This window comes from Achromobacter animicus (assembly GCF_902859585.1).
GTDB classification, from domain to species: domain Bacteria; phylum Pseudomonadota; class Gammaproteobacteria; order Burkholderiales; family Burkholderiaceae_B; genus Achromobacter; species Achromobacter animicus.
Genome location: NZ_CADIJM010000026.1, coordinates 1 through 43,853, shown reverse-complemented (window position 1 = coordinate 43,853; position 43,853 = coordinate 1). Strand labels below are relative to the sequence as shown.

Annotated in this window: 36 protein-coding genes; 22 read left to right on the top strand and 14 right to left on the bottom strand. The window is 66.0% G+C overall.

Annotation, left to right across the window (positions count from 1 at the left end):
* From HV681_RS27190 to HV681_RS27175, 4 genes are all read right to left on the bottom strand, one after another.
* Nucleotides 1–1,161, bottom strand: a 1,161-nt coding sequence (locus HV681_RS27190) for a toxin VasX (RefSeq protein WP_175126204.1), incomplete at its 3' end; no start/stop codon positions are given.
* 527 nt (nt 1,162–1,688) lie between these two features.
* Nucleotides 1,689–2,354, bottom strand: coding sequence for a response regulator transcription factor (locus HV681_RS27185; RefSeq protein ID WP_175126203.1), 666 nt, complete (start codon nt 2,352–2,354; stop codon nt 1,689–1,691).
* A 355-nt stretch (nt 2,355–2,709) separates the two neighbouring features.
* Nucleotides 2,710–3,459: a response regulator transcription factor gene (locus HV681_RS27180; protein WP_175126202.1), complete on the bottom strand. Its 750-nt coding sequence runs from the start codon at nt 3,457–3,459 to the stop codon at nt 2,710–2,712.
* A 577-nt stretch (nt 3,460–4,036) separates the two neighbouring features.
* A complete protein-coding gene (locus tag HV681_RS27175) occupies nt 4,037–5,641 on the bottom strand; it encodes a glucosamine inositolphosphorylceramide transferase family protein (protein ID WP_175126201.1) in 1,605 nt (534 codons plus the stop codon).
* 377 nt (nt 5,642–6,018) lie between these two features.
* Between HV681_RS27175 and HV681_RS27995 the strand changes: the two genes are divergently transcribed.
* The 15 genes from HV681_RS27995 to HV681_RS27105 all read left to right on the top strand — a co-directional run bounded on the left by HV681_RS27995 (nt 6,019) and on the right by HV681_RS27105 (nt 27,164).
* Nucleotides 6,019–6,702 (top strand): TetR/AcrR family transcriptional regulator, encoded by a 684-nt coding sequence (locus tag HV681_RS27995; RefSeq protein WP_175184002.1) that lies wholly within the window; start codon nt 6,019–6,021, stop codon nt 6,700–6,702.
* 78 nt (nt 6,703–6,780) lie between these two features.
* On the top strand, nt 6,781–9,129 hold the full coding sequence (locus HV681_RS27170) for an acyl-CoA dehydrogenase (RefSeq protein WP_254595077.1): 2,349 nt from the start codon (nt 6,781–6,783) through the stop codon (nt 9,127–9,129).
* Between the two features lie 12 nt (nt 9,130–9,141).
* Entirely contained in the window at nt 9,142–10,434 is a 1,293-nt protein-coding gene (locus tag HV681_RS27165) for an acetyl-CoA C-acetyltransferase (RefSeq protein WP_175126200.1), read from the top strand.
* Nucleotides 10,431–12,392: a 3-hydroxyacyl-CoA dehydrogenase NAD-binding domain-containing protein gene (locus tag HV681_RS27160; RefSeq protein ID WP_175126199.1), complete on the top strand. Its 1,962-nt coding sequence runs from the start codon at nt 10,431–10,433 to the stop codon at nt 12,390–12,392. Before HV681_RS27165 ends, HV681_RS27160 begins: the two co-directional genes overlap by 4 nt.
* Before the next feature lie 63 nt (nt 12,393–12,455).
* Nucleotides 12,456–13,778 carry an OmpP1/FadL family transporter gene (locus HV681_RS27155; RefSeq protein WP_175126198.1) on the top strand — a complete coding sequence of 441 codons (1,323 nt, stop codon included), beginning with the start codon at nt 12,456–12,458 and terminating at the stop codon, nt 13,776–13,778.
* Between the two features lie 54 nt (nt 13,779–13,832).
* Complete coding sequence (locus tag HV681_RS27150) at nt 13,833–16,223, top strand: 3-hydroxyacyl-CoA dehydrogenase/enoyl-CoA hydratase family protein (protein ID WP_175126197.1); 2,391 nt, start codon at nt 13,833–13,835, stop codon at nt 16,221–16,223.
* A 149-nt stretch (nt 16,224–16,372) separates the two neighbouring features.
* Nucleotides 16,373–17,572 carry an acetyl-CoA C-acyltransferase gene (locus HV681_RS27145; RefSeq protein ID WP_175126196.1) on the top strand — a complete coding sequence of 400 codons (1,200 nt, stop codon included), beginning with the start codon at nt 16,373–16,375 and terminating at the stop codon, nt 17,570–17,572.
* Nucleotides 17,573–17,588: 16 nt separating this feature from the next.
* Nucleotides 17,589–18,134: a DUF4442 domain-containing protein gene (locus HV681_RS27140; RefSeq protein WP_175126195.1), complete on the top strand. Its 546-nt coding sequence runs from the start codon at nt 17,589–17,591 to the stop codon at nt 18,132–18,134.
* Complete coding sequence (locus HV681_RS27135; protein WP_175126194.1) at nt 18,098–18,685, top strand: chalcone isomerase family protein; 588 nt, start codon at nt 18,098–18,100, stop codon at nt 18,683–18,685. Before HV681_RS27140 ends, HV681_RS27135 begins: the two co-directional genes overlap by 37 nt.
* A gap of 29 nt (nt 18,686–18,714) precedes the next feature.
* On the top strand, nt 18,715–20,430 hold the full coding sequence (locus HV681_RS27130) for an AMP-binding protein (protein ID WP_175126193.1): 1,716 nt from the start codon (nt 18,715–18,717) through the stop codon (nt 20,428–20,430).
* Nucleotides 20,431–20,750: 320 nt separating this feature from the next.
* Nucleotides 20,751–22,826 (top strand): TonB-dependent siderophore receptor, encoded by a 2,076-nt coding sequence (locus tag HV681_RS27125; protein WP_175126206.1) that lies wholly within the window; start codon nt 20,751–20,753, stop codon nt 22,824–22,826.
* Between the two features lie 192 nt (nt 22,827–23,018).
* Nucleotides 23,019–24,005, top strand: a complete 987-nt coding sequence (locus tag HV681_RS27120) for a 2-keto-3-deoxygluconate permease (protein WP_255809193.1) — start codon at nt 23,019–23,021, stop codon at nt 24,003–24,005.
* Nucleotides 24,002–25,219 (top strand): D-threonate kinase, encoded by a 1,218-nt coding sequence (dtnK, locus tag HV681_RS27115; protein ID WP_175126191.1) that lies wholly within the window; start codon nt 24,002–24,004, stop codon nt 25,217–25,219. The genes HV681_RS27120 and dtnK overlap by 4 nt, the downstream gene beginning before the upstream one ends.
* Entirely contained in the window at nt 25,216–26,268 is a 1,053-nt protein-coding gene (gene pdxA, locus HV681_RS27110; RefSeq protein WP_105239726.1) for a 4-hydroxythreonine-4-phosphate dehydrogenase PdxA, read from the top strand. The genes dtnK and pdxA overlap by 4 nt, the downstream gene beginning before the upstream one ends.
* A gap of 5 nt (nt 26,269–26,273) precedes the next feature.
* Nucleotides 26,274–27,164, top strand: coding sequence for a GntR family transcriptional regulator (locus HV681_RS27105; protein ID WP_175126190.1), 891 nt, complete (start codon nt 26,274–26,276; stop codon nt 27,162–27,164).
* A gap of 102 nt (nt 27,165–27,266) precedes the next feature.
* Here the strand turns inward: HV681_RS27105 and HV681_RS27100 are convergent, their stop codons facing one another.
* The 7 genes from HV681_RS27100 to HV681_RS27070 all read right to left on the bottom strand — a co-directional run bounded on the left by HV681_RS27100 (nt 27,267) and on the right by HV681_RS27070 (nt 33,396).
* On the bottom strand, nt 27,267–28,664 hold the full coding sequence (locus HV681_RS27100) for a 3-carboxy-cis,cis-muconate cycloisomerase (protein ID WP_175126189.1): 1,398 nt from the start codon (nt 28,662–28,664) through the stop codon (nt 27,267–27,269).
* A 25-nt stretch (nt 28,665–28,689) separates the two neighbouring features.
* Nucleotides 28,690–29,259 carry a protocatechuate 3,4-dioxygenase subunit alpha gene (gene pcaG / locus HV681_RS27095; protein WP_175126188.1) on the bottom strand — a complete coding sequence of 190 codons (570 nt, stop codon included), beginning with the start codon at nt 29,257–29,259 and terminating at the stop codon, nt 28,690–28,692.
* Nucleotides 29,260–29,262: 3 nt separating this feature from the next.
* A complete protein-coding gene (gene pcaH / locus HV681_RS27090; protein ID WP_175126187.1) occupies nt 29,263–29,964 on the bottom strand; it encodes a protocatechuate 3,4-dioxygenase subunit beta in 702 nt (233 codons plus the stop codon).
* Between the two features lie 68 nt (nt 29,965–30,032).
* Nucleotides 30,033–31,313, bottom strand: coding sequence for a TRAP transporter large permease subunit (locus HV681_RS27085; protein ID WP_056563400.1), 1,281 nt, complete (start codon nt 31,311–31,313; stop codon nt 30,033–30,035).
* Nucleotides 31,310–31,876, bottom strand: coding sequence for a TRAP transporter small permease (locus HV681_RS27080; RefSeq protein ID WP_370633061.1), 567 nt, complete (start codon nt 31,874–31,876; stop codon nt 31,310–31,312). Before HV681_RS27080 ends, HV681_RS27085 begins: the two co-directional genes overlap by 4 nt.
* Before the next feature lie 49 nt (nt 31,877–31,925).
* Complete coding sequence (locus HV681_RS27075; protein WP_175126185.1) at nt 31,926–32,369, bottom strand: type II 3-dehydroquinate dehydratase; 444 nt, start codon at nt 32,367–32,369, stop codon at nt 31,926–31,928.
* A 19-nt stretch (nt 32,370–32,388) separates the two neighbouring features.
* A complete protein-coding gene (locus HV681_RS27070; RefSeq protein WP_175126184.1) occupies nt 32,389–33,396 on the bottom strand; it encodes a TRAP transporter substrate-binding protein in 1,008 nt (335 codons plus the stop codon).
* 127 nt (nt 33,397–33,523) lie between these two features.
* Between HV681_RS27070 and HV681_RS27065 the strand changes: the two genes are divergently transcribed.
* Nucleotides 33,524–34,351: an IclR family transcriptional regulator gene (locus tag HV681_RS27065; protein ID WP_175126183.1), complete on the top strand. Its 828-nt coding sequence runs from the start codon at nt 33,524–33,526 to the stop codon at nt 34,349–34,351.
* Here HV681_RS27065 and HV681_RS27060 read toward each other — a convergent pair.
* Complete coding sequence (locus HV681_RS27060; RefSeq protein ID WP_175126182.1) at nt 34,348–35,181, bottom strand: IclR family transcriptional regulator; 834 nt, start codon at nt 35,179–35,181, stop codon at nt 34,348–34,350. The genes HV681_RS27065 and HV681_RS27060 overlap by 4 nt on opposite strands.
* A gap of 172 nt (nt 35,182–35,353) precedes the next feature.
* Between HV681_RS27060 and HV681_RS27055 the strand changes: the two genes are divergently transcribed.
* Together HV681_RS27055 and HV681_RS27050 are read left to right on the top strand one after the other, a co-directional pair.
* A complete protein-coding gene (locus HV681_RS27055) occupies nt 35,354–36,385 on the top strand; it encodes a TRAP transporter substrate-binding protein (RefSeq protein ID WP_175126181.1) in 1,032 nt (343 codons plus the stop codon).
* A gap of 2 nt (nt 36,386–36,387) precedes the next feature.
* Nucleotides 36,388–37,071 (top strand): hypothetical protein, encoded by a 684-nt coding sequence (locus HV681_RS27050; RefSeq protein WP_175126180.1) that lies wholly within the window; start codon nt 36,388–36,390, stop codon nt 37,069–37,071.
* 46 nt (nt 37,072–37,117) lie between these two features.
* Here HV681_RS27050 and gudD read toward each other — a convergent pair whose 3' ends face one another.
* On the bottom strand, nt 37,118–38,464 hold the full coding sequence (gene gudD, locus HV681_RS27045) for a glucarate dehydratase (protein WP_175126179.1): 1,347 nt from the start codon (nt 38,462–38,464) through the stop codon (nt 37,118–37,120).
* A 46-nt stretch (nt 38,465–38,510) separates the two neighbouring features.
* Nucleotides 38,511–39,482, bottom strand: a complete 972-nt coding sequence (locus HV681_RS27040) for a Bug family tripartite tricarboxylate transporter substrate binding protein (RefSeq protein ID WP_175126178.1) — start codon at nt 39,480–39,482, stop codon at nt 38,511–38,513.
* 212 nt (nt 39,483–39,694) lie between these two features.
* On the opposite strand from HV681_RS27040, the gene HV681_RS27035 reads away from it, so the two are divergent.
* The 4 genes from HV681_RS27035 to HV681_RS27020 all read left to right on the top strand — a co-directional run bounded on the left by HV681_RS27035 (nt 39,695) and on the right by HV681_RS27020 (nt 43,595).
* A complete protein-coding gene (locus HV681_RS27035; protein ID WP_246282914.1) occupies nt 39,695–40,720 on the top strand; it encodes a LacI family DNA-binding transcriptional regulator in 1,026 nt (341 codons plus the stop codon).
* A 198-nt stretch (nt 40,721–40,918) separates the two neighbouring features.
* Entirely contained in the window at nt 40,919–41,566 is a 648-nt protein-coding gene (locus HV681_RS27030; protein ID WP_175126177.1) for a DedA family protein, read from the top strand.
* Nucleotides 41,567–41,599: 33 nt separating this feature from the next.
* A complete protein-coding gene (locus HV681_RS27025) occupies nt 41,600–42,601 on the top strand; it encodes a bestrophin family protein (protein ID WP_175126176.1) in 1,002 nt (333 codons plus the stop codon).
* A gap of 115 nt (nt 42,602–42,716) precedes the next feature.
* On the top strand, nt 42,717–43,595 hold the full coding sequence (locus HV681_RS27020; protein WP_175126175.1) for an RNA polymerase sigma-70 factor: 879 nt from the start codon (nt 42,717–42,719) through the stop codon (nt 43,593–43,595).
* Nucleotides 43,596–43,853: the final 258 nt, after the last annotated feature.

Here is a 43,853-nt window from a genome sequence, read left to right as displayed (position 1 = left end):
GTAGTCTTGCGCGTTCTCTTTTGCGCCCAGGTCGAAACAGGACAGCACCTTGCTGAACCACCCATCCTGCCAATCGTCGGCGATGGCGCTGCCGCCAGTCTTGATCCAACTTTCCAGGTCGTTCACTAGCGTGTCGATGGCGGACTGTTTCCGCTTGACGGCTTCTTCGTACGCCAGCATGTATGGAACCGCATTGCCGAACAAGACATCCGCATTGCTGTTTTGATCGAAGCGAACCAGGTCTCGCCTTTTGGCGTAGGCTTGCGGGGTCGCCCGCTCCTGAACGCTCTGCAAGTACTGCTTGATGACGGTGGCGCTCGTGTACGCGTGATTGTTATCGATTTCATAAACTTGCCGATCTGCCGCGGCAACCGCGACGAGATGCGCCAACTCACTCACGACGCCGATCGGGTCGTGCAGTACGACCGCCAGCGGAACGATATCCTTTATCGGTACAAGCTCGACGTGAGCGCCTGAAATGACGGTGTCGTAGGTCGTGAACGACTCGGGGAGAGATATCTCGCTCCATGTGTGGCCCGGCTTTTCGTTCGAGCCGGGTCGTCGCAGTTCCGGTGTTGCGTGAGCAAGCAACGCAATGTTGAACGCGTGGGGCTGTTCAACGCCACCGGACGGCCTGATCGTTGTCGCCAACCTGGTACGGATGCCATCGACATCATTCTCAATGTTCCATAGCCGAGCATGGGTGAGCATCGTCTCACTGGTCAGCAGGTAGACAACGTCCGCTGTCTTGCTCTCTGGGGCAGATAGATAGGGTCTGGCGCTGGCGATCTCGGGGCGAGCGAGCCGCCCAGGGGTGTCATCCTGATCGTCTTCGCGAGTCCACCAAATGCGTGCAAAGCGCAGGTCATCGGTGACTTGATAGTGCTGCGTCCACATACGGCCGTGCTGGAAATAGCACAGGTAGACGTAGGCGGCGGGACGCAGCACGCGCAGGCCGTATGCCTTGCCAGCGGCCAGCTCGGGATAGCCATCGGTGCTAAGCGTCGGAAACACGCCTTCTTCCCAGGAGCGCTCTGCAACGCCATAGCGCAAAGGATAGATGGGCACGCATCGCTGACACGCTGGCGGTGAGATGGCCTTGCCCAGTTGTTTTTCATTGGGACGGTCGGGACCCAGTGCTTTCTTGTAGGGCTGCGTCATGTCGGCTTCCTCAAGATGGTGTGACACCGGATCGTGAGCGCCGCTGCGTGATCAAGAACATTGCGGAGGTCGGCGGCCGCATTGGCGATAGCCAGGGCCACATGCATCACGAAGTTCCTGGACGGACCTCTCTGCAACGTGAAATCGACGACGAAGGACTTGTCGTATACGGCAAATGTGAACCGCAAATCGGATTGGATAGGAATGGCGTGCTCCCGGGAACGACAGGCCTTTTCCCATCCCCGGTGAGAGCTCAGCCCGCGCCCGGCCATTACGGCATGCCAACACAGGCTTGGATATCAGACACGTATGATTTTGAAGTGCACCAGCTGAGAACTTGATCGGGTTCGCAACCTTGGGCGTGGCCCGGACGCGCCACGCGCCGCTGCAATGCTCAGTGGCACAGCATCCGATGACGCAACGCTCAACAAACCACTTTTATTGCGACAACTTTCACGCGCCCAAAAAAATCAGAGCCCGTGCAGGCAGCATCGCCACCCGCACAGGCCCTGAGTCGCGTCATCGCATCAATCCGCTTCGCCCTTCCCGGGCGCGGGCTGCCCATTCGAGCCTCGCACCAACCCCATCTGCACCGCGATGTACGCGGCCTCGGCCTGGTTGCGCGCGTTGAGCTTCCAGTACAGCGTGCGCGCGTGGCTCTTGACGGTGGCGACCGAGATGCCGACCTGCTGGCCGATCTCGCGCATCGTCTTACCCTGCACAAGGAGCTGCAGGATTTCCTCCTGCCGCTGCGTAAGTTCGCGCAGCTCCTGCACGGACGCGTGTGTCGTGCTGGGCGGCCTGCCTGCGGGTTGGGGATAGCATTCGCCGCCTGCGATCACCAGGCTGACGGCCGCGGCCAGCGCGTCGGGGCTGGACGCCTTCGGCAGATAGCCCGCGACGCCGGCGCGCGCACACGCGGCCATGACGCTCTGGTCCATCGACGAATACAGCACCAGCACCAGCCGGGGCATGAAGAACGCCATCGCCTGGGAAAGAAGCCCGATGTCCTGCTCCGCAGTGCCGCTGCAACCGACCACCAGCAACTCCACTGGCTTGTTGATCGAGCTGGACATATTGAGAAGGTGAGCTGGCGAGATGGCCAGGATATCGTCGGCGTTGCGCACACGTTCCAGCACATGCTGAATTGCGACACGAAGCAGAGCGTAGTCTTCGATCAGTACGGTTGTCATCCCGGGAAGAACCTTGTGACGCATGGCCCATTACGGCTCCCATGACGCTGGCGCGACGCCGCGCAAGGCGCGGGTTCACGCGCGTCGCCAGGTTCAAGGGAATCCTGTCCGCAGCCTTGGGATTGCAGTGGCGAGACTAAGTGATTCGCCCTATCAATCCATGCTTGCGGACACAACTCATGCTATCAGCGGCTACGTTCGCTGAATCTCGTTCAGGAGGATGATTGGTGGCGGAAAGCGAGGTGACAGCAACCCGAACACCTGCTTTCTATGCCTTAGCCGTATTGGCTATGCGCAACCCCGGCAGCGTTGGAACTGGGCGTTCCTGCTGCCGGGCAGGCAGCGCAAACCTGACTCAACCGAGCTTGCGCCCATAGATCTGCCCGGCATCCACTTCGCGCCCGTTCGGTTCATGCCATTCCAAGGTCGCACCGCGTTGCAGCGCCGCGTAAACGGCTTCGCCCTTGTTCTTGACATGCAGGCGTTGATACAGCGTGCACGCGTGCGTCTTGGCCGTCGCCACCGAGATGTTCAACATCCGGCTGACGGTCTTGATGGGATAACCCCGTGCAAGCAGCACCAGCACTTCGTACTGGCGCGGCGTGATCTGCAGGAGCTGTGCCCCCGCGCTCACGGGCATGGTGCCCTTCGAGCCGGCTTCTTCCGCGTCCCGCGACGGCAAGGCGCATACAGTGGAGGCCGGAGCCTGCAGCGCCTGTTCGCTGGGGAAGCATTGCCCGCCCGCCATGACCAGGCGAATGGCGGCCTCGAGGATCTCGACCGAGGCCGTTTTCATCAGGCAACCGTACACGCTGGCGCCAGGCAGGCCTCGCACCGGCATGGGCAAGGGCATGACGTCCGTCAAAAGCAGAATCCGCTTGGGCGTCAGAACGCGCTGAATCTCGTGCAACGCGCTCCATGCTTCATCGGTATCCACTGGCAAACCATAGATCAGAAGATCGGCGCCCGCGTGCACGCCGTCGGCCTTGGACACGTCCGCAAGGCCCATCCCCTCGATCTCCCACACATCATCCAACTTGCTAAGAATCTGCCACAAACCCAACCGCAGTAGCGGATGAGCTTCAATCAGGACCATCTTGGCCATGGTGTCCTCCCGGTTTTTCGACGGGCCTAGAAGGGATCTTCGCTGTGCTGAAGACTATTTTTTATCCAGCCCTGCGGGGGTGGTCCGCATATCCCGGAATATCTAATGAAGCTGAACCGGGACGTTTGGGCTGGGCGACTTTGGTAGCCAACATAACGGATGGCATGGAACCCATCTTATGGTTCGGATTTGTCAAAATCAAGACGTTTCAGGGCGATATAATCCGACAAAATCAGAAATCAATCGTTAGCCTTAATCACGTTCCTAAATATGGATGAGAAGTTCATCTCGTCCTTTTCGCCGCTAGGGTTTTCACCAGCGGCGTCGGGGTTCGGGGACGTGCCTTCCCCTATGAAACGGCCCGTCAGGGCGGCCCGTCAGGGCGGCCCGCGCAGGCGCTCCGGCCCTTGTTACAGACGAAAAAAAGCCGCGTCGGGACATCAGCCGGACGCGGCGTCGAATAGCCGGAGGAAGAGGGAAACCTGTCAACTTGTATCCGCAGACACATCAAGCCCGTGAACAGTCCCTGTATTCGAAATAACGGTAACATTTTTTATTTACACGCCCGCGGGCGGATTTACTCCATATAGGCGAAGTCAAATACCGTGTGCCCCCCCTGATGATGCCAATGGTGCATTGAAGCATGGCGTTTTCTCAGGAAGTTTGCGTAGTGGATTTCGCCGTCGGTTTCGACGTAGGTGGAAGGCGTCAATTCCTCGATCTGGTTGAGCGAGACGCCCTTGCCGTAGTGACAGAAGCCCTGGTACTGCGCGCACCGGATCACGTCTCCCCCAGGAGAGACAACGATTCCGGCGTTGCGGGCGCGCATCGGGTTGCGCACGATCGGGTTGCAGGCGTGCGGCGTCCAGGTCGTGGAACGTGGCGAATCGGAGAAGAACGCGAACAGCTCGTCGCAATGGCTTTGCCCGTCCGTCCGATCGATATTTGTTAATAGCCACCAGTATTCGCCGTGTTTAAAAATAATGGTGTCCACGGCCGAAATATTGGTCATCAGATTAACGTCAAGCTCCCATTTCAGCGGAAATTCAGTGCATTTCCACAGTTCAATACTGCGATTTCCGCACGTTTCCGGAACCATGTACGTCACGCCTTCGTGTTCAAAAATATACGGAAACGAAAGGTGATAGGGCAGGTTGAGCGCGGTGCCCAGCAGCCGGAAAGCCCCGTCGGAGTAGGTCGCGACCGAGATCGTGCCCTTGCGGGACGTAAAATCGTAATCCTCGAAAAATATATATGGCTTTTTATCGTGCGTATAAACGAAAGGGTCGGCAAAAAACCGGCCCTTTGGCGGCTGCAATACCATGGCTTCGGATACCACGGCCTGCTGGCGTGCAGACGGAAACATACCGATCCGCCAGCGGACATTGCGTTTCATGATGCGGCGCACAACGAGATCGGACATTAACCAAGCCTGGCGCGCAATATATGCAGCGCTATCCCACTCCGCCGGATCGGCCCGGCGCGGGCCGCTCATGATCTGCATGGCGGGCGGGGCGACGCCCGGGCGGTCATGGGCCAGCGCCTGCAAGGCGTCGTAGACCATGAAGTTTCCCAAACTGAATGCGCGCGCCTGATTCTTCAGCCAGAACACTTCCGTATTGAAGCTGCGCTGGTCCAGAAGCTCGTCGTCTTCCTGCCTGGCGCCCACGCGCCAGAGTTTCACGGTGGTGTGGTCCTCGCGCTGAAAGACCTCCCAGAAACCCGCATACCGGCTTGTCGCCACCGCAATATCGGAATAGCTCAACTGCCAGACGCCCAGCCGCGACCAACTGGCGAGCTGCGCCCGTGTAGCCGGCGACGCACCCAGCGTGATGACCAGGTCCAGCCCCAGCGCCTGGACCTCGGCGCGCGCGTGCGGATCTTCGTCCCCCGGCGCCAGCGGGATCACCGACGCGCCCGCCTCCTGCAGGCCATCGCGCATGTCGCGGCAGGCCAGCATGTCCCGCTGCTTCTGCGGCAGCAGCTTGCCTTCCAGACGCGACAGCGAGCCAAACAGTGCCTTCACGCTCAGCCTGGGCGCGGTATCGGCGGCTTCGCCGTTCATCACCAGCAGTGCCGTCAGGTCGAAATCCTGGCTATGGAGTAACCACTCAACCATCTCGTGCATCCAGCCGGGTTGCTCATACCCGTCAACCAGCAGTCCCACCTTGTACGTCTTCATTTCTCGTGCTCCTGTATCAGGGCGATTGGCCTGCCGCGCCGTGACTGCGCGGGTGCCTCGCCCGGCACACACCCGGGGCAATGCGTTCATGTTCTCGCGCTGATACTGCGGGGTTTTGGGCGTGCGTTCCAGAGCACATTCATCCTAGGGCCGGTGTCCGAGGCCGATCGGCCAAAACTCAACCTGGCAGACATGTCGCGCCTCATTCTTCTTTCCGGCGGGTCTCGTCCTTACGCCCGATGCGAAGCGAACGTGCCGCAAAACCGACATATCACGCGCGCATGGTTAGGGGTAAACCCTATTGGGGATAGCAGAGGCTCGCCTCTCATCCCTGCCTCCCGCATAATGCTTTGAAACAAACGTTTGAATTCAACCTTATGCAAGAAATCCGCGCCACGTCCACCAGAGAAACCATCCTCGACACCGCCGAGTCCCTGTTCGCGCAACAGGGACACGAAGCAACGTCGATGCGCCAGATCACGGGCGCGGCCGGTGTGAATCTCGCTTCAGTGAACTATCACTTCGGCTCGAAAGAGTCACTCGTGCAGGCGGTGCTCAAACGCCGCCTGGAAGTGCTGAATCGCGAGCGCATGCGCCTTCTGGACGAACTCGAGGCGCAATCCGGCGGCAAGCCCCTGAAGCCCTCCCAGATCGTGGACGCGTTCTTCGGCACCCTCCTGCGCCTGGCCGCCGATCCGGCGCAGGCCGGCAGCACCTTCCTGCCGCTGCTGGAGCGCACGATGACCGACCCCACGGATTTCATCCGCGCGCTGTTTGCCGAGGAATATGCCGACGTGCTGGCGCGCTACCGCAACGCGCTGTTCGCCGCCCTGCCCGACGTGCCGCGCGCCGAGATCATCTGGCGCTTCCAGTTCATGCTGGGCGCGACGTCGTACGCCATCATGGGCACCGACCTGCTGCGCTCGGTCACCGGTCTGGCCGCCGACGAGGCGGAACAGCCCAACGACCGCGAGCTGCTCTTGCCGCGCCTGATGAGTTTCCTGCTGGGCGGGCTGCGCTCGCCCCTGCCGCACTTGAACGCAAGCCCCGGAGGCGCCTGACCGCCTTCCACCGCAACAGGCCGGCGAGCCGCCTTCGGTCACCGCCAGGCAACTGAAGAACAACGAGGAGACAAGAAAATGTACGCAGTCATCGTCGCGCTGGTTGTCATTGCGCTCCTGGCCGCCGTGTTGCTGGGCGTGCGCCCCATCCGGCGGGCGCTGCTGTCCGCGCCGATCTTCAACCTGTACCGCAAGGTGCTGCCGCAGATGTCCGACACCGAGCGCGATGCGCTCGAGGCCGGCACGGTCTGGTGGGAAGGCGAACTCTTTCGCGGCCGTCCCGACTGGAGCCGCCTGCTGGCATATCCGCGCCCCCGCCTGACCGACGAAGAGCAGCGCTTCCTGGACAACCAGGCCGAAGCCGCCTGCCGCATGGTCAATGACTGGAACGTCACGCAAGAGCGCTTCGACCTGCCCGCCGACGTCTGGAACTACCTGAAGTCCGAGGGTTTCCTCGGCATGATCATTCCCAAGCAATACGGCGGCCTCGCGTTTTCCGCGTACGCCCACTCCGAAATCGTGACCAAGCTGTCCACGCGGTCCTCCGCGCTGGCCGTGTCGGTCATGGTGCCGAATTCGCTCGGTCCCGCGGAATTGCTGCTGCATTACGGCACCGAGGAGCAAAAGAACCATTACCTGCCGCGTCTTGCGCGCGGCGAAGAGGTGCCGGCCTTCGCGCTGACCAGCCCGTGGGCAGGTTCGGACGCCGCAGCCATCCCCGACAGCGGCATCGTCTGCAAGGGCGAATGGCAGGGCCGCGAAGTCATCGGCATGCGCGTCACCTGGGACAAGCGCTACATCACGCTGGCGCCGGTCTGCACGCTGCTGGGCCTGGCGTTCCGCCTGTACGACCCGGACGGGCTGCTGGGCGGCAAGAAGGACCTGGGTATCACCTGCGCGCTCGTGCCGCACGACCACCCCGGCGTGGACACCGGCCGCCGCCACTTCCCGCTGAACGCCATGTTCATGAACGGCCCGACGCGCGGCAACGACGTCTTCATGCCGCTTGACTTCATCATCGGCGGTCCCGCCATGGCCGGCCAGGGCTGGCGCATGCTGATGGAATGCCTGGCCGCAGGGCGCTCGATCTCGCTGCCCTCTTCCAACACCGGCATGTCCAAGCTGACGGCGCGCGCAGTGGGCGGCTATGCCCGCGTACGCAGCCAGTTCCGCATGCCGGTCGGCAAGTTCGAAGGCGTCGAAGAGGCGCTGGCCCGCATCGGCGGCAACACCTACATGATGGACGCCGCGCGCACCATGACGGCGGGCGCGGTGGACTTGGGCGAGAAGCCCTCGGTCGTGTCGGCCATCGTGAAGTACCACGTCACCGAACGCGCGCGCCAGGTCGTCAACGACGGCATGGACGTGATCGGCGGCAAGGGCATCTGCCTGGGACCGTCCAATTTCCTGGGCCGCGCCTACCAGCAGATCCCCATCGGGATCACCGTGGAAGGCGCCAACATCCTGACGCGCAGCCTGATCATCTTCGGCCAGGGCGCAATCCGCTGCCATCCTTATGTGCTGGCGGAAATGCAGGCCGCGCAATCGCCGGACCGCAAGCAGGGCCTGGATGATTTCGATGCCGCGTTCTGGGGCCATGCGGGCTTCGTGGTGCGCAACACGCTGCGGGCGCTGGGCACCTCGCTCACCGGCGCGCGCTTCGTGGCCGTCAACGCCGACGTCGCACCGGACATGAAGCGCTACTACCAGCTCCTGGGCCGCTACTCGGCCGCCTTTGCACTGCTGGCCGACACGTCGATGCTGGTGCTGGGCGGCAGCCTGAAGCGCCGCGAGCGTCTGTCGGCGCGCCTGGGTGATGTGCTGTCGCAGATGTACCTGATCAGCGCGACGCTCAAGCGCTTCGAGGACGAAGGCCGCCAGAAGGCCGACGCGCCGCTGGCGCACTGGTCGATCCAGGACGCGCTGTGCAAGTTGCAGGAGGCCTTTGACGGCGTGCTGGATAACTTCCCGAATCGCGCTGTCGCGTGGATCATCCGCCGCATCGTGTTCCCGTGGGGCCACAGCCAGATCCCGCCGTCCGACCAGCTTGGCCAGGACGTGGCCCGGCTGCTGATCAGCCCCAGCGCAACGCGCGACCGCCTGACGGCAGGCTGCCACCTGCCCGATACCGCGGACGAACCCGTGGGCGCGATCGAGCAGGCGCTGGCCGCCACGCTGGAAGCCGAGCCCATCGAGGCGAAGATACGCGAGATCGAAAAGCGCGGCGTGCTGGACGGCAATCCGCAAGCCAACGTACGCGACATCGCCGACGCGGCGGTCACCATCGGCGCGATCACCGCCGAAGAATATGCGGTCGTCAAACGCCGCAACCGCTTGCGCGACACCGTGGTCAAAGTGGATGATTTCCCCTTTGACCTCGGCGCCGCCGACGCAGACCGGCCCACGGCCGAACGCAAGGTCGCCTGAGGGAGGAAGTGGATGGCATTCAAACCGGTTTACGTCGTCGATGGTTCACGCACGCCTTTCCTGAAGGCCCGCACGGGCCCGGGACCCTTCTCAGCCGGGGATCTGGCAGTACAGGCCGGCCGCGCCTTGCTGCTGCGCCAACCCTACGCGCCCACGGATCTGGACGAAGTCATCGTCGGCTGCGCCGCGCCCTCGCCCGAGGAAGTCAACATCGGCCGCGTGATCTCGCTGCGGCTAGGCTGCGGCGACCGGGTGCCGGGGTGGACCGTCATGCGCAACTGCGCATCGGGCATGCAGGCGCTGGACTCCGCCATCGCCAATATCCAGAACGGCCGTTCGCACCTGGTGCTGGCCGGCGGCACCGATGCGCTGTCGCGCGCGCCGGTGCTGTTTTCGGACGGCATGGTGCGTTGGCTGTCGCGCTGGTATGCCGCGCGCGGCCTGGGCGCCAAGCTCAAGGCGCTGGGCGGCTTCAGACCGAAACACCTGGCGCCCGTCATCGGATTGCTCAAGGGGCTGACGGACCCGGTGGTGGGACTGTCGATGGGACAGACTGCCGAAAACGTCGCCACCCTCTTTCACATCGACCGCGCCGCGATGGACGCCTATGCGGCGCGCAGCCACCAGCGCGCGCTTGCGGCGCGCGCGGCCGGCATGCCCGAGATCACGCCGCTCATCGACACGCAGGGCAAGCTGCATCCCCACGATGACGGCGTGCGCGACGACTCCACGCCGGACAAGCTGGCCAAGCTCAAGCCCGTATTCGACAAGCCCTGGGGCAACATCACCGCAGGCAACAGCTCGCAGGTCACCGACGGCGCCGCGATGCTGGTGCTGGCCTCGGAAGAGGCCGTGCAGAAATGGAACCTGCGCCCGCTGGGCCGCATCATCGATACGCAATGGGCCGGGCTGGATCCCGCGATCATGGGGCTGGGCCCCGTGCATGCCGCCACGCCGATCCTGCAGCGCCACGGCCTGGGCTTGAATGACCTGGACTTGTGGGAGATCAACGAGGCCTTCGCGGCGCAGGTGCTAGGCTGCCTGGCCGCGTGGCGGGACGAGGCCTACTGCCAGCAGAATTTCGGCACACCTGCCTGGGGCGAGCTGGACCCCGCACGGCTCAACGTCGACGGCGGCGCCATCGCCATCGGCCACCCGGTGGGCGCGTCTGGCGCCCGCATCGTGCTGCATCTGCTGCACGCGCTCAAGCGCCGCGGCGCCCGGCGCGGCATGGCGGCCATCTGCATCGGCGGCGGTCAAGGCGGCGCGATGCTGGTCGAAACCCTGGACGAGGACCGCCCATGACGACACTGGACACGCTTTCCCACTGGCGCCTGGATCGCGACCCCGACGGGCTTGCCTGGCTGACCTTCGACCGCGCGGGCAGCGCGGTCAACGCGCTGTCGGCCGACACGATGGCCGAGCTCTCCGTGGTGCTGGACGCGCTGGACGCCGATCCGCCCAAGGGCCTCATCATCCAATCCGGCAAGGCCACGGGCTTCATCGTGGGCGCCGACGTCAACGAATTCGCCACGCTGGACACGCCCGAGCAGGCGCGCGGGCTGGTGTCGCGCGGCTGGAACCTCATGAATCGCCTGGCCGGCGTGCGCTATCCCACGCTGGCGCTGATCCAGGGCCATTGCCTGGGCGGCGGCCTTGAATTGGCGCTGGCTTGCCGCTACCGGCTGGTGGCCGATCAGCCCGGCGCCTCGCTGGCGCTGCCTGAAGTCATGCTGGGCATCTTCCCCGGCTGGGGCGGCATGCTGCGCCTGCCGCAGGTGATCGGCGCGCCCGCCGCGCTGGACATGATGCTGACCGGCCGCGGCGCCGATGCCCGCCGCGCGGCCTCGCTGGGGCTGGTCGACGCGCGTGTTCCCCCGCGGCTGCTGCTCGCCGCGGCACGCCAGACCGTGCTGTCGCGCAAGCCTGCCCGGCGCGCGCGCGGTTTGGGCGGACTGCTGAACCGCTGGCCGTTCAAGGCCATCGTCGCCAACCGCGCCCGCAAGCAGATCGCGGCCAAGGATCCGCTCGGCCACTACCCGGCCGCGCCGGCCATTGTGGAGATCTGGGAAAAACATGGGGGCAATGCGCTGAAGGCGCCCGACCTCATCGACCGCATCATTTCGTCCGGCACCGCGCGCAACCTGCTGCGCGTGTTCCGCCTGCAGGAGCGCCTGAAGGCCAATGGCAAGCAGCCCGGCGTCGCGCCGGCCCGTCACGTCCATGTGGTGGGTGCGGGCGTGATGGGCGGCGACATCGCCGCCTGGTGCGCGCTCAAGGGCATGACCGTCACGCTGCAGGACCAGGAGATGTCGCGCATCGCGCCCGCCATCAAGCGCGCCGCCGAACTCTACGCGCGCCGCCTGAAGGATCCGCGCCTGGCGCGCGCCGCGTTCGACCGGCTGGTCCCGGATCCGGCGGGCGGCGGCGTGCCGCTGGCGGACGTCATCATCGAAGCCATCAGCGAGCAGCCCGATGCCAAGCGCGCGCTGTACCAGTCGCTGGAGCCGCGCATGAAGCCCGACGCGCTGCTGGCCACCAACACGTCCAGCCTGTCGCTCGAAACGCTCCGCGAGGGCCTGGCCCGTCCGGATCGTCTGGTCGGCATCCACTTCTTCAACCCCGTGGCCAAGATGCCGCTGGTGGAAGTCGTGCACGCGGACGGCGGCGATCCCGCCATAGAAGCCCGCGCCTGCGCCTTTGTCGGCCAGATCGACAAGCTGGCGCTGCCGGTCAAGAGCGCGCCCGGCTTTCTCGTCAACGCGGTGCTGGCGCCCTACATGCTGCAGGCCATGCGCAGCGTGGACGACGGCGTCGCGCCGGAAACCGTGGACGCCGCCATGGTGGCCTTCGGCATGCCGATGGGACCGCTGGAACTGGCGGACACCGTGGGCCTGGACATCGCGCGGGACGCTGGCGCGCAGCTTGCCGACGGCGCGGCGCCGCCGCGATGCCTGGCAGACCGTCTGGCCCGCAACGAACTCGGCAAGAAAAGCGGCAAGGGCTTTTACACGTGGCGCGACGGCAAGCCGGTCAAGCAACGCGACCCCGCCGCCGCCCCGGCAGGCCTGGCGCAGCGCCTGATCCAGCCGCTGATCGACGCCACGCGGCAGCGGGTGTCCAGCGGCATCGTGGCCGACGCCGACCTGGCCGACGCCGGCGTGATTTTTGGAACGGGCTTCGCGCCTTTCACGGGCGGCCCCTTGCATTACGAAGACGGCAGCACCCAGCAGCACCGCAGCACAGCGGCTCGCGCCGAATAGACCGGCAGCAACAGGCCGGCAGTGGTAGAGAGAGACACACATTCAACTCGAGGAGTCAGTACCATGCGCAGACGTCCATTGTCCCTGAGCACCCTGTCGGCCATCCTGGTCGGCCTGGGCGCATCCGCAACGTCCTACGCTGCCGGCTTTCAGCTCTTGGAGCAGAACGCCAGCGGCCTGGGCAACGCGTATGCCGGCTCGGCGGCAAACCCGGAGAATGCCAGCATCATGTATTTCAACCCGGCAGGCTTGACCTATCTGCCAGGGCTCAATTTCTCCGGCGGGGTAAACCTGATCAAACCGTCGTTCAAGTTTTCGGACAACGGAAACAGCCGCAATCCCAGCGTGCCCGGTATTCCCGGATCAGGCTTGAACGGTTCGGTTCCCACCGGTGGCAATGGCGGGGACGCGGGCCACCTGGGCGTCGTGCCCAACATCTATGCCTCCTGGCAACTGAACGAGCAGTGGTACATCGGCCTGGGCGTCGGCGCCCCCTTCGGCCTGATGACCGAATACGACGACGGTTGGGTCGGGCAGTACCACTCGAACAAGTTCGACATCAAGACCATCAACGTCAACCCGTCCATCGCCTACAAGGTCAACGAGAAGTTTTCGATGGGCTTTGGCGTGAACTGGCAGCACATCGATGCGACCTACAAGAAAAAGACCGTCGTGCCCATCGCCGGCCTGCCGCTGGCCACGAATGGCGACGCGGACCTGAATCTGAAGGGTGACGCGTGGGGCTGGAACGTCGGCTTCATGCTGCAACCCACCGAAGACACGCGCATCGGCTTGTCTTACCGTTCGAAGATCAAGCACTCGGCCAAGGGCGACACCGACATCGACAACATCGGCCCCACCGGCCAATCCGTGTCGTTTGACGCCAAGGCCAACGTCGACCTGCCCGACTCGCTGATCCTGAGCGCCACGCACCAGCTCAACGAAAAGTGGGAACTGCTGGGCGACGTGTCCTGGACGGGCTGGAGCAGCATTCCGGAGCTCAAGATCAAAAACTCGGGCCCGGGCGCGCGCGACGACGAGCTGCCGCTCAACTTCCGCGACACCTGGCGCGTCGCCGTGGGCGCGAACTACAAGTTCGCCCCGGCCTGGAAGTGGAAGTTCGGCCTGGCCTTCGACCAATCGCCGGTGCACGATGCCGCCGACCGTCCCACTTCGCTGCCCGACAACGACCGCTACTGGTTCTCGACCGGCGTGCAATGGGCCGCCACGAAGTCCACCACGATCGACGTCGGCTACACGTACCTGTACCTGCGCAAGACGGACATCGACACCACGTCCGGCAGCCAGGCCACCAAGGGCCGCGTCGCGGGCACCTACGACAGCAGCGGCCACATCTTCGGCCTGCAGCTCTCGTCCCGCTTCTAGCCGTGAACGGGCGGACGGCCGCGCGCCGTCCGCCCGCCTTTTCAGGAGACTCCCTTGAGCAAGTTCGTCGTCAAACACGTCGCCGTGCTGGGTGCCGGCGTCATGGGCGCGCAGATCGCCGCCCACCTGGCCAATGCCGGCGTGCCGGTCACGCTGTTCGACCTGGCCGCCCGCGAAGGCGACCGCAACGGTACCGTCAAGAAGGCGCTGGCCGGTCTCAAGAAGCTGGAACCCGCGCCGCTGGCCGGCGCATCGCGCCTGGCGCTCATCACGCCCGCCAACTACGATGACGACCTGGAGCGCCTGCAAGGCTGCGACCTCATCATCGAAGCCATCGCCGAGCGCATGGACTGGAAGACGGCGCTGTACGAGCGCATTGCCTCGCATGTCGCGCCCGGCGTCATCGTCGCCTCCAACACCTCCGGCCTGTCCATCGACGCGCTGGCCAACGCGCTGCCCGCCGGGCTGCGCGACCGCTTCTGCGGCATCCATTTCTTCAATCCGCCGCGCTACATGCGCCTGGTGGAAATCATCGCCACGTCACACACGCAGCCGGCCGTGCTGGACCAGCTGGAAACCTGGCTGACGTCTGCGCTGGGCAAGGGCGTGATCCGCGCGCAGGATACCCCGAACTTCGTGGCCAACCGCATCGGCGTGTTCTCGATCCTGGCCGCCATGCACCACACCGCGCGCCTGGGTCTGGCCTTCGACGAAGTCGACGCGCTGACCGGCCCCAAGATCGGCCGCCCCAAGAGCGCCACGTACCGCACCGCCGATGTGGTCGGGCTGGACACGCTGGCCCACGTCGTGGGCACGATGGAAAAGAACCTGCCCGACGATCCGTGGCATCAGTATTTCGCGCTGCCGGAATGGCTGTCGGCGCTGATATCCAAGGGCGCGCTCGGCCAGAAAAGCGGCGCCGGCGTCTATCGCAAGCAGGGCCGCGAGATCCAGGTGCTGGATCTGAAAAAGCAGGATTACGCCCCCGGCACCGGCAAGCTGGCCGACGAGGTGGCGGCGCTGCTCAAGGAACGCGATCCGGCCAAGCGCTTTGCCGCGCTGCGCGCCAGCGACCATCCGCAGGCGCAATTCCTGTGGAGCCTGTTCCGCGACATCTTCCACTACAGCGCCGTGCAGCTTGAGCACGTGGCCGACAACGCGCGCGATCTGGACCTGGCCATGCGTTGGGGCTTTGGCTGGTCGCAAGGCCCGTTTGAAACGTGGCAGGCCGCCGGCTGGCAGGCGATTGCCGCCGCCGTCGCCGAGGACATCGCCGCCGGCCGCGCCATGAGCAACACGCCCCTGCCCGCCTGGGTGCTGGAGTCCAACCGCCAGGGCGTGCATGCGCCGGAAGGTTCGTATTCCGCGCGCACCGGCAAGCTGCATCCGCGCTCGACGTTGCCCGTGTACGCGCGCCAGCTGTTCCCGGAGCGCGTCGTGGGCGAAGCGCCCGACGACCGCGGCGTCACCATCTGGGAAAACGAAGGCGTGCGCCTGTGGAACCTGCCGCAGGTCGACGCCGGCATCGCCATCCTGTCCGTCACGTCGCGCAACCACACGCTGGGCGCCGAAGTGCTGGAAGGCGTGCTGCAGGCGGTGGCCAAGGCCGAACGCGAATTCGACGGCCTGGTCATCTGGCACGACGCGCCGTTTGCCGTGGGCGCCAACCTGCAGCAGGTGGTCGAAGCCTGCGCGGCGGGCCAATGGGAGATGCTGGAAGCCACGGTCGAAAAATTCCAGCGCGCCTCGCAATCGTTCAAGTACGCGCAGATTCCGACGGTGGCCGCCGTGCAGGGCATGGCGCTGGGCGGCGGCTGCGAATTCCTGATGCACGCCTCGCACCGCGTGCTGGCGCTGGAAAGCTACATCGGCCTCGTCGAAGCCGGCGTGGGCCTGATCCCGGCGGGTGGCGGCAGCAAGGAATTTGCCGCGCGCGCTGCGGCGCTGGCGGCCAAGACGGCCACGCCCGGCGAGGTCTTTCCGTATCTGCAGCCGGTGTTCCAGACCATTGCCATGGCCCAGGTCGCCAAGAGCGGACTGGAAGCCATCGACGCCGGGTTCGCGCGCGAGCACGACATCGTGCTGTTCCATCCCGGCGAACTGCTCTACGTGGCCATCGGCCAGGCGCGCGCCGCCGCGCAGGCTGGCTACACCCCGCCCGCGCGGTTGCAGAACGTGCCGGTGGCCGGCCGCAACGGCATCGCCAACTTCGAGATGGTGCTGGTCAACATGCGTGAAGGCGGCATGATCAGCGCGCACGATTACCGCGTGGCGCGTAGCGCGGCGGTCGCGCTGTGCGGCGGCGAGGTCGAGACCGGCACGAAGGTCGACGAGGAATGGTTGTTGGCCGTGGAGCGGAAGGAGTTCGTGGCGCTCTTGCGCACGCCGGAAACGCAGGCGCGCATCCGCCACACCCTGGAAACCGGCAAACCACTACGGAATTGATTAGGCCCCCCCTTGCGCCTGCGGCGCTTCCCCCAGGGGCGCCGCAAGCGGACCGGCAAAGCCGGATCCGCGCGGCCCCGCTTGTGGGAGACCGTTTTGTGCGGGGGTCCGATTGATATGTCTCGCTATTGTTAGTTGAGGAAATGGATATGAGCACGCAGATCCAAGACGCCTACATAGTCGCCGCGACGCGCTTGCCGGTGGGCAAGCGCAATGGGGCCTACATCACCACCCGCCCCGATGACATGCTGGCCGCCGCGCTGAATGGCGCGTTGGCGCAGGTGCCAGGGTTGGACGCAGCCCGCATCGAGGACGTCATCGCCGGCTGCGCCATGCCGGAGGCCGAACAGGGCATGAATGTGGCCCGCATCAGCCTGCTGCTGGCGGGACTGCCGCAAAGCGTGGCGGGCGTCACCGTCAATCGCTTCTGCGCGTCCGGCCTGCAGGCGGTGGCGGACGCTGCCGCCCGCATCCGCATGGGCGAGGCCGACATCATGATCGGCGCGGGCACCGAATCCATGAGCGCCATGCCGCAGATCATGGGCAACAAGGTGTCCATGAACCCGGAGATCTTTGCGCACGAGGAAAACGTCGGCATGGCGTTCGGCATGGGGCTGACCGGCGAAAAGGTTGCGGAGCGCTGGAAGGTGTCGCGCGAAGACCAGGACGCCTTTGCGCTGGCGTCGCACCAGAAGGCATGCGCGGCCATCGCTGCCGGCCACTTTCGCGCCGAGACCACGCCTTATGAAGTGGTCACGCATCTGCCGGACGGCGCCAGCGGCGCGGTGCGCGTGGCGCGCCGGCTTATCGAGGTCGACGAGGGCCCGCGCCCGGACAGCAGCCTGGAAGCGCTGGCCCGCTTGAAGCCCGTGTTCTCCACGCGCGGCAGCGTCACGGCCGGCAACAGCTCGCAGATGTCCGATGGCGCGGCGGCCGTGATCCTGGTGTCCGACCGCATCCTGCGCGAATTCAACCTCAGCCCGTTCGCCCGCTTTGTCGGCTTTGCTGTGGCCGGCGTGCCGCCCGAGGTCATGGGCATCGGTCCGGTCGCCGCCATTCCCAAGGTGCTGGACCGCGCCGGCATCAAGCAGGACGCGCTGGACTGGATCGAGCTCAACGAAGCTTTCGCGGCGCAGTCGCTGGCCGTGATCCGCGAGCTGAAGCTGGACCCCGCCAAGGTCAACCCGCTGGGCGGCGCCATTGCGCTGGGCCACCCGCTGGGCGCCACCGGCGCGATCCGCACCGCCACGATCACGCACGGACTGCGCCGCACCGGCGGCAAGTACGGGCTGGTGACGATGTGCATCGGCACCGGCATGGGCGCCGCCGGCCTGTTCGAGGCCCTGTAAGCAGGCGGCGGACAGCGTGAAGCCCTACTGGTTCAAGAACCTGTCGCCCGAGTGGCGCGCGCGGCTGATGCGGGTGGGCTTCAACCTGCATCCGGCGTTTCGCGCCACCGGCGGCCGCGTGTTGCACGTGTCGCCGGACTTCCAGCACATCCGCATCAAGCTGCCGCTCTTGCGCCGCACGCGCAATATCGTGGGGTCGATGTACGGCGGCTCGCTGTTCGCGGTGACGGACGGCGCGCATCCGACCATGCTGATGTCGGCGCTGGGCGCCGATCACATCGTGTGGGACAAGGCGGCATCGATCCGCTTTCGCAAGCCGGCCTACACCACGCTGTACGTGGATTTCCGGCTGCCGCCGGGCGAGATCGCAGAAATCCGGCGCCTGCTTGCCTCGCATCACGAAACGACCCGCACCTACACGGTCGAATTGAAGGACAAGGACGACGTCGTGTACGCCGTCGTGGAACGCACGATCTACATCGCAGACAAGAAGTTCTACAAACAGAAGAACACTGGAGGTGACCAATGCGTTTCAACCCCGGAGGGCGCGCCGCCGCCCTGAGTCTGATCCTTGCCGCCAGCCTGGCGGGCGCGCCGGCCCACGCTGACGTCGACGTCGCCGGCGTGCGCGTGCCCGAACAGCTTGCCGAAGGCGGCCACGCGCTGACGCTGAACGGCGCCGGCCTGCGCACCCGCTTCGTCGTGAAGGTCTACGTGGCGGCGCTGTACGTCACCACGAAGACCCACGACCCCGCCGCGATCATCGGCAGCACCGAGCCGCGCCGGATCCGTCTGCAAATGCTGCGCGACGTGGACAGCAAGAGCCTGGACGGCGCGCTGCAGGACGGATTGCGCGACAATACGCCCTCGCAGGCGCTGGCCGCGTTGAAAGAACCCGCCGAACGCCTGTCGCGCCTGATGGCCGACATCGGCGCCGCGCGCGAAGGCGACGTCATCGACCTGGACTTCGACGCCCGCGGCGTGGCCATCGCCAGCAACGGCAAGCCGCGCGGACGCATCGACGATCCCGCCTTCGCCCGCGCCCTGCTGCGCGTCTGGCTGGGCGACAGCCCCGCGCAGGCTTCCCTGAAGAAAGCCCTGTTGGGCAACTAGGGCCTTGCGCCCCAACGGAACCGCAAGACATGGAACGAATCTGGCACAAGAGCTATCCCTACGGTGTGCCCGCCGAGATCGAGACCGACGGCGAGACAACGCTGGTGACGATCATCGAGGAAAGCTTCCGGCGCTTTCCGGACAAGACGGCCTACATCAGCATGGGCAAGTCGATCACCTATGCCGAGCTGAACGCGCTGACGCGCCGCTTTGCCGCATGGCTGCACGCCCAAGGCCTTGCGCGCGGCGACCGCGTCGCGCTGATGATGCCCAACCTGCTGCAATACCCGGTCTGCCTGTTCGGCGCCCTGCGCGCCGGCTGCATCGTGGTCAACTGCAATCCGCTCTACACCGCGCGCGAACTGGAACACCAGCTGGCCGACGCCGGCGCGCGCGTCATCGTGGTCGCGGACAACTTCGCGGCCACGTTGCAAAAGGCCTTGCCCGGCACGCAGGTCGAGCACGTGGTGGTCACCTCCATCGGAGAAATGCTGGGCCCGATCAAGGGTCGCCTGGTGGACTTCGCGGTCCGGCGCGTCAAGCGCATGGTGCCCGCGTGGTCGCTGCCCGGCTCGCACAAGCTGGGCGACGTACTGCGTGCGGCACGCGACCTTCCCTACACCGACATGCGGCTCTCGCCTGCCGACCTGGCGTTCCTGCAATACACGGGCGGCACGACCGGCGTGGCCAAGGCCGCCATGCTGTCGCACGGCAACATGGTCGCCAACGTGAGCCAGGCCTACGCGTGGGTAAGACCCCTCGTGAAAGACGGCGAGGAATGCATCGTTACGGCCCTGCCGCTGTATCACATCTTCGCGCTGACGGCGAACTGCCTGACCTTCATGAAGCTGGGCGCGAGCAACCTTCTCATCGTCAATCCGCGCGACATCCCCGGGCTGATCAAGGAAATGGGCAAGGTCCCGATCTCGGCCTTCACGGGCGTCAACACGCTCTTTAACGCGCTGCTTAACCACCCCGATTTTGCCCACCTGGATTTTTCGCGCCTGCGGCTCACCATGGGCGGCGGCATGGCGGTGCAGCGGTCGGTGGCGGACCGGTGGCGCGCGGCGACCGGCGTATCGATCGCCCAGGCCTACGGCCTGACTGAAACGTCGCCCGCCGTCACCATCAATCCGCTGGACACCAAGATCTTCAATGGATCCATCGGATTGCCGGTGCCCTCTACGGATCTGTCGATCCGCGACGACGCGGGCCGCGAACTGGGCATCGGCGAAAACGGCGAAATCTGCGTGCGCGGTCCGCAGGTCACGCGGGGCTACTGGAACCGGCCGGACGAGACGGCGCTCGTCATGTACCCGGACGGCTTCCTGCGCACGGGCGACGTCGGTTATGTCGACGAGACCGGCTACGTGTATCTGGTCGATCGCAAGAAGGACATGATCCTGGTGTCCGGCTTCAACGTGTACCCGAACGAGGTCGAGGATGTGGCCGCGCTGCATCCTGGCGTACGCGAGGTAGCGGCCGTAGGCGTGCCGGACGAACGCTCCGGCGAGGCGGTCAAGCTGTTCGTGATCCGCAAGGACCCCACGCTGGACGCGGAAACGCTGATCGCGCATTGCCGCAGCCAGTTGACCGGCTACAAGGTGCCGCGCCACATCGAGTTCCGTGACGACCTGCCGCGCACCAACGTGGGCAAGATCCTGCGGCGCGAGCTGCGTCCGGACGCGCCGGCGCCCGCCGCCAACCCTCCGGCCCCCGCGAATCAGGCGACCCGCCAGGACTGATCGGCGCACCGCCGACCGCACCCCGTTTTTGCGCGTGCAACACTGTCGCGCGCCGCCAACAGCGGCCGCGGCAGCGTCCCGCATCAAGCCGCGCTTCAACTCGATGAATTCACAGGGGATTCCTGTGCAAGCCCTGCCACGCCGGAGCGCCGCAGGGCTTTTTTACATCTTCCCGCGACGCGCGCTATTGGCTGAGCACATCGACACAATTGATAATTATTATCGTTGTCATTTCTATACGTAACTGGCCGCACCCAACCGACGCCAGTGGGGAGATCCTCTTGAAGCACCACCACACCCCCGCCGCCTCGCGCGCGCGGCTGCACACCCGTGTTCCCGCCGCCGCGCTGGCCGCCTGCCTGGGCGCCGGCGCCGCGCATGCGCAGCCCGAACAGCCCGCCACCCTGCCCGCCGTGCAGGTGCTGGGTACCGGCGAAACCGCCACCGGTCCCGTCGACGGCTACGTAGCCCGTCGCAGCGCCACCGGCACCAAGACCGACACGCCATTGTCCGAAACGCCCCAGGCCATCACCGTGATTCCGCGCGAGCAGATCATCGACCAGGGTTCGCAGAACGTGCAGGACACGATGAACTACGCGGCCGGCGTGCGGCCCAACGCCTACGGCGTGGACAACCGCGGCGACTACGTGCGTGTGCGCGGCGTGGAGCCCGTGCAGTACCTGGACGGCCTGCGCCAGTTCTTCAGCTTCAACAACCCGCGCACCGAGGTCTATGGCCTGGAACGCGTGGAGGTGCTGCGCGGCCCGTCGTCGATGCTGTACGGACAGGGCAGCACGGGCGGCATCGTCAACCTGGTCAGCAAGCGCCCGCAAGCCGAGCAGCAGGGTGAAATCGGCGTGCAGCTGGGCAACTTCAACCGCCGCGAGATCCAGGCCGACATCACCGGCCCGCTGACCGAGGACGGCCAGTGGCTGTATCGCGTGGTGGCGCTGGGCCGCGACAGCGACACGCAGGTGCAGTACGCGCAGGATGACCGGATGTTCCTCGCGCCGTCGCTCACGTGGCAACCCAGCGCAGCCACGTCGCTGACGCTGCAGGCCTCCTGGCAGAAGGACCGTTCCGGCACGACGCAATCGTTCCTGCCATGGAGCGGCACCGTGGATCACAATCCCAACGGCCGCATTCCGACGCGCCGTTTTGCCAGCGAACCGGGCTTTGACACCTACGACACCGAGCAATTCAACGTCGGCTGGCTGTTCGAACACAAGTTCAACGACACCTGGAAGGTCCGCCAGAGCTTCCGCAACACGGTCAGCAGCGTGGACTACAAATCGCTGTACCCGAACGTGTATGGCGACCGCCGCGGCGATTCCTACATCGACCCCGAACAGACCACCGTCGACCGCTACTACTACATCAACAAGCCGCGCATGCGCACGCTGCTCGCCGATCAGAACCTGGAAGGCAAGCTGAACTGGGGCCGCACGCAGCACACCGTCATCGTCGGCATGGACTACACGCGTTATCGCGAAACCAGCCAATCGGACAGCGGGCTGGGATCGCCGCTGAATCTGTACCACCCGGTGTATGGCAACGCGCCCGACTACACGCTCAGCGACTCGCCCAAGCAGCGCCAGCAGCAGCTGGGCTTCTATGCGCAGGACCAGATCACGTTCGACAAGAACTGGATCCTGCTGGCAGGCATCCGCCGTGATCGCGTCGAAAGCACGGCCGAGGGCCAGGACAAGGAAACTGATCAGGCCACGACCAAGCGCTTCGGCCTGATGTACGCGGCCGACAACGGCTGGTCGCCGTACGTGAGCTACAGCGAGTCCTTCACCCCCATCGCGGGCGCGGATTTCTACGACCAGCGCTGGAAGCCCATGCGCGGCAAGCAGTGGGAACTGGGCCTGAAGTACATGCCCCCGGGTGCCGACCTGGAATTCACGGCGGCGGCGTACGACCTGCGCGAAAGCAACCGCCAGACCAACGATCCGGACAATCCCAACAATCAGATCCAGGCGGGCAAGACGCGTACACGCGGCGTCGAACTGGAGATGCGCGGACGCGTCACGCAAAACGTCGACGTGATCGCCAACTACATCTACACCGACATCGATCCGCAGCTCGAAGGCATGCCCAAGCACATGGTGTCGCTGTGGAGCAAGTATCGCTTCGCGATCGCGGGCCAGCCCGGCTTCGCGGTCGGCGCCGGCACGCGCTTCCTGTCCAAGTTCCGCGACGGCGGCGCGCCGGAGACGCCGTCCGTGACGTTGTTCGACGCGATGGTCAGCTACACCAACGGACCGTGGCGCTATGCGCTCAACGTCAACAACATCGCGGACCGCACGTATGAAGTGGTCTGCCTGGACCGTGGCGACTGCTTCTATGGTGCGCGCCGCACGGTGATGCTGAGCGGCGCCTACCGCTTCTGACGACGAAACCGTCCCCATATCCGGGACGGCAATTGAGGTCAACCTGTACGTACATGCTGTACGTACAGGTGTACACTACGATTTTTTCACCCGTCCGACAGACGCGCGCATGAACGTCTGCAACCCAGAAAAATCGTCCTGGAGACCTCGATAGTGTCGACCGCAACTACCCGCTCGCCCTTTTTTGGCACGATGCAAAAAATCCCTGGTGGATTGATGCTGGTGCCGCTGATCCTGGGTTCCCTGATCGGCACCTTCGCCCCTGATGCGCTCGCCATCGGCGGCTTTACCACCGCCCTCTTCAAGAACAGCGCGCTGCCGCTGATCGCGCTGCTGATCTTCGCGACCGGCACGCACGTCAACGCCCGCACCGGCGGCCCGATCCTGGCCACGGCCGGCACCATCCTGCTGATGAAGACGCTGGTGCCCGCCACGCTCATCATCATCCTCGGCAGCTACGTCGGTCTGGACGGTCTGTGGGGCGTGTCGATCCTGGCCATGCTGGCCGCGTTCGACAACAGCAACGGCGGCCTGTGGCTGGCCTACACCGGTCAATACGGCGATGCCCGCGACCGCGGCGCCTACGTCGCCAGCGCGGTCAACGACGGCCCCTTCTTCAGCCTGCTGTTCCTGGGCGCGTCCGGCTTGGCCGACATCCCGATGATCGCCTTGGTCGCTGCACTGGTGCCCTTCCTGCTGGGCGTGGTCGTCGGCAACCTGGACCCCAAGTGGCGTGACGTGCTCAAGCCCGTGCCCAACATCGTCATTCCGTTCTTCGCCTTTGCGCTGGGCACCGGCATCGATCTGGGCGCCGTGGTTGGCGGCGGCATCAGCGGCCTGATCCTGGGCCTGATCATCAGCCCGATCACGGGCGGCCTGGTCTACCTGGGCTACCGCATGATCCTGCGCCGCGGCGGCAAGAGCGGCCTGGGCTTCGCAGCCGGCACCACCGCCGGCAACGCCATCGCCACGCCCGCCGTGGTCGCGGCAGCCGACCCCAACTTCCAGCAATACGTGTCCACCGCCACCGCGCAGGTCGCCGCATGCGTGCTGATCAGTTCCATTCTGGCCCCGGTGCTGGCATCCTGGTTCCTCAAGCGCGCCGGTGAACTGAAGTCCGAGGACGCCGACGCCACCGTCGCCCCGCCCCTGACCGAAGCCCGCGGAGAGGCCCTGTGAAACCCACCATCGCCATCGTTGCCGACGACCTGACCGGATCCGGCGACACCGCCGTGCAATTCGTGCGCGCCGGCTGGTGCACGCACCTGTCGATCGGCGGCGCGGACGAGGCCCTGTCCGGGCCCGCCCACGACGGCGTCGAGGTGCTGGCCGTCACGACCAACAGCCGCGCGCTTAGCGCGGCCGATGCGGCCGAGGTCATCCGCGGCAACGTACGTCAGTTGCGCGATGCCGGCGTGACCCGCCTGTACAAGAAAGTGGATTCGACGCTGCGCGGCGCCTTCAAGGCCGAGATCGACGCGGCGCGCGACGCCTGGGGCGATGACGCGATCGCGGTGGTCTGCCCCGCCTTTCCGGCGACGGGCCGCACCGTCGAGCAAGGCATTCTTTATGTGAACGGCAAGCCGGTCACCGAAACCTCGGCCGCGACCGATCCGGTCACCCCCGTGACCGAAAGCCACATCCCCACCCTGCTCGGCTGCGCCCACGTGGCGCCACTGGCTGAAGACACGCCGGAAACGCTGGCCGCGCGCATCGCGCACGCGGGCGGCGCCGTGGTGGTGGACGCGTCCACCGATGCCGACCTGGAACGGCTGGCGCGCGCCGTCGGCCTGCTGGGCGAGCGCGCCCTGCCCGTGGGCGCGGGCGGCCTGGCCGTCCCGCTGGCCCGCGTTTGGGCGGGCGCCGACCAGACCGCCCCCGTTGTCGTCGTGGTGACCTCGCAGCACAGCGCCGCACGCGGCCAGGCTGCCGCATTGCAGGCTGCGGGCGCCGACACCTGGCGCCCGTCGCTCGAACAACTGGCCGACGACGCGCAGTGGCATGCCTGGAGCCAACCGCTCCTGCAGGCGCACGCGCAGGCCCCGCTGGAAGCCGGCACCATTCTGCTGCTGGCCCCCGAAGGCCAACGCGCCGGCCTGGATTCCGACAAGGTCGCCGACCGCCTCGGCAGCCTTGCCGCGCAATTGATCGCCGCCTCGCGCGCGGCAGGGGTCGTCGCCACCGGCGGCGACGGCGCGCGCAGCGTGCTGGTAGCCCTGCAGGCCAACGGCATTGCGTTGGTGGATGAAGTAATGGGCGGCGTGCCTCTGGGCACGCTGACCGGAGGCACGGCCGCTGGCCTGCCCGTGGTGACCAAGGCCGGCGGCTTTGGCACCGAAGACGTACTGGTTCGCGCGGTGCGCGCGATCCGCGACAGGAGATTCAAGCGATGACACAAACCCCTCCCGCGAAGCTGCCCCTCTTGGCCGTGACCTTGGGCGACGTAGCGGGCATCGGGCCGGAAATCACGGCCAAGATGCTCATGGGCCACGACGAACTGCGCCAGAAGGCGCGCCTTTTCGTCGTTGGCGACGCAGACGTCATGGCCAATGCCGTGCGCAATCTGGGCGCCGATCCCGCCATCGTGCGCAAGATCGAACGTCCCGCCGACGCCACCAACACCCCGGGCGTGATCGAAGTGCTGCAGGCCGGCCCGTCGCTGGCGCATGTCAAGCTGGGCGAGATCAGCGCGGACGCCGGCGACGGCTCGGTGCGCTTCGTCACCACGGCCTGCGCCCTGGCGCGCGCCGGCGAGATCGACGGTATCGTCACCGCCCCGCTGAACAAGGCCGCGATGCACGCCGCCGGCCACAAGTGGCCCGGCCACACCGAACTGCTGGCGCATGAGTTCGGCGTCAAGACCTTCTCGCTGGTGCTGTCGGCCGGCGACCTCTACATCTTCCACGCCACGACGCACGTGTCGCTGCGCCAGGCCATCGAAGACGTGAACCCTGCCCGCATGCGCGCTGTCCTGCGCCTGGCCGGCTCGTTCGCCACGGCCTTGGGCCGCGCCGACGAACCCGTCGCCGTCGCGGGCCTGAACCCGCACGCCGGCGAAAACGGCATCTTCGGCAGCGAAGACGCCGACATCCTCGCGCCCGCCGTGGCCGAAGCCAACGCCGCCGGCATCCTGGCCGCCGGTCCCATCCCGGCCGACGCGCTGTTCCCGCAGGCCGTGCGCGGCAAATGGAAGTTCGTGATCGCCTGTTACCACGACCAGGGCCACGCGCCCTTCAAGTCCGTGTACGGCGATGATGGCGTCAACATCACCGTCGGCCTGCCCGTCGTGCGCGTGTCCGTCGACCACGGCACCGCCTTCGACATCGCCGGCAAGGGCATCGCGCGCGAAGACAGCCTGATCCTGGCCGCCGAGCGCGCCGCGCATCTGGCCCCGGGCTGGACGCATGTATGGGAAACTGCGCGGGCACAAACCGGAGGTTGATTCCCATGGCGCCCGCCACGCACGACGCATTGCCCGATCTTGACCGCGCGGGAGACATCCCGCTGCACGCCCAGGTGGCGTCGCGGTTGCGCGGATACATCCGCACGAACAAGCTCGCGGCGGGCGCCGTGCTGCCCAGCGAGGCCGCGCTGTGCGACCGCTTCGGCGTGGCGCGCAGCGTGGTGCGCCAGGCCCTCGCGGCACTTGCCGCCGAAGGCCTCATCCAACGCGAGACCGGCCGCCCCGCCACCGTGGCGGCGCCGCAGGAACACCGCCGCCTGGTGCAGCGGTCCACCGGTCTGTACGAACAGTTTGCCCAGTCGGGCGTTGCGCTGCGCACGCGCGTGCTGGCGCTGGGCCCGGCCGAGCCGCCCGCCGAGGTTGCCGAGTTCTTCGGCACCACCCGCCTCCTGATGCTCGAACGCCTGCGCCACGTGGCCGAAGCGCCGCTGGCCTACGTGCGCACCTGGCTGCCCGCCGACGCGGTGCCCGGCCTGCGCGCTGAACACCTGGCCGACGCCTCCCTGCACGGCGTGCTGACGCGGCAGTTCGGTCTGCGCCCCGGCGCCGGCCGCAACCAGATCCGCGCGGTCGCCGCAGACGGCGTACTGGCCGCCCTGCTGGACACGCAGGCCGGCACGCCGCTCCTGATGCTGCAGGGCCAGGGCATGGACCAGCACGGCAAGCCGCTGGAATGGTTCACCACCTGGCATCGCGCCGAACAACTGGTGTTCGACGTGGACGTCAGCATGGGGCAGGAAAGCGTGCAACCCCGGCTGCATGAAACCGCGCCTGAGCCGCAGGCGCCGGTCAACGGACAGGACCCGCTGGCGCGCGCGCAGGCGCTGGTGGCGGAGTTATCGGCGGAGCTGGCGCGGTTGCGTGGGCAGTCCTGATTCGCCACGCCGTTCGCGCGAGGCGGCTTTCAGCGTTCTGAGCCGCTGCGCGGCGCGGGCGATTTAGGGCGCTTATGGCGCTTTAATGCACTTTCAAGCGCTTCAAGCCGCGTTCCCCCCATTCCGGCTCGCCTTCCAGGCCGCTAACACCCTGTCGCAGATCGCCGGCGCCTCGCCGACATAATTCGCCGGATCGCCCAGACGATCCAGGTCATCGTCGCTGAGCAATCCGCGCGTCGCGGCATCGCTTTCCAACGCCGCACGCACTGCATCCCTGAGTGAACGCTTGTTCGCGACCGCATCGCGCGACGCGCGCTCCACCAGCGCATGCGCGGGCAGACGGCCCAGCCGCGTGCCCAGCGCCAACATGTAGGCCTCGCCCAGAATGAGACCGTCAGTCAGCGCCAGGTTCTGCGCCATCCGCTCGGGATACACCTCCAACCCGTCCAGCACGCCGGTCAAATGGCGCAACGCCCCGCCGGTCAGCGCGGCAATCTGGGGCAGCACATCCCATTCGGCCTGCCAGCCGCCCAGCGCGCGTTCATGTTCCTGGATCATTCCCGACAGCATCGTCGACACCAGCGGCGGCACGCGGATCGCGGCGGCCAGGATGGCCGCGCAGCCCACGGGATTGCGCTTGTGCGGCATGGTGCTCGATCCGCCTCGCCCCGGGCCCGATGGCTCGCTCACTTCGCCGACCTCGGATTGCGCCATCAGCGACAGGTCCCGCGCAATCTTGCCCATCGTGCCGGTCAGCACTCCCAGCGACGCGGCCAGGCTGGCAAGCCGGTCGCGGTGCGTGTGCCATGGCATCGCAGCCGCGCCCAGGCCCAGCTCGGCGGCCAGCGCCTGCACCACGTCGTTTGCCGACGGTCCCAGGCTGGCCAGCGTGCCCGCGGCGCCGCCGAATTGCAGCAGCGCCATCTGTGACGTGTCCTGCCGCACGCGCAGCCGGCTACGTTCCAGCGCCTCCAACCAGCCCGCCGTCTTGGCGCCGAATGTCGTGGGCAGCGCATGCTGCAGCCACGTGCGTCCGACCATGATGGTGTCCCGATGCGCGCGGGTCAGCCGCGCACACGCCAGCGAGGCGCGCTCCAGCCCCGCGTCCAGCCTGGCCGCCACCTGAAGCATCTGCAGGACAAGCGCGGTGTCCAGAATGTCCTGGCTGGTCGCGCCCCAATGCACGTAGCGGGCGGCTTCGGTATCCACGCGCGCGACGGCCGCGGTCAGTTGCTTGACGAAGGGGATGGCGATGTTGCCCGCCGCCACCGCAGCCCTGGCAATGCCGTCCACGTCCAGCACGCCGCGGATTTCGCCAACCCGGCAGACCTCATTGATGGCCGTTGCGGCGCTTGGAGGAATGACGCCGCATTGCGCCTGCGCGCGCGCCAGGGCCGCCTCCACGGCAAGCATCTGGCCGAGGGTCGCCGCGCCCGAAAACAGCGACAGGATCGCGTCATCCGAATAGATGGATTCGGTCAGCCCGGAAAGGTTGCTCATCGTGTAGACCTCGTCGCACACCGGCTCAGATGTCGAAGAACACGGTTTCTTCCGAACCCTGCAGGACGATGTTCCAGCGCAAAACGCCCGCCTCCGCCGCTGTTGCCACCAGCGTGCCGCGCCGGTGTGCGGGCACTTTGGCCAGGATCCAATCCGCCTCGTTGGCGCCGGCCTCATCCGGAAAGTACATTCGCGTCGACAGATGCTTGAGCAGGCCGCGCATGAAGACGGACACCACCAGATGCGGCGCCTGCAGTTGTCCGTCGGGTGCGGGCACACGGCCCGGCTTGATCGTGGTGAAACGAAAGCCGCCGTCCGGCTGCGTCGCCACCCGGCCAAAGCCGCCGAAGCCCGCGCTGCCCTCGTCATGCCGGGGGTCGTCCGGATGCCCGTACACACCGCGCGCATCGGCCTGCCATATCTCGACCATGCCGTCCGGCACCGGATTGCCCTCGCCATCGATCACGCGTCCTTCGATGACGACGGGCGCCGCGCCCAGGTCGCCGCACCCTGCCGTCAGATCGTCACGGTTCAACCCGGACAGCCCGATGTGCAGATAGGGACCGACAGTCTGTGAACTGGTGGGATAGAGCATGCGTTACTCCATGGGGGTGGCGTTGCGGCCGCGCAGGACGATGTCGAAGCGATAGCCCAGCGCGTACTCGGGCACGGTGGTCTCCCAATCCAGCGCAGCGATCAGCCGATTGCGCGCCTTGGCGTCTGGCACGCACTGGAAGATGGGATCGAACTCCAGCAGCGGGTCGCCGGGGAAATACATCTGGGTGACCAGACGCGTGGCATAGGCTCGGCCAAACAGCGAAAAGTGAATGTGCTGCGGACGCCATCCGTTGTAATGGTTGCCCCACGGATACGCCCCCGGCCGGATCGTCTTGAACTGGTAGCGCCCCTGCGCGTCCGTGACGGTTCGCCCTTCGCCGCTGAAGTTCGGATCCAGCGGCGCATCGTGCTGATCGCGCTTGTGCAGATAGCGGCCCGCGGCATTGGCCTGCCAGATCTCGATCAGCGCGTCCGGCACCGGCCGGCCGTTCTCGTCCAGCACCCGGCCGGACACGATGATGCGCTCGCCGATCGCCTCCGCCGTGGAAACGCGGGTCAGGTCGTTATCGCCCTGTTTGACGAACGCCGCACCAAACATCGGCCCCGTGACCTCCGAAAGCGTCTGCGGCACGACGATCAGCGGTTCGTTCGGCGAGCGCAAACGCGTGGATCCATACGGATCGAAACGGTAGCCCGGCTGGGTGTCCCAGAAGGGGCGCCGGTATTGAGCAAGATCGGACATCGCGAAAAATCTCCAATGAATCGAGCTTCAGGTTGCGCCGGCGAGCGGCGCGGGAGGTGCGTTGGCGCCTACCCGCCAAACCACCGCGCGGGAATGATCACCAGGGCCGGAAAGGCCACCATCAGGAACATGACGAGAAACTCGGCGGCCATGAACGGCAGGACGCCGCGCGTCACGTCGTCCATCTTCATCTTCCCCACGCCGGCCACCACGTTGAGCACGGTGCCCACGGGCGGCGTGACCAGCCCGATCGAGTTGTTGATGATGAACAGCACGCCGAAATACACCGGATCGATGCCCGCCGCGCGCACCACCGGCATCAGCACGGGCGTCAGGATCAGGATGGTCGGCGTCATGTCCATGGCCGTGCCCACCACCATCACCAGCACCATGATCGCGGCCATCAGCAGGATCTTGTTGCCCATGAAAGGCTGCAACATGTCCACGACCTTGGACGGCAGATCGGCCACGGTGATCAGCCACGCGCTGACCATGGCGGCGGCAATCAGGAACATGACGATGGCGCTGGTCTTGGCTGCCGACACGAACACTGCGTAGAGCTGATTGAGCTTGAGTTCGCGGTACACCAGCGTCGACACCAGCAGCGCGTAGGTTGCAGCGACGACCGCGGCTTCGGTCGGCGTGAAGACACCCATCCGCAGCCCAACCAGGATGATCACCGGCAGCATGAGCGCCCAGATCGCCTTGCGGAACGCGGTGGCAATTTCCTGCGGAGACTTGCGTGGCGGAGGCACGATCTTTTCGCGCCGGACCAGCCACGCCCACGTCAGCCACAACGCCCCACCGATCATCAGGCCGGGCGCGATCGCCGCCATGAACAGCTTGGAAATGGACACATTGGCCGCCACGCCGAAGATGACCAAGCCGATGCTGGGCGGAATGACGGGACCGATCACACCTGTCGCGGCAATCAGGCCACCCGCGGTCTGCTTCTTGTGGCCGGCGCTGACCATCATCGGCAGAAGCAGCGCCGTCAACGCGGCGGCGTCCGCCACAGCCGATCCCGACAGCGCCGACAGCAGGCAGCCCGCCATGATCGTGACGTAGCCAAGCCCGCCCTTCACGTGCCCGACCAGCGCCAGCGCAAGATCGACGATTCGGCGCGACAGCCCGCCCACGTTCATGATTTCGCCGGCCAGCATGAAGAACGGCACCGCCAGCAGCGGGAAGCTGTCCGCCCCGCCAATGACGTTCTGCGCGAGGATCTGTGCGTCGAAGATGTCCAGATGCCACATGAGCGCCACGCCGCTGGCCAGCAGCGCAAAGGCGATCGGCACACCCAGCGCCATGACCCCCAGCAGCGACCCGATGAACACGGCGATCGTCATGCGCTTCTCCCGGGCGCGCCGTTGCCGGCATCCTCGAGAATCTGCTTGAGCTGCACCGCCTCTTCGGACTCCTGGACCATGATCAGATCCTGGTCCTGCAGCTTGCCGGCGAGCACGCGGTACAGATCCATGGCGATGATCAGGCCCGCCATCACCGAAAACACCAATCCGGCCACGTAGACAATGGCCATCGGCAAGCCGCTCACGGGCGCGCTGACATCCGCATTGATCACCGCCTGATCCCAGCTTCCCTTGAACATGAGGCTCACGATGTAAAGCATCAGGACCTGTCCCGCGACGAGGCAGATCTTCTTACCCGCCGTGGGCAGCTTGGCCACGACCATGTCCATGCCCAGGTGGCCGCGCTCCTTCAGGGCGATGACCGCCCCCAGAAAGGTCAGCCAGATGAACATCCAGCGCGACAGCTCTTCCGACAGCGTGATGCCGGAGTTAAAGCCGTAACGCGCCACGACATTGCCGAAGACCAGCACCACCATCGCCGCCAGCAGCAAGGCGATGGCGAACTCCAGCACACGGCAGACCGCGCCGATGAATCTGTCTATGACGACCATGGCCAGCCTCCTTGCGGCGTCGGATGCGCGGGCGCCGGGCTCATGCCTTGGCGTCCTGCAAAAGCCCCACCAGACCACGCAACGCCGTCAGGTAGGACTGGGGCCCCAGCCCCTGCACCGTGCCGCGCACCGCCGGCGAAATAATTGAATGCGCGCGCCAGGTCTCACGGGCGGCGATGTTCGACATGTGCACCTCCAGCGAGGGAAACGGCATGGCCTTGATGGCATCGTGCAGCGGCACGCCGTGCTGGGTCAGCCCGGCAGGGTTCACCAAGGCGCCCTGGGCGGAGTCGATGTTCTCGTGCAGAAAGTCGATCAACGCGCCCTCATGGTTCGATTGCAGCGTCGACAACTGGACGCCCAGTTCCGCGGCCAGCGCCGCCAGGCGGTCGTTGATCTCCGCAAGCGTCGTGGTTCCGTAGATGTGCGGCTCGCGGCGGCCGAAAAGGTTGAGGTTGGGGCCGTGCAGGACAAGGATCTTCATGATGGGATGCCGGTGCGGGTTACTTGCGGATGCGGGCGAGTTCGTCGTTGTAGAGCTTGACGATCGCCGGGTCGTAGCTGCTGGTGAAGTGCTCGATCACCGGCTTGACGACCTGCTGCATGCGCGCCTTTTCGCCCGGTTCGATCGTGTTGAACTGGATGCCCTTGGCCTGCAATTCCGTCACTGCCTTCTGCGCGGCGGCCCGGCTGACCTTGCGCTGGTAGCCGCGCGCTTCATCGGCCGCCTCCTGCAGGATCTTCTGCTCGGCGGGCGACAGCTTGTCCCAGAACTTCTTGCTGACCAGCACGATATTCGCGGCATACACGTGGTTGGTCGCGCTGACGTACTTCTGCACTTCGTAGAACTTGTTGGACAGGATCACCGAATAGGGATTTTCCTGGCCGTCGACCGCCCGCGACTCCAGCGCACCGTACAGCTCCGCAAAGGGCATCGGCACGGGATTGGCCTTGAACGCCTTGAACGTATCGAGGAAGACAGGGTTGGGAATCACGCGGATCTTCAGGCCCGCCAGGTCCTCCGGCTTGCCGATGGCGTGCTTGGAGTTCGTCACGTTGCGAAAGCCCAGATCCCAGAAGCCCAGCGCGACCAGACCTTTTTCGGGCAGCTTGGCTATCAGCGCCTGCCCCAGCGGGCCGTCCAGCAGCGCGTCGGCCTGGCCGAAGTCGGTCACGGAAAACGGCAGATCGATCAGCCCGAACTCTTTGACGATGCCCGCCAGCGACGTGGAAGCCGGCGCGGACATCTCCTGCACGCCCCCCTGCAGCCCGGACTGCTGCTGCATTTCATTGCCGAGCTGCGAGGCGGGAAACTCCTTCACCTTCAGCTTTCCGCCGCTCTTGGCCGCCACCAGTTCCGTAAACTTCTGCACCCCCGCGCTGACGGGGTGATCCGTGTTGTTCAGATGGCCAAAGCGTATCGTGCGTTCCTGGACGTCCTGCGCGGCGGCCGTCATGGCGCTGGCGCACAGGGCCGCCGTCAATGCAATGCGGAAAAGGCTGGTCTTCATCGTTGTCTCCGGTGTTATTTGGAATTTTTTCGATGTCTGGCAAGACTCGGTAGTGGAATGTAATTCCGAGTGGAATAGTTTTCCACCTAGGGTTATCATCCATCACCCCACTACTTGTTGAGATGACATGGCCGGAGTCCTCGAACGCGCGCTCGCCGTCATGGAGCACCTGTCCTCCAGACCCGAAGGCGTGCCCCTCGCTTCACTTGCCCAGCAACTGGAGATTCCGCAGAGCGCCGCGCACCGTCTGCTGACAGACCTTTGCCGCTGCGGCTATGTGCGCCAGATCCGGGATCACGGCGACTACGCGCTGACAGCCCGGGTCGCTTCAATCGGGTTGAGCTATCTTGCGGCGACAGGCATCGTCGACATCGCCCAGCCGCTGGTGGATCGGCTGGCGGACATCTCCGGCGAACTCGTGCGGCTGGCCATCGTGGACAACGAAGAGCGGCTGACCTGGGTTGCGAAGGCGCAGGGCGCGCGTCACGGCCTGCGCTACGACCCGGAGATGGGCTCAGAAGCCAGGCTGTCGTGCAGCGCCTCCGGCCACGCGTGGATGCTGACGATGACCGACGAACGCGCGCTGGACCTGGTTTCGCGCCAGGGTTTCGGTTCGCCGGAGGAATACGGTCCCAATGCCCCCACCACCATCGCCGCGCTGACGAAGATGCTTCAGGCCGGACGCAAGCGCGGCTACGCGATGATCAACGAAGTGTTCGCGCCGGGGATGACCGCGATGGCAGCGCCCGTGCAGCGCAAGGGCGAGGCGGCCATTGGCGTACTGAGCATTGCCGGTCCGGCGATGCGCCTGACCGAAGCGCGGATGGAAGCGCTGGGTCCCGACCTGCTGGCGGCTGCGCAGGAACTGGCGCTGGCCAGCCTGGCATCGCCGATGTTCCGGACGCGCTTCCCGATGCAGGGCCGCAATTCCGGAGACGAGGCGTCCGCGGATTAATCCGCCGCCGGCTCTTCACCCTGCGCGGGGCCGTTTCCCCAGGTGCCCACGCGCGCGGAGCGCAGCAACGGCGAGGCGTCTCCGGCCTGCGCCAGCTCGCTTGCCGCGCGCAGCAGCGCCGGCCCGAATTTCTCCATGGCTTTAACGGTCAAGCGTTGCGACGGACCGGCCACCACCAGGATGCCGGTGCTTTGATGCCCGGGACGCCGGATGGGCGCCGCCATCGCGCTCATGCCGGCCGCGTAGACGTCCTGCAGAATGCTGTAGCCGCGCCGCCGATGCGCGTCCAGGCTGGCCAGCAACGCGCGGATCGACGTGGGGGCATTCGGCCCGAAATCCCGCGGTTTTCCCAGCCCCTGTTCGGTGACGTAGGCAATGGCCTGGTCTTCAGGCAACGTCATCAACCACGCGTGGCCGGCCGCGCTGCACGACAGGCGCAGGTCGATGCCCATGTCCGGGTCGTACAGCAGCCCGGATTTCGCGCCTTGCGCCTTGGCCACCAGCGTCAGACGCTTGCCGTCGACAATGGCCAGTCGCACGAGTTCACCGGTTGCCGCGGCAAAACGGTCGATAACCGGCTGCGCGATGTCGATCACGCCGGACCGGCTCAGGAAACTCAAACCCATCGACGCCAGCTTGGTCGTCAATGCGTATTCGCCCCGCACCGACGTCTGCCGGACGTAGCCGAACTTCATGAGTTCGTGGAGGGTTCGGTGACATCCGCTGCGCAGTTGGTGCAGGTCGTCCGCAATGTCGGCGAGGTTCGCGCCGTCGGGATGGGCAGCCAGGTATTCAAGCAACGCCAGTGTTTTTTCGATTGCCCCGCTCATCGCGCTCTCCGGGTGACCATCCATGGAATCGTTCAATTTTTGAATTCGATCAAATTTTGAACGGGATTCAAAATTATGCCCTATGCTCGCAGCCGGGTATTCACACGATGGCCCGCCGCCGTAACCGCATCAACCGGACCTTTGCCAACGACAACCGAAGAAGGTGCTTGTGATGAATTCAAAGAAGACGTGCTTGCGCATTGCCGCGAATGCCGCAGCGACCATCCTGGCCTGCCTTGCCGTGGCGGGAGCCGCCGCCGCACAGGAGATCAAGGCGCGCACGATGAAATTCGCGTTCAGCCTGGCTGCGGACCATCCGCTGGGCCAGGGCGCGCAGAAATTTGCCGATCTGGTCGCCGAGAAAAGCGGCGGCAAGATGAAGGTGTCGATCTACGCCAATGCGGTGTTGGGTGGGGACCCGCAGAACCTGTCGGCGGTCCGCGGCGGCACGCTGGATTTCACCTCGATGGCGACGGGCCTCCTGGCCGGCATCGACAAGCGGTTCATGGTCTTTGACCTGCCGTTCCTGTTCAACGACGCACGCGAGGCGTACGCGGTTTCGGACGGACCCGTTGCCCAGCGCCTCTTGAACGGCCTGTCCGATCACGGCCTGATCGGCCTGGGCATCTGGGGCCTGGGCTTTCGCAACATGACCAACAGCAAGCGCCCGATCGCGCAGGCGCAGGACCTGCAAGGCCTGAAGATGCGCGTCATTGCCGCCCCCGTCTACATCGACATGTTCAAGACGCTGGGCGCCAACCCGGTGCCGATGACGTTCGGAGAGGTCTACGGCGCGCTGGAGTCCAAGGCCATCGACGGCCAGGACAATCCGGTGGGCGTGATCCTGTCCGCCAAGTTTGCCGAAGTGCAGAAATACCTGTCGCTGACGCGCCATATCTACACGGGCATGCCGTTCCTGATGAGCCGCAAGACGTGGGACAGCATGTCGGACGCCGAGCGCAAGATCATCCTGGAAGCGGCCGCCGAGGCCAAGGCGGAAGAACGGCGGATCTCGCAGGCCAAGGAAGCGGTGGCCATCGACGATCTGCGCAAGGTCATGCAGGTCAACACCTTGACGCCTGAAGCGGTCGAGCGCCTGCGCGGCGCAGTCAAACCCGTGGTGGACAAGTTCGCGGGCGAAATCGGACCCGACGTCATGCAGCAGGTCACCGCGGAACTTGCCGCGTTGCGGGCCAAGAACTGATCATGGCCATGCTCGGAAAGGCAGCGATCGCAATGTGGTGGGACATTGCGCCGGCGTGGCGCGCGGAGTTCGAAGACTGGCATACCCATGAGCACTTCCCGGAGCGCATGGGCGTTCCCGGGTTTCTGCGCGGCACGCGCTGGACCAGCGCCCAGGGCGGGGAAGGATTCTTCGTGCTGTACGAGCTGGAGGCCTACGAAACGCTGGTCTCCCCCGGCTACCTCCAGCGGCTCAACGCCCCCACGCCGTGGTCCACGAAGCTCATGCCGCAGCACCGCAACATGATCCGCAGCCAATGCCGCGTGGTCGAGAGCGTCGGCGGCGGCTTGGCCAGATATGCCCTGACGATTCGCCTGTCCCCCTTGCCGGGGTCGGAGGAAGCGCTGCGTGCGTATCTGAAGGCGCATGCGGCGGCCGCGGCGGCGCAGCCGGGATTGTCCGGCGCGCATCTGATCGTGACGGACACGCCGGCAATGAACGCCACCACGGAACAGAAAATACGCGGCGGAAAAGACCGCGCGGCCGACTGGATCTACGTCGTCAATGGTTATGCGATCAACGCAGTGACCGCCTGCGACGGCGACATTCTGAACTCGGCCCAGATGCGCGCGATGACGGGTGGTGGCCCGGCGTGGTCAGACGTCTATTGCCTGTCCCACACACTGGAGCGTGCGGGGGCAAGGTAATTCGCTGCCCCCCGCCCTGACCCGTCACCGCCAGGCGCGATGCCGATCAGCGCACCATGCAAGGCCGCTTGTTGTCGAACTTCCACCCAGGCACCAGATACTGCATCGCCGTAGCGTCGTCGCGCGCGCCCAGGCCGTGCTGCAGATAAAGCTGATGGGCGCGCTCGATCGCGTCCATGTCCAACTCGATGCCCAGCCCGCCGGTCTGCGGCAGCTCGACATAACCGTTGCGGATCTGCAGCGGATTGCGGGTCAGGTGCTGGCCGTCCTGCCAGATCCAGTGCGTGTCGATCGCGGTGACGCGGCCCGGCGCGGCGGCGCCCACATGCGTGAACATCGCCAGCGACACGTCGAAGTGGTTGTTGGAATGCGAGCCCCACGTCAGGCCGAACGCCTGGCAGGTCTGCGCCACGCGCACCGAGCCCTGCAGGGTCCAGAAATGCGGGTCGGCCAGCGGGATGTCGACCGATTGCAGCGACAGCGCATGCGCCATCTCGCGCCAGTCGGTAGCCACCATGTTGGTGGCGGTGGGCAGGCCGGTGGCGCGGCGGAATTCGGCCATGACCTCGCGGCCGGAAAACACGCCTTCGGCGCCGCACGGGTCTTCCGCATAAGCCATCACGCCATGCAGGTCGCGGCACAGCCGCACCGCGTCCTTGAGCAGCCAGCCGCCGTTCGGGTCGAGCGTGACGCGCGCGTCGGGAAAGCGCTCGTGCAAGGCGCGGATGGCTTCGACCTCTTCTTCGCCGCGCAGCACGCCGCCCTTGAGCTTGAAATCCTGGAAGCCGTAGCGTTCGTGGGCCGCCTCGGCCAGCCGGACGATGGCCTCGGGCGTCATCGCCTTTTCGTGCCGCACGCGCAGCCAGCCTTCGGCGTCGGGCGCCGTCTGGTAAGGCAACGGCGTTTGTGCTGAGTCGCCCACGTAGAACAGATAGCCCAGCATCTGCACGGACGTGCGTTGCACACCTTCACCCAGCAGCGCCGCGACAGGCACGCCCAGGTGCTGGCCCAGCAGGTCCAGCAGCGCCGATTCGACTGCCGTCACGGCATGGATCGCCACGCGCAGGTCGAAGGTCTGGGCGCCGCGGCCGGCGCTGTCCAGCCCAGCGAAGGCCTGGCGCATCTGATTCAGCGTGTGCTGATAGTTGCCGATGGAGCTGCCCGCGATCAGGGCGCGTGCGTCCTCCAGCGTGGTGCGGATCTTTTCGCCGCCGGGGACTTCGCCCACGCCGGTGTTGCCGGCGCTGTCGGTCAGGATGACCAGGTTGCGCGTGAAGTAAGGGGCGTGAGCGCCGCTCAGGTTGAGCAGCATGGAGTCCTGGCCGGCCACCGGCACGACGCGCATGCCGGTGATCGTGGGCGTCTGGGAGGCTTGGGATGCGTGAAGAGTCATGATTGCTTCTTGAAAAAGCCCGGCCGCCACGGCCGGGTGCGTTGCGTCATTGCACGGAGATGCCGCCGGTCTCGATGACCTGCTTCCAGCGGGCGCTTTCCTGCTGCTGGAATTTCGTGAAGGCTTCGGGCGAGTTGGCGACGACCTCCAGGCCGATGTCGGTGAAGGGCTTGCTGATCGCCGGATCCTTCAGGGCGGCGGTCAGGGCGGCGGACAGCTTGTCGCGCACGTCGGCGGGCAGGTTCTTCGGAGCCACGACGGCCTGCCAGGCGTAGACGTCGACACCCGGCACCGATGCTTCGGCGAACGTGGGCACGTCGGGCAGCACCGGCGAACGCTTGGAACCCGTGACGGCGATGGCCTTGAGCTTACCGGACTTGATGTGCGGCAGCACGGCATTCACGTTCTGAAAGGACATCTCCACCTGATTGCCCAGCAGATCGGAAATGGCTGGTGCGCCGCCCTTGTACGGCACGTGCAGGCCCTTCGTGCCGGTCTTCTGCCAGAAGAGTTCGGCAGTCAGGTGGTCGGACGACCCCGCGCCCGACGTCGCGAAGCTGATCGCGCCCGGCTTTTCCTTCAGCAGCGCCAGCACGTCCTGCACGCTGTTGACCTTGGAGGCGAGCTGCGGGCTGACCACCAGGACATTGGGGGTCTGCACGGCCACGGTCAGGTACGTGAAGTCCTTGGCCGGATCGTAGGTGATGCCCTTCATCAGGTGCGGCGCCACCACCAGCGGGGCCAGCGACGTGACCATCAGGGTGTAGCCGTCCGGCGCGGCGCGGGCCACCTGCGAGGCGCCGATCGTGCCGGTGGCGCCGGCCTTGTTTTCCACGACGAAGGATTGCTTGAGCTGTTCACCCAGCTTGTTGGCCAACGCGCGCGCCACCGAATCGGTCGCGCCGCCGGGCGGGAACGGCACGACGACCGTGACGGCCTTGTCGGGCCAGGCGTGCGCCACGCCGGCTGCGGCCATCAAGGTCAAACCAACAATCCACTTGCGCGCGTTGCTCGTCATTACTGTCTCCGGTATAGGTTCTTTTATGGACGTTAACGTTACCATTTCCTTTGTTAACGTTAACATCACGGCCTTTTTAGAATATTTCTTCGCCCTCTCCGGCTACTATCCGGACAAACCCTAACCGCCTCCGGCCCGCAAGACCGGCGTCTGCAGGTAGGCTTGACCCCAGTTTCACGTCCGTTCCTGTTCCCTTTATGCGCCCGTCCCGAATGCCGTCCGCCGATTCGCCTTCCCGCTCCCCGGAGCGCGCCAACGTCACCGTGCGCGAGGTGGCGCAGGCGGCCGGGGTGTCCATGATCACCGTGTCGCGCGCCATCAATACGCCGCAGCAGGTTTCCCCGGCCACGCTCGACAAGGTCAATGCCGCGATCCAGGCGCTGGGTTACGTGCCTAACCTGATGGCCGGCAGCTTGCGCCTGTCACGCAGCAACCTGGTCATGGTGCTGGTGCCCTCGATCACGGGCTCGCTTTTCGGCGGCATGCTCACGGCGTTGACGCGGTCGCTCGAGGCCAAGGGCTTCCAGCTCATGGTGGGCCAAAGCGGCTACGACTCACCGCGCGAGGACGCCCTGCTGCGCGCCATCATCGGGCGCCGCCCCGATGGCATCGTGCTGACGGGCGTGATGCATTCTCCGCAGGGCCGGCAGCTCCTCAAGGCATCCGGCATCCCCATCGTCGAAACGTGGGACGCCACGGACGCGCCCATCGATATGCTGCTCAGCCTGTCGCATGACGCGATCGGGGCCGCGGTCAGCCACTATCTGCGCGACGCCGGCAAGACGCGGCAGGCGGTGCTTAGCGGCGACGACCACCGCGCCCGGCTGCGCGCCGAAAGCCTGGTCCGCGCCGCCGTCGATTCGGGCCTGCCCGAACCGCTGGTGCACTACATGCCCGCGCCGACGACGCACGCGCAAGGCCGCGAAGGCCTGCGCGCCCTGCAGCGTTCTGGCCAGGGCATCGACGCGGTGTTCTGCAGTTCGGACATGATGGCCGCTGGCGTCCTGACGGAGGCCGCGGCGCAAGGGCTGGAGGTGCCGCGGCAATTGGCCGTGATGGGCTTTGGCGACATGGAGATCGCCGCGTCGATGTCCCCGGCCATCACGTCCGTGCACGTGGATGGGGCCGCCATCGGCGCGCAGGCGGCCGAGATGATCGGCCTGCGCGCGAACGGCCTGCGTCCCGCGCAATCGGTGGTCGAAATCGGCTTTCGCATCGTGACTCGCGACAGCGCATAACTCTGGCCCGCAGCATCCTCGCAGCGCATTGTTGTCGCCCGGACAACACCGTGCGTCCCTGCGCGGGTCTACCGCGCCGCAAGCGCCACCTCTAGGATCTGTCCTGACCGGCCACGCACCGCGGCGCGGCGATTTCAGGAGATCCCCACATGTCCACGCCCGCCATCGCGCCCCACCGCAATACGCAGGGAGCGCCGCATGCTGCCGCATGAATGGATCGCGCAATACGGCGTGCTGGCCGTGTTCCTGAACGTGCTGGGCGCATCGCTCGGCCTGCCGCTTCCCGTCATGCCCACGCTCATCGCCGTGGGCGCCAGCCAGGCGGCGACGGCCGGCGCAGCGGGCCACGTCGCCTTGCCGCTGGCCGTCGTGCTGGCCGTCGCGGTGCTGGCTGGCGTGCTGGCGGACCTGCTCTGGTTCCGCGGCGGCCGACGCTACGGGCCGCGCACGCTGCACACCGTGTGCAACCTGTCGCTCTCGCGCGAGGCCTGCATCAGCAGGACCGAGCGCTTCTTCAACCGCTGGGGCGTGCGCCTGTTGATCGTCGCGCGCTTCATGCCCGGTCTGTCGATGGTGGCCGTGCCGCTGTGCGGCGCAAGCGGCACGCGCCTGCGGTCGTTCGTCTGGCACGACTGCGCGGGCCTGGCGTTGTGGGCCGCGGCGGGGCTGGTCCTGGGCGCAGTATTTTCCGCGCGGGTGGAAGCGTTGTTGGCAGCACTGAGTGCGCTGGGCGGCCGCGCGTCAGTCGTAGCCATCGCGGCCGCGGCGCTGTTCCTGGCGTATCGCTATGCCCGGCGCGCGTGGGGCGTGAAAGCGGCGCGCCAGGCCGGCCCGACCGCTCCTTGAACGGACGTCTGAAGGCAATCAGGAATCGACATCATGCACCTCGGAAAATCCTATCGCCTGTGCGAATTCGTGGTCTGGACGCGCCGGACCATCTATATCCTCGCCGCCCTCAGCCTTGTGCCCGTGCTGCTGTACCAGGTGGCCGGCATGAAATGGCTGACGCTGCCTTTGTCGGTGGTGACGCTGTTGGGCACCGCGACCACGTTCGTCGTGGGCTTCAAGAATGTGCAGACGTACACGCGCACGGTGGAGGCGCAGAAGATCTGGATGGGCATCGTCAGCGCCAGCCGCGCGTGGGGCATGCTGTGCGGCCACTATGCGGGTGACGCCGGGCGCGCCGCAGGGCTGGTCGACCGGCATCTGGCGTGGCTGACGGCCCTGCGGTATCAGCTTCGCGCGCCCCGGGTCTGGGAGTCCATGCAGAACCGGCCGAATGCGGAATACGGCAAGCGCTACGTGATCCCCGAGCGCCGCATGCCGCTTGATTCCGCGCTGGCCCGTTACCTGCCAGCGGCGGAAATCGCAGCCTTGGCGACGGCCGACAACAAGGCGGTGCAACTGCTGGATGGGCAAGCCCGCGCGGCCAGGCAACTGCTGGACGCGGGCGCGATCACGGCGTCGGAATACGCTGACCTGAACGGGCGCCTGCGCGACCTGCTCGACCTGCAAGGGCAGGCCGAACGCATCAAGGATTTTCCGTATCCGCGCCAGTACGCGATCATCAACACGCTTTTCGTGCGCGCGTTCTGCGTGGCGCTGCCTTTTGGCCTGACCGCGCAGTTCGACCTGATCGGCGACGCTGCGGGCGGCTTCATGCAGGGCCAGATGGCGTGGCTGGCCGCGCCCTTCAGCGTCATCATTTCGTGGATCTACACCTCGCTGGAACAGGTGGGCCAGAGCACCGAAAATCCGTTCGAAGGCAATGCCAACGACGTGCCGATCAGTCAGTTGAGCACGATGGTGGAACGGGACCTGAGGCAGATGCGCGGCGCCACGGCGCTGCCGCCGCTGTGCACGAATGACATCGTGCTGTAGCTCCCGCGGCTCAAGATGGGAGAGCGCCATGGACGTCCCGCGCGCTTGTCGCAGGCAGGCCCCTGCGGCAAAATACCTGCCTCCCTCCCCCCTCGTCCCGGCGCTGGCCCTCTCCATGACCGACTCTGTCGCCCTCTTCGACCAGCACCGTTCCCGCCTTTACGCCATCGCCTACCGGATGCTGGGCGCCGTGGCCGAGGCCGAAGACGTGGTGCAGGAAGCCTGGCTGCGCTGGCATGGCGCGGACCGCGCCTGCATCCAGAACCCGGAGGCCTGGCTCGTCACTGCCACGACGCGCCTGTCCATCGACCGCCTGCGCGCCGCCAAGGCCGAGCGCGAAAACTACGTGGGCGTCTGGCTACCCGAACCGATGCTGATGGCCGCGCCGTCGACGCCGGAGCAGATCCACGAGATGGCGGACGACGTTTCGGTGGCGTTTCTGTTCATGCTGGAACGACTGTCGCCAGATGCCCGCGCGGCGTTTCTGATGCGCGATGTGTTCGACGCGGACTACGAGGACATCGCACAAACGCTGGACAAGAACCCGGCTGCCGTCCGCCAGATGGTGCGGCGGGCGCGGCAGCAACTGCGCCAGGGCGCACCGCGCGAAGCAGTGCCGCGCGCAACGCTGCAGCGCCTGTTGCAGGCATTTGCCGATGCGATGCAGCGCAGCGATTTCAACGGACTCCTTGCTTTGCTGAGCGACGACGCCGAGCTCATCGGCGACGGCGGCGACAAGGTCACGGCATTTGCCAGCCTGGTCGGCGGCAAGCGACTGGCGCAACTTTTTTATGCGGGCAAGCGCCGGTATCGCGATGCGCTGGACGTCGAGGTGGTGCAGGTGAATGGGCAATGGACCTTGTTGCGCTTCATCGATGGCGAGCTGGAATCCGTGCAGTCTTATGAGACCGACGGCGAGCGGTTGACGCGGGTGCTGGTGCAACGCAATCCGGACAAGCTGGCTCGTATCGCTGCGGAGCTCAAGCGTTCCTGACCGACGCGGTTTGCGCGGTTTCGGAGTTGTTGGTTGTAGTGCCGGGTTGGAGTTAGGGGCGCGGTTGGGTTCTTAAGACGCCCGGCGCGGCGTGGGCCTGGGGTGGGCGGGGCTCCGATTGCGGTCCGGAGCCTTCGCTCCGGACTACCCCGTCCTCAACCTTGTATGGTGTGGATGCGTCTTTCGAAGAAGAAAGGCGCTGGGGTAAGGGACGTCTTCAACCATCAGCCGGTTGCACCCGGACTGCCACTACGAGAG

What these genes read in the sequence shown, in the direction of transcription:
- HV681_RS27100 (WP_175126189.1), bottom strand. Translation starts at nt 28,664, where the DNA reads ATGAGCAACCTTTCCGGGCTGACCGAATCCATCTATTCGGATGACGCG.
- HV681_RS27020 (WP_175126175.1), top strand. Translation starts at nt 42,717, where the DNA reads ATGACCGACTCTGTCGCCCTCTTCGACCAGCACCGTTCCCGCCTTTAC.
- HV681_RS27070 (WP_175126184.1), bottom strand. Translation starts at nt 33,396, where the DNA reads ATGAAGACCAGCCTTTTCCGCATTGCATTGACGGCGGCCCTGTGCGCC.
- HV681_RS27165 (WP_175126200.1), top strand. Translation starts at nt 9,142, where the DNA reads ATGGCATTCAAACCGGTTTACGTCGTCGATGGTTCACGCACGCCTTTC.
- HV681_RS27130 (WP_175126193.1), top strand. Translation starts at nt 18,715, where the DNA reads ATGGAACGAATCTGGCACAAGAGCTATCCCTACGGTGTGCCCGCCGAG.
- pcaG (WP_175126188.1), bottom strand. Translation starts at nt 29,259, where the DNA reads ATGCTCTATCCCACCAGTTCACAGACTGTCGGTCCCTATCTGCACATC.
- gudD (WP_175126179.1), bottom strand. Translation starts at nt 38,464, where the DNA reads ATGACTCTTCACGCATCCCAAGCCTCCCAGACGCCCACGATCACCGGC.
- HV681_RS27025 (WP_175126176.1), top strand. Translation starts at nt 41,600, where the DNA reads ATGCACCTCGGAAAATCCTATCGCCTGTGCGAATTCGTGGTCTGGACG.
- HV681_RS27160 (WP_175126199.1), top strand. Translation starts at nt 10,431, where the DNA reads ATGACGACACTGGACACGCTTTCCCACTGGCGCCTGGATCGCGACCCC.
- HV681_RS27065 (WP_175126183.1), top strand. Translation starts at nt 33,524, where the DNA reads ATGGCCGGAGTCCTCGAACGCGCGCTCGCCGTCATGGAGCACCTGTCC.
- HV681_RS27060 (WP_175126182.1), bottom strand. Translation starts at nt 35,181, where the DNA reads ATGAGCGGGGCAATCGAAAAAACACTGGCGTTGCTTGAATACCTGGCT.
- HV681_RS27120 (WP_255809193.1), top strand. Translation starts at nt 23,019, where the DNA reads ATGCAAAAAATCCCTGGTGGATTGATGCTGGTGCCGCTGATCCTGGGT.
- HV681_RS27085 (WP_056563400.1), bottom strand. Translation starts at nt 31,313, where the DNA reads ATGACGATCGCCGTGTTCATCGGGTCGCTGCTGGGGGTCATGGCGCTG.
- pdxA (WP_105239726.1), top strand. Translation starts at nt 25,216, where the DNA reads ATGACACAAACCCCTCCCGCGAAGCTGCCCCTCTTGGCCGTGACCTTG.
- HV681_RS27180 (WP_175126202.1), bottom strand. Translation starts at nt 3,459, where the DNA reads ATGGCCAAGATGGTCCTGATTGAAGCTCATCCGCTACTGCGGTTGGGT.
- HV681_RS27135 (WP_175126194.1), top strand. Translation starts at nt 18,098, where the DNA reads ATGCGTTTCAACCCCGGAGGGCGCGCCGCCGCCCTGAGTCTGATCCTT.
- HV681_RS27145 (WP_175126196.1), top strand. Translation starts at nt 16,373, where the DNA reads ATGAGCACGCAGATCCAAGACGCCTACATAGTCGCCGCGACGCGCTTG.
- HV681_RS27175 (WP_175126201.1), bottom strand. Translation starts at nt 5,641, where the DNA reads ATGAAGACGTACAAGGTGGGACTGCTGGTTGACGGGTATGAGCAACCC.
- HV681_RS27050 (WP_175126180.1), top strand. Translation starts at nt 36,388, where the DNA reads ATGGCCATGCTCGGAAAGGCAGCGATCGCAATGTGGTGGGACATTGCG.
- HV681_RS27055 (WP_175126181.1), top strand. Translation starts at nt 35,354, where the DNA reads ATGAATTCAAAGAAGACGTGCTTGCGCATTGCCGCGAATGCCGCAGCG.
- HV681_RS27040 (WP_175126178.1), bottom strand. Translation starts at nt 39,482, where the DNA reads ATGACGAGCAACGCGCGCAAGTGGATTGTTGGTTTGACCTTGATGGCC.
- HV681_RS27995 (WP_175184002.1), top strand. Translation starts at nt 6,019, where the DNA reads ATGCAAGAAATCCGCGCCACGTCCACCAGAGAAACCATCCTCGACACC.
- HV681_RS27185 (WP_175126203.1), bottom strand. Translation starts at nt 2,354, where the DNA reads ATGACAACCGTACTGATCGAAGACTACGCTCTGCTTCGTGTCGCAATT.
- HV681_RS27155 (WP_175126198.1), top strand. Translation starts at nt 12,456, where the DNA reads ATGCGCAGACGTCCATTGTCCCTGAGCACCCTGTCGGCCATCCTGGTC.
- HV681_RS27035 (WP_246282914.1), top strand. Translation starts at nt 39,695, where the DNA reads ATGCCGTCCGCCGATTCGCCTTCCCGCTCCCCGGAGCGCGCCAACGTC.
- HV681_RS27030 (WP_175126177.1), top strand. Translation starts at nt 40,919, where the DNA reads ATGCTGCCGCATGAATGGATCGCGCAATACGGCGTGCTGGCCGTGTTC.
- HV681_RS27105 (WP_175126190.1), top strand. Translation starts at nt 26,274, where the DNA reads ATGGCGCCCGCCACGCACGACGCATTGCCCGATCTTGACCGCGCGGGA.
- HV681_RS27075 (WP_175126185.1), bottom strand. Translation starts at nt 32,369, where the DNA reads ATGAAGATCCTTGTCCTGCACGGCCCCAACCTCAACCTTTTCGGCCGC.
- pcaH (WP_175126187.1), bottom strand. Translation starts at nt 29,964, where the DNA reads ATGTCCGATCTTGCTCAATACCGGCGCCCCTTCTGGGACACCCAGCCG.
- HV681_RS27170 (WP_254595077.1), top strand. Translation starts at nt 6,781, where the DNA reads ATGTACGCAGTCATCGTCGCGCTGGTTGTCATTGCGCTCCTGGCCGCC.